Consider the following 43385-nt stretch of genomic DNA (forward strand, 5'->3'; position numbering starts at 1 on the left):
CCAGTCATCAAACTGTAGAAATCGGCAGACGAATCGTCACCTTTAGATATGCTCATTTCAAATGTAAAAACCTTGCTCTTTGCCGCCTCCCTATTTATCGCATCACTGACATCCTCAAAAGCTCTGTCTATCACCAATTGACTCAGCACAACCATGCTCCTTTATCCATTAGGTAACTTGCCCTCACTCGAAGCAAGCACATCCCCCTGCGGATGCAGGTTGAATATAATCTGGAGTGGCACACCGCCACCACCAACTTTTAGGGGCCCCTCGATGCTGGCAACCGAAGATCCTTTCGAACTCACCTCGCGGTACTAGAACCAACGAGGGCAATGGGCGGTGAGTAGGCTAGAGACGCAGACCTTCTGGCCAAACCGTCGTCAAATAGTCAATTCCGAAAGTCTTGATTTTCTTCTGCAGCCGGCAGTGGTCGACGGCCAGCACCGCAGTCATCCTGCCATCGCGATTCGAGCGGATGGCTTTCCCACCCTCACAGCTCTCCCCTTGGGCAACGGTCGAGACCTGCTGCATATCACCCCCAAAGAAATCATGATGCGACCGCCGGATGGGGATCGCCTCCATATGACGACCTTCATATGCACCTTCCATGGCTACTGCATGCGGAGGTGTGGCAGGCTGAGCAGGCAAATATGGGCTCTTTCTTCTAGACAAAAAAACCTCATCCCAAGGGCTCATCGGGAAGTCTACACATCAATACTTACCTAATGCTTACATTACACACCCGCCGATAGAAGGAGGGCCGCCGAAACCCTTAGCGGTGGATAACCCAGCGTTCACGGCACCCACAGCTTCCGCCGCCGATGAGAACTAAGCAATAAACACCCAAACACTTATTCCTACTCGACAAGAAAAACTCAAAATCTAGATTAAGTAAATATTGCCTAAAATTCAATATAAAACCGCATACCGGAAAAATCAATAAACCATTAAATAGCGGAATTTAAAAAGATTACTCACCCAACCTTGACACCGCCTCAACTATCAACTTCATTTACCGAACCCCCACATCACCCGATGGATTTCAGAATGATCTACTCCCGTGCCCTACAGATTGAATTCGAGCACGCTCAGAATGAAGACGGCGAAGGGGCGTATACAGTTTTCAATGTCATTCAGCCATTGCTCATCAACTATAAACATGCAAACGAAACCATGCTCCAAAGCTTTGCAATCCTTTGGACTGGCGCTCCGGACACACGACTGATTGCAATGGTTGAAGAAGCCCTGATCACCGGACTCCTATCGCCCGTAAAGCTGCTGCACGCATCAAAAGGGAGCCTGTGTGTCGTCTACAACAAAAGGCTTCAGGGCAAAGACTACCGTCGCTTCCAGGATGCCTGGACTGATATCGCCCTGGGGGTCTGGTATGACGAATGGACGGCAGAGTTCGTGAATGAAAATGATGTGAACTCCAGTTGGGATGGCGGAAGACTGTTCAGCGCTTTCGCGCCTGTGATTCTCGACAACCATGGTTCGGGAATAAAACCGTTCACAGGGGAGGTGTTTCTCCATCACGACGACTGGACACCAGACAAAATCACCTACTCCAACGGCAGGGACAAGTTAACGGACGAGCAACTAAAGCTACTTGACTCAGATCCGTTTGCTGGATTTGAAGATCACATCCCTCCCCCCAGATTCGCCTCTGAAAAACTGAAAGCCTGCAAACCATCACTTTCTAAATAGAGGAAAAGCGAATGCGAAATCACCATGAGCGTGTTGCTATTTGTAAGAGCATTACCAATCGCAAGGGGATCGACACCCAGGAGCGCATTGAGCTCATTCAGGGGCTCATGGGCCACAAGCCCTACTTGTCCACGCTTGACTACATCGATGTCAAGGCTGTGATGCCAGAAGCGCCCAAGCCCGTTCAACACTAACAACAGAACAGTCTATTAAATCCATTTGGAGGGAGAAATCTATGCGCGTGCCTGTCTGTGTTTCTGACCTTGAAGAAGGCCAGGGTTTCACTCGCCTCACGAACGCAATTCAGTTTGAGTGGCCCGGTACCAAGTCCATATCACTAGCCGATGCCCAGCATGCCCTGTCACGTGGTTTGGGCTATCGCGATTTCAAAGACCTTCAGCAATCGGCACAGACAGCACCTGCGTGCCAGCCCACGACAGATGAGGCCGAGGCCCGGGATGGCATTAGCACTGCCCTGTTCGTGTATTGGCAAGCGAGCAATGCCGAGGGAATGGATGAGAGCCATCTGCATCGCATGGTGATGTCCCTCCCTTTGCATGAGCTAATCGCATTCGGCGCCTCCCCGGATCCGCGTGCAAGTGAGGAGAACAATTCATCCGCGCCGGAATTCGTGAACCTTCTGCAGGATGATATTTGGAACTTGAGTCCATCAGCTGCCGAAGCATCAGTGCTTGATGAGGCAGGCTTCCGCCAAGTCTGGAACACGGTAGAGTCCGAGGGTCGCCTGCGAGATATGTGCTTGTTCACGCTGCTCATGACGGGAATGCGCGCAAACAGCATCCGGACGGTCAGATTTCGTAATATCTCAAAATGGAACTCCGGCGCATTGGTCAAACTGCCGATCGCTAAAGCGACTGATCATGAGAGCGTTACTTACCTTCCTCACCGCTTTCTGGACATGGTCACTCAGTACCAGCGGCAGGCGAACTTTTCTGAAAACGACTACTTATTCCACTCCCGCGCGGACACCAGTGTCCCCATGATATCCAGTGCGCTGAACAGGCTCGTTCTGAAGTTCCTGCATGCTGCGGTGCCCGATCCTGCTCTGCGATCGGTATACATGTTTCGTAGATCTGTGATTTTCAATCATAAAAAATCGAGCCAGCTTCCGCTCTCAGACCTTCTCAAGCAGATGGGCGGTCAATTGTATTCAGGCCTCTTGGCTCAATACAAGAAATAGAGAGTACCGCTCCAGCCATGTTCCGTAGACAACGGATCATGGCTTGACTTCCGAGTTATTTCCTCGCGGCGAGAGCTAAATTTCGAGCAATCCCACGGTTCTGACCTTGCGATTGCTAAGCGGCTCCTTGATGACTTGCACTCGATCCAGACCGCAATCCAGGCACGTCAAGCTCAATACTGGCGAGAAAATGGATATCTAACCCAGCCCAGTTAATGGGGCGGAAGAGCCCACCTTTCTCTGATGACTAGCCAGCTCAATCCACCCCGTCAAGCTCCCTACCCTTATTTTGGTCAGAGACAAAAATCACCGACTTCAACCAGCGTCCCGCTCTTATCATAGGGTCATTTGGCTTGTTGAAGCCCTGAGAGGCGTTATCCAGCCCCCTGACAACCAAATAGACGCCCGCCGTCAACACCACAAGATATAAATCTAGGTTCTGAGCGCTGAACCAGTGCTCAGTTCCAAAGGCTCGATATGAGGCAATAAATACTCCTGCACCGATTTCCGTGACGCCATAGGTAAAGCGCCAGATAACACGGATCAAGAAAAAAAACACTCCAACAACCAATGTCAAGAACCCAACTATAATTGAAGTTTTGTAGCTAGCAGCAATATTACCGGAAGCATATCCCCACAATTCCATTAACGCGCAAACCACCCCCACGATCATGCTCAAACCGAGCGTACCCGTAATAACGCTGCCTAAAGCGGCCCTCAAGCCTAGCAATAGCTTCCGGGAAAATTTTACGTTAGATCCAGAAGTCGTCGACACGAGAAAAGCCAATACTGCCAATGCGCACGCAAGATAAAACGGCAGCTTAAAGAAAGGCCATCCTTGGAGAGTCACCGCATGAATGAAGCAGCCAAAAATGCCTAGACTCAAAAGTAATCCTATGGGCCTCTCAATCTTTAGGGCCCACTCCTTTTCCCTAGAACTTTCAGGGATCCCAACTTCCTGCATCACCAACCACTCCTATCGTTCTTGCATCACATTTATACGGTATATCAGACGTAACCAACGATGCACATTTAAACACGGATTAAACGCCATGGGCTCAAACCAGTATGCAAGGTCGATTGAATTCTCTCCTGAGCACATCAGTGGATGGCTTTTTCTCAAGCTAGAGGGGTAGTTAGAAGCCAGAATCGAATTCACAGGTGCTGTTGTCACCCCGCTACCGACAGTCCTCTTCCATGGCACAGATACAGACAAGGCAATCCCTGTGAGAGCCATAGTGTTGTGAAGAAGCAGCTACGAAGCAAACGAGAGATGGCCCTCATAGTGATCGACCGCTGGCCAACTGTGGATGATTTAGCTGATCGAGGGTGCTCTGGATCGCTGAGGCGCAGCGTCTCAGACTAGGTCTGCCTTCAATATTTGCGACATCAGAGTTGGCGTGCGGCTGCCTCTACGGCGCCCCCTAACGTTGAACCGACAGCATGGAGCAGATTGCATGAGGGCGAAACCCTCAGCTCGGAGGGAGGACTGCAGCACCAACCACGGATAAGCAAAGTCCAGTAACGCGCCACAAATATGTCGTATCCTTCACGACCGCCAAGCAGGCCCACCTGGCACATATAAGACTCTTCCAAATGCCCATCAGATTCGTACTTCTTGATGCCTTCGGCACCCTGCTCCAGATTCAGAAAGGCAGGCACCCCTATCGCCAAATTCTGAAGGAAGGCATCCGTCAAGGCCGCAGACCCCAGCCGGATGACCTTCGCCAGGTTCTCACCCGCAATCTAAGCCTGATCGATGCAGCAGAACTTTTTGGAATCAAAATTCAGCCCGCACACATGGCTGATATCCAAGGTGACCTTGAGGCAGATCTGAGTGCTATCGAACCGTTCGAGGATGGCCTGCGTGCAGTGGAAAGGTTGCAGGCTGCGGGCCTCAAAATAGCGATCGCGTCGAACCTAGCTGCACCCTACGGAGCTCCGGTTCGACGTTTTTACCCAACAGTAGACGCTTATGGGTTTAGCTTTGCCGTCGGGGCCATGAAGCCCGAACCGTTCCTCTACCGAGCAACCTGTGAGCTGCTAGGGGCCGATACTATCGACTATTTCGGTGACAACAGCGTTATAATGATTGGTGATTCGCCTCGATGTGATCGTGACGGCCCCAGGGAGGTGGGCATGAGGGGGTACCTTTTGAATCGCGCGGGTGGAAAGGACTTCACCAACCTAGCGGATTTCACCGACGCAATACTGTCCCGCGATGCGCAGCGAGGGCATTTGTGGAACCCCTAATGCGGCAGTCGCTAAAGAGGCTGATGAAATCGACCAGACGAGCAACCCCGCTACTACGATTGGGTATCCCGCACTACATCGGCTGGAACTGCTGCGTTTGACGCAGCCAGCTCCCGCCGCACACTGATGTCAGGCGTGCTTCGCCTGGATCTCTTCTACCCCTCCACGAAAGGCACCAGGTAGTTGATCAGTCTGTCTGCCCGGATCGGCGAGTGCTCGATTGAAAGCTGACACTGCCCTTCAAGCTCGATATCGGTCAACTGAGACTCACATAGCTCTTTCAGCAATACCCGGGATTCAGCAACCAGTTGGTTCAACCGATCAAGCGTGAGCGCATAGCTCTCATGCGCTGACGCTGCAGCGGTTGCCTTGTTTGTGGGGTGCACTACCACACGATGACTTGAGTAGCCGGGGTAGTTTCGGACAAACCACTGTTCTGCGACCAGAAGCTGACCATGCTCCTCCTTGGTCAACGGGTTTTTGTCCTGTTTGCGACTCTTTGCTTCCATGATCAGAGCAGTCTTGTTGGGAAGCAGCCAAAGCACATCAGGCCCTTCCCCACCGACGTCATGGCGCTCTGTAGTAAGCCCTATCAAGGTACCGAGTTCTGCGAGCGCCTGCTCGAACTGATTGGCAGAGGCGCTGCCGTGCAACTTGGACACCACTTCCTCGAAGCGTTGAAGCAGGCCACGCCTGATCCGGTATCCACGTAGCTGAACGGCAATCGCCGCGCCTTGCGCGCCAGGAGACGCCAGGGGCCGGTAGGGAGGAGCAGTGCGTGGACGCAAAAGGTTGCGGTTCGCCGAAAACGCCGATCGTTGGAGCTCGTCGCTGCGCTCGGTTTGCCCCCAGTTTTCTGCGATACGGCCTGCCAATTGGTACAACCAGCCACGTGTCTGGTCATCCACCGCGCCCTGAGCACCTGCTGCCTGATCCAGGCGTTCGATCGCTTTGTCATAAAAGCCGTCGGCCCACAGGTTGAAGGCCTTGCGTTCCGTTGAGGCCGTATTGAACCGCTTCGGGTCTGCCGCCTCTGGCCCAACGTTTTCCGCAAGGGTTGCGGCATGGTACTCAATCCATCCGATATCCCGATTGATGCTGAGCGCAATTGTTTTGGTCAAATCGTTGACGTCACTGACTTCTTTGCTGACCGTCGACCCCATTTCGAGCTGTGCCCGAGTCGCGCTGGTGAGCAGCCTGAAGTTCGCGTCCTTGGCAATCCAGCCAGCTAAGTCCGAGCCAAGCAGCAGCACTACGCAATGGTCGCCAGCTCCACGCGCTCCGCGTCCGATCCCCTGCTCTATCCGCTGAGCGAGCATGCGACTGATGGTAGCTCCACCATAGAGGGTCGCAGCACGTAACAGCTCATAATCAGACGTGCCGGAGGGAAGCCCTTCCATCACCAGGACTCTGCAAGAGTCACCGGGCAGATCGATTCCATCGTAACGGTTGGCAAATACGAATGGCCCATTGGTTCTACGCGACTGCAACGCCTCGATCGCAATTTCCACCTGGTCTGAGCCTTCCGCGAACTGCGCGGTGTCAGTCCATGCCTGCGCAGCATAGTTGGCGTGAACCAAAGCCACAGCCCCAAGCTTCATCCCAGCTACTTGCTTGAGCGTTGACTTAGCGACCTGTTGCGGATCGAAATCGAACGGCATCAGGCTTGGGATCAGGATCATCCGTTCACTGATCCCTGCAAGAGACCTAGAGGTTAAAGCGCTGTTTACGAGCTGGGGATCGGCGTCGAATGTGCGGACAATTTCGCTATCGTCAGCAATGGTCGCCGACATGTAGATACGCCGGGGAGCATCAGCGAATGTGGGGAAATTGTTTACCTGCGGCAGAACACTTGTGATGGTGAAGGCTTTGCCACTGATCAGCGCATGGCACAGATGCAGATTGTCTCGCAGCAATGGCCAAGCATAAGGTACGTTCGCACCGTCGGGTCGCAACAGTCCCCTTACGGTATCCAACTGCTCGTTCCAGGCCCAATAAGGCACTTCAACTACGCCACTGTTGAGGCCTGCAACGGTATCGTCAAAGGTGCCTAGTCGATCAATGTCTCGAAAAGCATTGCGGAACAGGGTGCACAGCGCCTCGTAGGTTTCCTTGTCATCCCCAGAGGAAACCTCAAGGGTGAACGACTCGCGCACCACAGAGAATGCTACGTGGGCGTCATCGAGGATAACGGCACCCACTCTAATAGGAGCTTTCAACCCACGAACGCCAAACTTGCTATGGCCGTTGAACAGGGCGTTGTAGGAAGCGACCATGACAGCCTTGCCGTTCACAAAGTCGTCGTGCAGCGGCTGACCTCGGATGTATGGGACAGCGAGAATCCCCAGCGATTTCGCCTTTTCCAAGGTCTGTTTGACTAACTGCGTGGTCGGAGCCAGATACAGAACAGGCTCTTTGAGGTCATTCAGGGTCGACTGCGCAATCAGCAGACCAACCAGGGTCTTCCCGCCCCCGGTGTGCAGCTTGACCACCGTGTCACGCTCATCCTTTCTCTCGAACCATGCCTCCAGCACCTCGGCTTGACTGGTGTACAGATCATTGATGCCCTGAGGCTTGGGCATGCGTCTGAAGATTTCCAGGGGATCTATCGGTGCAGGTCGCTGAGACTGCGATCTGAGTTTGTTGAAGTCCACCATCCTTGTTTACCTCGCAGTCGTCGTTGAGCTTCAGTCGCTCATGATCATTGGGTTGGATCTCATCATTAACGATTACTTGTTCTGCTCTGCCATGCTGGAAACCCGCGATCCGGCCACGGGACTATTCCCAGCCTGGGTTATAAATGCGCTCGCCGCATTAGGCCATATTTGTGAGCTGTCAAATGGTGTCTGGCCTCCTAGGCCAATCCCGAGGAATCAGGGCATCCTCAGAGAGCTTGTTCCACCGCTTGCGCGTAGCCGCGACGTAACGGGGGTCATCCCCGAAGAAGGCGTGCTCAATCAGCAGTACCTGCAGACCTTCCTGGGCAGCCGTCTCTTTGAAAAGGAAGTCAATGTGTCGACGCATGGCCGATACCTCTTCGTTTTCTCCAATCGACGACTCGTCTCCCCCACGTTGCGGGTAGTAAGGTCGGCTAATCTGGTCGAACGCGAGGAAGGCTGGTACTGGAGCATTGATTTCACCCAGGTACTTCTGCAGTGCGAAGGACAGGGCAATATGGATCGCTAGGTAGTTCTCGTCCGACCCTGCATCATGCAGCCGAAGAACCGCTCCTGTGCCCTCCTCGATGATTGCCACCTCTGGGGGCTTGGAAGAAAACTCAAGGTCTGCCCCAATACATGGCGCGACCGTAGGCAACTCGGCGAACGCCTCCGACAGGTATTGCGACACCTTGCGCTCGGCGCGAGAGAGCAACACTTGCTTGGAGTTACTGTCGATCAGCGCTTCGAGTCTGTGAATCTGCTCATGCAGCACGCTGAGGTCAGAGCCTGGTTGCGGCCTGGTCGGATTCATCTCCAAAAACTGCGACACCTTACCCAGCAGGTGGGAATGGTATCGGGCCAAGCTATCCATTTGCTTGGCTTCATCACTTTGCCGAACCCAAGTCTTGATGCGCTCATCGGTTTCACGCAGCTTGATATTCAGTCGGTCGATCTCGATCTGCAACGAGTCTTCATGTTCGATCAGGCGCGGCCTGACACTCTCGACCGCCACGCTTTCCGATCGCACGATCTTGATGGATTGGTGAATCGCTTCAGAGATCGCAATGCCACGCTCCGTCGGTGTGTCGCACAACGGACAGGTGCCAGAAGCTGGCTGAAGATGCTCCGCGATCTTCAGTTTCTCGTACTGGCGTTGGACAGCGCCCTGAAAACCCACCATGTCCTGAAGCGCCGACCGGGTCGCACGGGATTGCCTGCGCGCTTTCTCGATGTCACTCAGTAGGCTGCGCCGCTTTTCGTACAGGTTACCTAGCTCGCTTTCGTTGGGGTTCGACACAGCTTTGGCATTGATCCGCTTGACCCGTTGCAGGATGGCTTCCAATTCCTGCTCGGTAGCATCGTCCGAGGGGAGGTCGCACAGGCCGCTGCGACTAGCATCGAGCAGCAAGCGCATGGCGTGTTTTTTGTACTCGCTGCCGGCTGCCTGGCGAGTTCGCTGCTGTCGCTCCTCTCGCTCAAGCTGCTTGCGAAGATCGCGCAAACGCCGCTCCTGGAGCACGGTGTCCTCGTTCACGACCCGCAAGAAATAGGGCATCGTCTCGATGATCGCTGGAGCTTCGTCAGCCTGATCCAGCCCATGAAGCAAAGCCGTTTCGTTATAGATGACATCCTTGGGAACGAACATGTAGGCCGTGGCGTGGCGCACCGTTGGGCGCCATTTACGGGCGTTCTTGTCATCGGAAACGTCAGACACACCGCCGATGCCAAATGCTCGTTCGATGAAGGCTTTACCCGCATCGACCGTCGTAGCACCTTGGAGCTGGTGAACAGTGTCGGGAATTGGCAAATTCCGCCCATTGCTGACGAACATCTTGGTGCTGGTGCCTTGGCCAACAGGCGGGACGAGGCGAGCCGTAATCATTTGCGCGCCATCCAGCACCCACTTCACACCGACCGCCACACTGTGGCGTTTCACATGAGCTGCGAGTTCGCACTTGCTGGAGCCAAGGCAGTAATCGATGGCTTTGATCAGAGTGGATTTACCGGTACCGGAGGCACCGGTAAAAATGTTCACCTCACCCAGCCGCAGATCAAGGATGCGAACCCGCCCGCCTTCGCCGATGAAAAAGATGTTTGAGATGTTCCAGCGGCTCACAATTCTAGCCCCATCATGTCGAATACAGTCCGTGTAGTGCCGGCCAGGGCAAACCAGCAGCCCAGGCGGTCAATATTCTTGAAAATGTTCCGGGTATCCTCACTCAATTGCTTGGTAAGGACTTTGCGCAACGAGGCTGCGCCCAAGACGAGTCGACCTTCGGCATTGACCATGAGCAATTGGCTGAAGCATGCAAACTGGATCGCCTCGGTGACGATATCCAGGGAGCCATTCACTCGATCTGCAAGCCGGATCTGAATGAACGGGCTGCGATGCAACCACTCCAGCAGCCCCGTCCTTCGATCGGTACCCGCAAAGGTAGACGCTAGGTCACCTGACAGCGCCAACGGCACGGCTGCGTAGCACAACGTGAGGTCTGGCGGCGCGTTGCTGCGAGAGCAGTACTCTGAAACAAAGTGGGTCAGTAACGCAGCACAATAGGCCGGGTTGGTTTCGGCATAGATGTCGTGGGCAATGGTCATACTCTAATCCTTGAGGAGGTTCAGATAGTCGACATGCCACCCAACCAACTGGTCGATTGCCAACACTTGGTAAGTGCCCCGCACGTAATAGTGCCCGCTCCAGCTGGGCGCAATCGGCTCGACATCCTTGGGGGCATGGTCATGAGCCCAGCGCAGAAGCTCCAGCCCTTTGGCCTCGACTTCGAGAGGATCTAAACCCTCACAATCTTCTGCCATTCGAGAGTGGAGATCCGACCAACGCTCGGTGAGCTTTGCGTCATAACTGACGATCTTCGACCGCATCTGAGGTTTTTCGACAATCCACTTCGCCCGTTGCTGCGTCGCCCTCCATTGCTCACGGACAGCCTTGGTGACGTCAGAGGGTCTTCCCCGAACCAAAGCGATCTGGCGATAAAGCATACCGTCAGACTTATAGTCATCGGGATGGTTGACCATGTCGAAATCAGCGATCAGCTTTTCGTCGTCCAGATGCGCGATGATGGAGGAGATGCTGTGTTCCATTTCGCTGCGCTGAATCACCCGATCGCGCTTGCCACACAGGGTGTACACCACCTGCTGATCCCACCACGCAAGCAGTCGCTCAGCCACTTGGGAACGCTGATCCTTCGGGAGCAGGTGCAGGTGTTTGGACAGCGCCTCAGGGATCTGCCCAATCGTGACAGTGCCATGCTGAATGCGGATTCGTCGTAGCAGACTCGATCGGGTTGATGGGTCAAGGTTGAGGAATGCATGACAGCCCGCAGCACGTGGTGCGTGCGGAAGTTTGTCACCTGCAGCCCTCGCAGCAGTGCGCTCATCAACGACACGGCTGGCTTCCTCCAGCATCGCATTGAGCAAGGTCTCTCGATTCGCCTGGGGGTCACACAGAGCCATCAAGGGAGAGTCGCTGGGTACGGTGCCGACTGAAACAAGGCAGAAGGTCGTATTAGCCAGTGACACGAGTGGGATGGCATCAATCCATACCTTGATGGTTTTCCACAACGCCACGCATGCCAGTGTGACGGGGGGCGGATTTTCTTGGACGGAATGCTTGAGTTGGTACAGAAGGGTCTGGCCGTTAGCCGTGAGCTCTACGTCGTCCAGCCTTTCGATTGCCACCGCAGCGTCATCATTCGTCTGCGATATCAGCGTCAGTAGAGCGAACTGGCTCTGGAAATAAAATCCCAAAGCGGCTGCGGACGCCTCATGAATCGTGTTTGATTCTGCACCTTCCATCACCCGAACAAACGCCTCCCTGGTGCAATAATGCGATCCAATTTAATCGCAAAATGATACCAGAGTGCCATTGTCAAATCACAGGCTGACACCGGCTATAGGTAAGAACGAAGGTCGACTAGGCAACCGGAGAAACTCGGCAAAACGTCTTCACCTCCACCTTCGACGCGCCGGAGTCGAGCTTTAAGCTCATTTGACGATCAGCGTCTCGACGCCCGTGACCAGATCACGAGAGGATTCGATCACACTGGGGTTGTCGTTGCCGACTTGCCTGAACAGCGCGATCACCTCATCAATGTCCATGAAGAGCAAAAACTTATCTTTCTCACGGTCTGAGGTGAAGAAAAATCCGGACAGTCCGCCCTCTTCCGAGACACAGGGTGCGAAGATGAAGCTGTGTATGACCCCGCCGCAAACGAAGGGAATACTCCGCTTCTCTTGATTACCTTTGTTGAAGTCATAGAGCTCGTCAAGCCTATGATTATTACGCCAGGTCACAGGCTTGAGGTTAGCGAATTTGCTGACCGCGAGCAGTATGGCTCGTGTCTGATCCGTCACTTTCGTGGGGGTTTCAGTCAGCCTTCTGACCGAGTAAAACCCTATGAAGATATCCCGCTCGATCTGGGCAAGCTGATCTTCCGATAGCTCTCTAGATCCCTTGAGAGCTGCGAGGCGCTTAGCCAGTTTCAGCAGAGGTAGCTTCCAGTTTTCACTTTCCCAAACCATTGAGTAAGCCCCCCAAGGATTGCGCCTGCGTCCAGCATGGCCGCCCTACAACCCGAGATCCACCGCGAATCGTGTTTCCCTCATCTCATCAGTTGCCAATTGATCGCTGACCAGACGCTGCAAGACACAATAGTAGAGATAATCGCGTTTATGCTGTCGCACCCAGAGAACGGATGCCAGCGGGTCATCATTGCCCCAGTCGTCGTATAGGCAAACCTGCAGGGCCCTGAAGGCCGCGTCGCCCACGCTTGTTCGATATAGCCGAGTCATGTCGTCATGCCCAAGCGGACGTGCATAGGTGTGAAGCACACCACGAATGACATCTTGCAAAGACTGCCCATACGATCGAGTAGCACAATGCCAGACCTCATTTTCCAGCTCAGCCCGTCCCACGGCACGCTCCCAACAAATTAGACCGGGATGCAATTTCCACGTAAATCAGCCTCTGTGCCACTGCTCATGGACGCAAGAGCGAGAGCGCTTACACCGTTTACTCAGTAACGAAGATGCCACCAGGCACGTTTTTATCAGGGCCATGCCCAGCCACCTCGTTACGCTGCAGAGCGACCTGAGCAAGGACAGTGTTGGGAATGGCTGGGCTGACCGTGGCGCAGGCGTTTCTGAAAGACAGCCTTCAGGACTGATTGGCGTAGCTGCACATCAACTGAGAGATGATGGGTTCCTGGACATACGAGACCATCGCGCTCAGCAGCACCATCCCAATCGCCGTGGATAGCCAAGCACGCGTGCGTCCGAAGTCATGAACAACGCGCTGCATTTTGATGACGCCAAGGAGGACGAACAATATGTACCCAAGCAACACTAAATAATCTGAGACCGTTGCCATCTGGCTATGACGGAATGCAGCCGTGACAGCCTGGTCATAGCTGAGCGAAGCACAACTCTGCGTCATGGCCTTCAAGCGTGCGCCTAGCGCTGGCATCTCAAACATCTTGAGTACCACCAGCCAGCCCGAGAGGTAGAAAAAGGTGTTCACGCTGGCCAACACCTCACGTCGGCTCCCCAGCAGACGGGCAGCCAATCCAAAACACACCCCATAACACGCAACGAGAAGCCAGTTTGCCAACGTCATGACACCGGCGAACTCTACAGTTGGGGTGATCCCTGCTGAACGGGAAGCCGGCAATCCCAATACACCCAACCCGATCGCAACGACGATTCCGAACAACCAAGCCCGTGAGCACATGCCCTTGCGCTCTTTCATCTCTTTAAAGAACGAATCTTTCGACTGCATGAGAGCTCGTGCATCGGTGGCGGATGCACACACGGTGGGCCACATTTTCTCCAGGAAAAATCCTGCTATTTTTTCCACATTGCTATCTCTTCATTTGGGCAACTGCACACCCGGCACACACGATTCCGTGGGCCAGTTTCACTTAGCGCAAGCTCGCCGGCGAGGCAGTACACCTCGGGTTGTACGACATTGGGAATTGAGTGAACGGAGTTATCCGTATTCAAAAATTCAGTTGACCTTAGCTTTTTTGGTTTCAAAGAAAAAGCAGTTCGGCCTGGCGGCCTTAATACCGATCTCTCTAGCCCCTGGCGGGGCAACCTCATGGTGTCCTCACCACCGTGTCTGAAATCCTAAAACGCAAACCTCAAAAACAACAGAAAACAGCAGAGCGGATCGCCGCATGCCTCGCTGAAAAAGGTGACTGATGGATCACCGCTTTTTTTATTGCTCTCAAATATAAAAACTCCGTCGTGCTTAAAGTTTTTCAAGGGGGTGGGGGCGACTTATTTAGTAAATGTGACGCGCATCACACTTCCTAACCCCTCGCCCCCCCATTGCGCCAACTCTACAGGTGCAGGTTCAGGTGGCGCCTGGTGGGACGGTTTTGAGCCACACCCTGACGATGAGAGTGCGTCAACGACCCTTCAGTTTGAGCGCATTGAGCATCTCTAGCTGCGCCACAATCTTCTCCACCAGTGCGTCATCAAAATCATCCTTATCGGCCTCTTCATGCGTGCCCTTGTTCAGGTACGTCCACACCAGCGATTGCTCAGGCTGGCCCAGGATGAAACTGAGTGTCTGAATAACGCTAGGCTTGTCGGGATGCTCGAACTCTGGAGCCTTGTTGAGTCGGGCCAGTACGGCGCTGCAGACTCCGCGTAGATTTGGCTCAGCGCCAGGGCCGGCGATTTGCAAGCTCAACATGCCAAGATCGAACTTGCCCAACCATCTCCAGAGCTTGTCCGATAGCATTTCGAGCGCCTGCCTACATTCGGCCAGAGACGTCCGCGCATCACCCTGATCAATCGCAATCTGGGCATTGAGCAGGTAGGTTAGCGGAGCGACGTTGCCGAGCACACGGGGCTGATAATTGCCGTTGTGATGCCGGAATACGTAAGACGTCCAGTTCTCTTTTGGCACTCGGTTCTGGACATCCTTCATGAACTCGTTGCTGTGGCAGGTCACAATTAACTGTGTACCCCCGAAGCGTTCACTCTCGAAGATGGTTTCTCGGATGCCCTGTCGATGCTCATGGTCGATGGCGTTGATGGCGTCATCGAACACAATTACGGGCGCACCGATCTTCAGGGCCTTAGCCAGCAAAATAGCCAGGCCCAAGCACCTCACGTGACCTTCACTCAGTATCTGCAACGCATCGACGGGTACGTCCGGTTTACCTCTAAAGCACAGCTCGATCCGCCCTTCTCCTGTCACCGGTAAGTTCAGCTCAGCCAGCTTGTCAGCATCAAAGTCGCGGACGTTGAATTCGTTGTAAAGCTCAAGGGCCAGAGAATTCAGGCCCGCCATCAAGGTGCCTGGGAGCTGGATTTTGTACCTGCGCAGCAGCGTCAGGAACTGATCGTAGGTTGTGTTGATCCGGCTATCGCGCAGGATCGCCTGGGCCTCATCGGTAGCGGCCTGGATCAGCAGGGCATTGGTTTGCTCAAATTCAGCAATACGCTTTTTTGCGTCCAACACAGCTTGACCAAGCCCCTGGCGCGTCAAGATATGCGCTCCAATATCGACCCTGGCCTGATTCAGCCGGTCTCTCTCAGTAATCAACTTGCCGCGCTCAGCATTGGCCAACGCGGACTTGATGTCCTCCTGTTCCAATACGCCCGCCCAATTGACGGCCTGTTGCGCCAAGTGTGGGCTCGTCCCATCGGACTGATACCCGTCTTTCCACCAATCGCGTTGAGCGTCAAAGCCCGGATTAGCCAGATAGCGCGGCAGTGCATCAGGGCTAGCAACAGAGGCACCGACACGCTGAGCAAACGTCGACAACATGACCCGCAACGCCTCGGACGCCGTGTTGCGCTCCCGCAGAGCGACTTGATGACGGACTTGAATTTCTTTGAGCGCTTTCAACCCGGCCAACCCCGCTACCGCTTTTTCGAACGGGTTGTTTACAACTCGATGTTCGCCTGCCAGGGGTGTATCACATGCTGGACAATGGTCGCCGGCGACGTGTTGAAGCCCCAGGACGGCGTTGTATAAATCTTGAAATGAGACATCGTGAGTTCGGGCCGCCAGCTCCGCAGCAACGGCCATCAAAGCTGTCTGAGCGGCGTCGGCTGTTTGGAATGCTTTGGTGAGCTCGGCGCTGCTGATGCCGTATATGAAGGCTGGTGGCTGGTTGAGCAGAGCATCCAGCTGCTGAAGGCGGCCCGGATTCACTTCACTTCCAATTGCGGCAAGCAGTTCAGGGTAGGTCATGCCAGGCTGAACACTCGCGGCGTACGCACTCTCAGCCTGCGCCTGATGCGCAAGAGCATCGGCCTCGTTGGCTACGGTCTGCTTGTCATTGGTCAAGGCGCCGCGCTTCGCAGTCAACTCAACTTGCTTTGAAGGTAGGAGCGTTAGCAGCCCCTCCATGGAGTCGTTGAAATGGCCTACGAATTCGTTGAACTGATCCATGCCGAACAGGGCTGCGATCAGCTCTGTTTTCTCGCCGGCAGGCTTAGCGGCAATTCGAGAGAAAGCATCGATTCTGTTTTTTTCAATGAAGCAGAACCGGTAGGCATCTGAATCTGCAGCAACAGGGATGGGCAGCCCCTGGTTGGTAACCGCACTGAGCAGCGGCGGGATGTACCGCCCCTCGTGATGGTTGGACAAATAACGAGCAGCCGCGATGCGCTTCATGCCGCCTTCATCGACAGCCCCCAGCAACGCAAATTCTACTGCTTCGCACAAGCTTGTCTTGCCGCTTCCATTCGGCCCATAGAACAGGTTGATCCGCTCGTGCAGATCGAAGGATTCCGGAAACCTAAACCCCCGGAACGGGCCCACCGTGAGCTTTGTTAACTTGCGCCATTGCCAATCACCGCCAGGCGGTAAGGGTTGGATTGCGGGCAGCGTGTGAACAGTTGTGGTGAGCGATTTACGCATCAGGTCGATTAGCAGGTTAGACCGTTGATTTCGCTGTCGGCTAGTGCCTGCCACCTCAGTAAAGCGCTCAAGGACGATATTAGCTAGCCTTCGCACATCTTCTGAGGCAGCGTTCTGAGGATGGTGAATCCAGAGTATGAACTGGTGGTAATCCTGTAATGCCGAAGTCATTCTTTCCTCCCAGTTCCGAACATATTGGCTGACGCGCGCTGCGCAGTGACCTCAGGCAAATCATCAGCCTGCTAGCGTTTTGAGGCCTGCAGCCATGAAGAGTGGAGCTAAGCTCAAGCGCTTGTAAAAGTCGATACGACCTTGGCATCAAAGTGCCTCCTCGCTGTACTGTCCAGCCCGCACGGCTTATAGTCCCGCCCTCTATGAAGAAGCCATTTACCACACTCGAAGATGTCGCCCTCGCAGCGGGTATGTCCCGCGCGCAGACCTCCCGTGCATTGCGGGGTGATCCGGGAGTTCGCGCTGGAACCCTCGATCGCATCGCCAAGATTGCGGAGCAACTCGGCCAGTCCAATACTCGCGTATCCAGGTACCAGAACGATCAGTAATGTGCCGCTGGCCATGATCGACAATGTAACGATCAGCCCTTTGCGCCGGCCCACGTCATCGATATAGGCCCCCAGAATCACAGCGCCCAGCGGTCGCATCAAGAAGCCTGCGCCGAAGACAGCAAAGGTCATCATCAGGGAGGCGAATTGTAACCGTCCGGGCATCCCACCTTTCCTGAAGCTTGAGGTGAAAGTGTCCTCAAATATGCGGACGGCGTCGCCTTTATTGGCTAGGATCGTGAGGTGTAGACGGCGGACGTGCACAGCGATTAGGCATAACGGATACGTTGCTTTGTAAGGATAAATACCCAATGAGCCAACTAACGGCGCTAATTGCTGAAGCTAGGGCAGGACTCTTAATCCAGGAAAGCATCCCACAGGCAAGGTGGGAGGCAATCGCCAAACGATGCCAGAGCGAAGAAGTTGCCGATATCAAAGGGCGAATAGAGTCGCTAAAACTAGAGTTGGAGTCAGTCGAAGAGTGGGATGGCGACACCCAAGACGAGATCAATGTAGCAATCTCTAAGTTTTCATATCTACTGAGGCTTGCCTTGGCCAATGCCTAAACAGCGTCGTTTGTTTAAAGGGGTGTCTGCCGAACAGGTTTGAGTGATCAAACAGGCACCCACCTGTGCGGCAACAGCTCGGTAATCTCACTCGCACGCTGCGTCGGCAGGCGATGGAGGACATCTTTTAAGTACGCATACGGATCATGCCCGTTGAGCCGCGCCGACTGGATCAGACTCATGATCGCCGCCGCGCGTTTGCCGCTGCGTAAAGAACCTGCAAACAGCCAGTTTGAACGCCCAAGTGCCCACGGCCGGATTTGATTTTCGCACCAGTTGTTATCGATGGGCACAGCACCATCATCGAGATAGCGCGTGAGCGCTATCCAGCGTTTGAGGCTGTAATCCAAGGCTTTGGTGATGGCCGATCCCTCCGGCACAAGCTGCCTCTGGGCGATCATCCAGGTATGAAGGGCGTCGATGATCGGCGCTGCTTTCTCTCGCCGTATTCGCTGTCGGTCGCCGGGTTCCAGTTCGCGAACCTCTCGCTCAACTTTGTACAAGGCCGCGATGTAGTGCAGTGCTTTTTCGGCGATCTGGCTATTGTTGGCCGCGTGCAAGTCGAAGAACTTGCGCCGTGCATGGGCCATGCAGCCGATCTCCGTAACGCCCAGCTCAAATCCTGCCTTGTAGCCAGCGAAGTCATCGCATACCAGCTTACCGTTCCAGTTGCCCAGGAAGTTCCGGGCATGTTCACCAGCGCGGCTCGGGCTGAAGTCGTAAACGACCGCCGCCAGATCGGAGAACTGGCTGGTGGCATAGGTCCAGACGTAAGCGCGATGGGTTTTCTTCGTGCCAGGAGTCAGCATTTGTACCGGGGTCTCGTCGGCGTGGACGACACCATGCGTCAGCACGGCTTCGCGCAGCGCGTCCACCAGCGGTTGTAATTGCACGCCGCAGTTGCCCACCCACTGCGCCAAGGTCGAGCGAGCAATAGGCAGTCCGGCGCGGCCGAAGATTTTCTCCTGCCGGTACAGCGGCAGATGGTCGGCAAACTTGGCCACCATGACGTGGGCCAGCAGGCCCGCTGTCGGTATGCCTTTGTCGATGACATGCGCCGGTACCGGCGCCTGGATCAGCGTTTCGCACTGCTCGCAGGCCCATTTCCCACGGATGTGGCGCTCGACACTGAAGACGCCCGGTGTGTAGTCGAGCTTTTCGCTGGAATCTTCACCGATACGCTTGAGGGCGCAGCCGCATTGGCAGGGGCTGTTTTCTGGTTCGTGATGGATCAGCGTGCGAGGGAACTGCGCTGGCAGCGCCGCGCGCTTGGGTTGCTGGCGTACTTTGCCGTCAACGGGTGCCGGTTGCAGTGCTTCAAGCTCAGCTTCAATAGCGGCGATATCGGTGTCGATCAAGTCGTCGAGCAAACTGGCTTGATCCGGACTTAGTTGCTCGCTGCGCTTGGCAAACTTGAAGCGTTTGAGGAGCGCAATCTCGTGGGCCAGCTTCTCGTTGACCGACTTGTGGTGATTGATTTGCTTGTCCATCATCTCGACGCGCTGGATCAACTGCGCCGCCAAGGCACGCAGCTCTTCAGGGTTTAATTGATCGAGATTCGGATGCGAAGTCATGCCGCCAATTCTGCCAGAGAGGGCTAGTGGCGGCGATAGACTGATGGGCTAATTGCGCTGACAAGCGCCCCATTGCAGACGATTTAGAGCACCGTGATGGCGCCTCCGGAACCGACGCGTCGCCAAGGTAAACCGAGCACTAAGGCTTGAAGTTGCTCTGCATCCAACTCGACTTCAGAACCGTGCCGCACGCCTGGCCAAAAGAAACGACCTTGATTCAAGCGCCGGGCAGCCAACCAAATCCCCACACCGTCATGCACCAGCACTTTCATACGATTGGCGCGGCGGTTGGCGAACAGATAAGCACAGTGCGGCTTCGCCGCACCGAACACCGCGACAACTCGCGCCAGCGCGGTTTCAGTGCCAGCGCGCATGTCCATGGGCTCGATGGCGAGCCAGATGGTGTCGATGCGGATCATCGCAGCAGGTCTCGCAGGAAAGCGGAACATGCCGCTGCATTTTCCGCCGGCCAGCTCACCACGACTGCGCCTTTTGAATGAGGCACTTCGATTCGAATCGTGGCCGGAAGAACTTGAGGGGCCGCTGTCGAAGACAATGCCTTGACGGGAATAAAGACAGTTTGCAGTGCCAGGTTTTTCTGCCCATGCACCCGAATCCATTTATGGACGAGGTTGGCATTGAGGTTGTGGGTCAAGGCAACATTGGCAATCGAGGTGTCAGCCTGCGCACACTCGGCGATGACCTGCGCCTTAAAGGACTTGGAATAGGAACGGCGTTCTTGTGGCATGGGCGTCCGCTTTAAAAGGCTAAAAATGGTGTCCACTTAAATTTAGGTGGACACCATCGCCTTAAGCGATGGCATCAGGAAGGTGTGTTGCCCGGACGGTTACGGCGAATTCACTAGAGGCGGGAAAGAAAGCTGACGCGATCTGGGTGGCGTAGAAGCCGAAGAGGAAGAAGTCGAACTGTTCCAGGAAGTTGCCCGAGGTCACTCGGAATACGGCGCCTGCCTTGATTTGGCGGACGTTGGCCGCGATTGGGATGAGCCATGCATTGTTGTTCTCCAGCGATCTTATTAGGTGCTTTGTTAGCGCTTTGATCGAGGATTCTGCGTGGTACACCTTGATACGATAAGTGTTATGTTTTCATCGATTGATGCCGATGCTCTATCAATGCTTGCTAGTGCTCCCGTCTTTTTCAGCATCCGGGCCAACCGAGCAACGCTCTACTTATGAAACTTCTCAAGATGGCTTTGGAGGCCTGTGGCCAGTTCGATGTAGGAATGCACCGAGTCTTGTGTTGGCTCTGCGCCTACCGCATGAGCGGCATCGTTCCGAAGACGTCGTAGCTCGTGGTAGAGCGTAACCTGTGTCTCGCTCAATGCCCCGACACCCGACAACTCCTGCGCCAGGCGAGCTGCGGTTATATAAGACTTGGCTGGATTTGCTGAGCTTCGAGCCAGCGCTGCACGAGCAGCTGCCTCCACACGCACCCATGATTCCTGGATGGCTGAGCGCGGATGGAGCGCTGCGAGCTGGAACAGGAATTCTTTAGAGGCGGTTACGTCTGCACTCAATGGCGGGACAGGCTGTGCAGGCTTGTCGACCATCTCTTTGAGCTTGTTCACGTCTCGTTCGAACTCAGCCTCAACAGGGCCTGCTTTGAGCTTTTTGAGGAAAGGCGCCAACGCCTTCAATTCTGGCTTAAGTAATACCAGTGCAGCCACAGCCACCGCTGGCCAAGCCAATGCCTTGATCAATTCGGAAATAAAGGTAAAAACGTCCATTGCCATCCTTGGATAAGTCCCGCACACAAAGTGAAGCCACTCAAAAAAATGGCTACCTACCCACTCCAACCTGACTTGGCACAGACCGTGCTCGTAAGGCAGCCAGCTTTTTATTCATGCCCAATACCTAATCCGTCGTCAAGACCGAAGTGTTAACCACCCCATAAAAATCCCTTACTAAACCGCTAGGGTTGTGCGATGGAGGCCTCGCACCTCTAGCTATGGAAGATGCCAGACCGGCTATTTGTAAGCGGTCAGCGAACACACCTTGATTACGCTGGTGGGCAGTTGCTCGCTTTTAGCGAGGTCTCACGAGTCTCTAGTACGAATTATTGCTTAGCCAGAATTTAGAATAATTATGAGCCACCCAAAGGCGTAGGTGTGCCCTTTCCCTCTCCACTAGAGCTCCGACTACGTCCGTCGGCGCGCTACCCATTCCAATTGACTAGCCGCCTTAGGCATTTAAATCAGTTCGTAATATCCCATTTCGCTGATTTTTATCCCTGCCCTACGGTCAGGAGTAAAGCGCTCCTTAATGATATAAAATAAGTCGTGGAAGACAGTTTTCGAGGTTGCGAAATAGCTGTGCCCCAACCCGAACATGTCCGCGCCAGCCGCTGTTACGTCGACCGTAGACAAACCGCTGATTACAATGGGTGGAGAGGCATTGCCCGCGCGATTGAGCTTATGCAATTTGGTCGACGCAAGAATAGCTCGATCGGTTCTGGAAGCATATAAAGTTACCTGTTCGTACTTTCCAAACGACCGCGAAATCTGCTTGAATCGACCCTCGTCGATATCAGGAGCAGCCAGTACTACTTGGCTGATTGGAGTTGCCCCTGGCTGGTTTTGCCAATTCTCCAGCACGGCTAAAAGCGCCCGATTGCCCATGCTATGAGCGACGATATGAAGGCGTTGCAACCCCAGCTTGGTCGTGACCTCGGTCAGAAACGTACGAAGGTGCTCTTGAGACCACTCGATCGTCGATTCATCAGCGGCATAGTTTCCTATTCCCCCACGCGATGACCAGCTGTAACACAGCTTCACTCCAATAAATTTCAGATCATGGCAGATCTGAGCCGCCCGCCAGATCGCTTCGTCGAAATTGACGTTAAAACCATGAATGAACAGCAGCCCCTCACCATCCTGGAGCCGCGTGCTTCTGCACCAATCACTGAGTTCTAAGGGTGTCAGTCTGTGTATAACGATATGCTTGCAGGGGTCTTCATCAGGCGTCGACCAAAACCTTATCCCACGACTGGGGCGCTCCAGCGCGCCTTCTTTGTGAACATGGGGAATTGAAACATTCGCAACACCATAAGTGACCTTGTCCTCTCCTCTGACATCACCAAACGTCGCGTCACCATTGTTATTGATTGTCAGCAGCCGATCGGTGCCAAAATGAAGCATATGGGTTGTGAATTGCCGATCAGCTTCGAGCGCTAGCTTGGCTGGTGACCTGCCTACCTGCAAGGTATCAGGGAGTTTAGGGATTGGTTTGCGCGCATGAATGATATTGTTCTGATCGCCACGAAGTACACGCGTGACTTTTAAAGTGGAGGTGCTAGGTTTTTCACCACCAACTCTAGGAGATACAATTCTGACGGAATGGACGACAGGATGAACCTTGCGAATGGTTGGTCGACGAGGCGATGACCTGGAAGCTTCGATATCCATCTGAGCAGGACGAATGGCAGTTGAGCGCTTCACCAAGGTGCGAAAATGAGCCTTTTTGACAAGCCCTCTTACTGCTCCATCTCTAAGAGATTGAGCGTCGAGCATTTCCCTCAAACGTTCTGACTCGTCAAGCAACTTGATCGATGTGCTACCAAGGCGAATCTCATCAAACCGTGCTTCTGCACTGGGGTTACGAATGTTCTGCCTCAGGTAATTGGCAAACTCACCGGTCGGAGATGTTTGCCAGGCGATGAAAACGTTTGTTGAGCTGACTACCCGCTGATACGGTTTGGACGTAGAAATGTTCCTCAACAGAATGGCGGCGGCCAGCTTCAGGTCTTCAGTTGTTCGCATGATCATCCTTGGAGGTCATTTCGGGCTAGGCTATTTTGAGAAATTTAGGGCACTGGGATCGCTTATCGGGAATTTAGTCGGCCCCACAATTGTGAATACGAGCTGCGTGTCGCTGATCCACAGAGCCCGTAACCCAGCATAAAGTGGTCACATCGATTTGACGGAAATGACCTCGACGAACCTGTATTTCTTGCGGGCGGCCTTGACAGCATCTTGCTCTGCCTGCAGTTTGCTGAGCGTGTCTACTTCATGAGTCAGCTCGAACGTTTTGCCTTCAAACTCATTGCCAACACGGAGAGTGACGCGGAGCCTTGGAGTGAACGCCTTCGAAAATTTTTTCTTGGCTACCGGCACCGCTGGTTTCACGAACACGACCTCGGGCACCGGTTCCGGTCTCGGGGCAGCGGCGACCTGCGGTGCAGGTACGGCGTCACCGAAGAGCGCGCGGCGCATTTCTTCTTCGCTCAAATCAGGATTCATACAGTGTCTCGGCGGGAATTATGTTTAGCTCGTCCGATTCTATCAGTATGGCCGGGGGCATCCCATCAGCGGATGGCGAGCACTGGATCGCTTAGCCGGCAATAACTGGCGCTGACCGACTCCAACACAGATACGCATATGTGCTTATGGAGATGAAGGCTTCGTGAATGGATTGAAACCTGACTACTTCAGTCCCAGTCGGTCAGCGCGAGAACAGGCTTAGCACTGACAAGCTCACCTAGTGACCACTGAGCCATCCACGCCGTAAAGAACCTTCCCATCAACCACTGATTGCCAAGCGGCTCGAACTGGGTACTCCAAGTCACGGTCAAGAAGCCTCTTTCTAGCATGAGCCTTGAACTCATCCAGAGACCAGAATGCAAGCGAGACCGCTTCTTCTGCAGGCAGGCCATAAGCCTGCCCGTTGCTTGAGTCCCAACTATTGCTTAGAAACTCAAGCGCAAAGCGATCCAGGCTTGGGTCGCTATCCTTCAAGATATGTAGGAGATTTGGGCATGCTTGAGGAGCGAGGCGCGCGAGCGTCCACAGGATGAATCCGGGGCGGTTCTGATCAAGGAGTGCTCCCCTTTTTCCCACCTCGGTGACATTGGTAGCGAAGGACGCGGCGCATGTCTTTTTTCGAGCAGCACTGAGCTTGAATATATCTGAGGATTGGTTGCGACTATCGAGATAGCTTCGTCTCAAAATCTCTGCCGCACAGGTGATTGCTTGAGGGTCACGCACGATTTTGTCAGCTATGGAATCGAAGCCTTTGGGCTGCCCTGCATTTGCCAGCTGTGAGATTTTTTGCAAAGCCAGATCTTCAGCTCCAACGCTGAAGATAACCCGCCGCGATTGAGTGCGACTTACGAACACAGGAGCATCTACAAGCCTCGCGATTGAGATGCATGTATCTACAAGGTGGTCGTTCTCCGGGCGAGGTAGCGATTCTCCAACCTCCCCAAGCATGTCTATAAACTCGTTACAGTTGTCGATGGTCAGCTGAGAAACGATGACTGCTCTTGCACTGGCATCCTGCAGGTATTGACGCGCGGATTTGATACTCACATCCCCATCAGTAAGACTTAACTGCAGAGCAATGGCCAACCGTGATGGGTGTGAAATGACGCCTTCTGCGTACGTGCCCTTCCCGAGGGATCGACTTTTCTCGGCCAACGCGACGTCAGGAAACAGGAAGTGGACGACCTTGATCAAAGCCGCCTCCGAACAGGTGTCATAGGCACGTTGACGTTCAGCTATTCCATCTTCGATCAGATTCTTTGAATCGCCCATCTCGAAGGCATCGCTCGAAAGGCGTCCGACAAACAACCGAGGCTGTCTTTTCAAAAGCTCAAAAACAGCAGGCGCTTTAACAGAAAGGGCTACCAGTCCGAGGATGTCTGCAAAAACGATCTCACCCCGAAGCAAAGGCTCCGTGAGTCGCACGGCGTTGAATACGCGAACGACGTCGCGTGGCTGGTTCAAGAGCTCACGTAACCCAGAGTGATAGATGAAACCTAACCGCTGATCTTGACCCTCAAAATTTCCACGTGATACCTCAGGTGCGAGGCTCTCCAACGCGTCGTTGAAAAGTCTGCCTCGGGCGCTGAGTGAAAGGTTCGGTAAAGGCATCCTCACCTGAACAATCTTGTCCAAGTACGAGCCTGCGTGCGGGACGTTCAAATTCTGCAGGGCCCGACTGACATAATCCGAATCCCACGCCACGACATAGCCAATTTGAGGCAGCTCACCTACCGCCTTGATGATTCGGATCATCTCGAAGATTTCGGATGGAAACAGCCGGTCGATGTCATCGATGAACACGATGACTGGCCGGTCAAACGCCCTCAACGCGGCTTCGACATTTTGCTTATAGGCTTCAACGTCGGGCGTCTTGTATTCAGAAATAGCGCTCGTTGCATCCCCTGCTGCGTCTACGACAGACTTGATCAACGACGTCCAAGGCTCTGCGCCTGGTATCAACTTGACCAGGTCAAAAACCTTTGAATAAGCCTTGAGCTCTTTGGCGACTTTCTTGCCGTCGCGGCTGCGGTCGCTGAGTTTGATGGCTTTCGCAATGCTGGAAAGAAACTGACGCAGCAGTGCGTCTTTGTCGCCGATCAACCATGGATTGAAATGAACGATCACTGGAGATGCCGCCTCGGTATCTCTCACCAAAAGCGCCTGGATCATTGCAAGCGTTGAGCTTTTTCCGCTTCCCCACGCCCCTTCAATCGAGAGAACGAATCCAGCCGAACTGGAGACTCTGCGTAGCGCGGAAGCCGCGATACTCGCAAACCCCTCTCGGGATAGCTGATCGTTGGCTAGGGCAGTATCAGGCTGAAGGGGCAGGTCGAAATCAATCTTTGCAGCGTGTACGGCAGGATTCAACGGCGCGGACTTCTTTCCCACAGACTCTCCCCACAGGACAAATCGATGTCCCCTTTGACGATGGATTACTGACGGCAGTGAACGGCAGTCGGCGTGTTGTCATCGCAACTCATTGGATAATGCCTGATATCCAGAGCTCCGTGTTGAACGCTGATTCGCTGAAGGCAGATGGTCTCGAAGAGCTAAAAATGCGTGCCGATAGAACCGTCAAGGCTTAGGCTGCAGTGAAGCGCCTTGAGGCGTTTGACAGGTCGTGCTCATATAACCGATGAGGCATCCTTTCTGCGCAGATCGCGTTTGAGCTTGAGCTGATCACGCATCCAGTCACTCGCATCATCTGATTCGCGCATCATGGTGGCAAATTTTTCAGGCGTGAGCTCCCGATTGCGTGGTTGGAAGTACTCACCATTTCCACGATCTGGAACGTTGTGAGGATGCCGGATCATTGAATTAAATCCATTCCCGTCGGAAGTCTGATGATGGACGAAAGGGTGGCACGCCTGCGCTGCCCCGGCCCGATGAGCACATACACAGAATCCTTGGTCTCAAAAAATCGGCATTCGCTGAAGGACTTCATTGGGGCAGTGCGGGCCCAGCCACCAATCGGGTACCTGCCAAGGGTGTCGTGCACCATGTCCAAGAATACGACCATCAGGGGGTACTGCCCCTTATCGGCCAGGCCGTCACGCACCTGATCGGGCACCTCCAGATCGAAGACAACCCATTCCTGAAACACACAGTACGGTTTCCCGGGAAACCTCTCGGCTAACTGTGCTGCAGCCTCCTCGGGAGAAGCATCCAGCCCTTCCATGGCCAGACCCGGGCCGCGCAGCATCTCTGCCAATATTTTCAGCTTGTCCATTTGCACCCTTAATGTTTGACCCGTCGGCTGAGATCCAGAGGTAGCTCTTCAGTGCTCTGCGGCACCAAGAAGTAGGCGCTACCAGTAGAGGTCAGTGCGACGGCGTAAGCGTCCTGATCAACGAACTCAACGATCACGGAGGTACGGATGCGCCGACCATTCTTGAAGCGGTTTTTCTGATCGAAGTAAACAATACCGGTCAGCATGAAACCCTCAACCTCAGGACAGAACAAAAACGCAGTTATCCCAATATTGAAATGCGCACGTCTGGCATCCGCGACTTGAATAGGCACCCGCCCTGCATCAGACATAGACGCTTTCGTCTTGATCCATCGAGGACACAAGGACGTAATGGTCACCTGATTATAAAAGGTAGGCACGGTTAACGGTCGTCGAGGGCGATGTCCGTGGTCACGTTGGCGTGGAAAAAACTTGCGCCGAGTCTGCCCAGCTCGGCTAGTTGACCTCCGAGCAAGCCGGCAATCCCCATCCAATTTATCGCTAAATGATGGGCTCGCTTCTGCCCATGTTATTGGGCTATATGGGACGGCGATTTACGTCGCTGCCACTCTCAGATCGGAAGCAAGTCATGGTGCACCGTGAAAATCACAGTGATCTGCCCCGGGGTTGGGGGTTGGAAAGGATTCAGGTACTACACACCTACACACTTCAGGGCGTTTTCGTCCGATAATGGTTTCGAATCCTGTCTCCCCGACGGGCGCTGTGAAAGAAGCCCGCCTTGTACGGGCTTTTTCGTGCCCGGTGTCCAGGACACAGCAGGGAAACAAAACCGAACAATCGATTCATTGACGGCTGGGAGTTGTCATTTAGCATAGCGCAACCTATAGTTTTTATAGATTAAGCCCTGATCAGGTCGCGCTTCCGAAACAGACCGCGCTCAGCTTGATTCGCCAGATCGCGGTCGTCGTGGTGACTGCGATTCAAAAGCAGAGATAAATTTATGTACCACTACGTTGAGAGCGGCTTGCCGAACGTGTGGCTGAGCAACGGCTACGTACTGAAGCAGACGTCATATGGCGAAGCCTTGGGCATTACTGATGTGCAAGGCCTGCACGACACGATAGGCAAGGCACTCGCAGAAAAACCGTCACCGCTGACAGGCGCCGAATTTCGGTTTCTGCGCAAGGAATTGGGCCTGTCCCAGGAGCGCTTGGGCGACATTGTCGGGCTCACCAGCCAAGCGGTGGCTATCTGGGAAAAAACCGGCAAAATTCCAACCGTGAGTGATCGCTATTTGCGAGGTTTGTATTTGGAGGCGAAGACAGGGGAAGCCGACCTCATGACCGCTATCAACAAGATCAACGACCTTGACCACCACCTTTATGAATTGAAGCTGGCGTATGAGGGCCGATGGCACAGCGAGGAACAACAATGCGCCTGAGGGCGCGCCTTCATTCGACGTAGCAGCTGCCGCAGGCTGCGTCAAAAGCCCCCGCCGCCGCCTCGAACCACCCACGCAAAGGACCCTGCCCATGCCCCACCTCCTCACCCTCTGCGGCAGCCTGCGCCAAGGTTCATCCAACCGCGCGCTGCTGCACGCCGCCGCGCAACTGGCACCCCCGGGCCTGCAACTCAAGCACTACGACGGCATCGGCAACTTGCCGTTGTTCAACCCCGACCTCAGCGACACGCCACCGCCTGCGGTGCAGGCCCTGCACGCAGCGGTGGACGCCGCCGACGGCCTGCTGATCGCCTGCCCCGAATACGCCCGCAGTATTCCTGGTGCCTTCAAGAACGCCCTGGACTGGCTGGTGGCCAGCCAGCAATGCCAATGCGCAAGTGGCTGAGGTGGTGGGGGCCGCGTTGCGGGCGTTCGAATTGGAGATTCTAAGAGGGCGAAATCGCGAGAACATTCCTGAACCCCTGTAGGAAACATCTCCTTCTTTGAAATCAGGCAGTCAGGCAGTTGTACGCATGGGATACGGCCCCTATCCTCCCCCGGTCCCGACTGATGCGGGATGAGGTTTGACGGCCTCCGAGAGCTATCAATTCAATACCATCACCGGTGCAGGCATACTATTGCCTGCCGCAAGCGTCATGGCAGCTGTGCGCGGGGCACTTTTAGTGCGCCGGAATTGATAGCTCCATCCGGTCCGTCAACCTGCGTTCAGTTGCCACCCATCGTTTGACGGCGATCGGTGGCGATCTCAATTATTTGGAGCGCCATATGAATCAAATCCCAACCTCGGTCGAAAGTTGTCCAGCCACCTTCGGGCGGAACCTGTCTGGGTCCGAGCTTTTCGTCGTACGTCCAGATATCGGAATAACAGACGCCCTCGAGCAGGTCGCCATTAACCTCGCCAATGCCTCTATCCTCTACGGCGAAACGCTGGATGCTGACCTGCCCACTTGCCGGGCGATGAATCAGGTCATCGCGCAATTGGTCGAGGCCAGCGGCGCCCTGGTGGATGCCTCGCTGGCCGGACTGAACGCCAGCTGACCCAACGCAATCCTGTAGCAGCGGCCGAAGGCCGCGTCATGCCCAACGCGGTGATCCGGGAATAGCGCGGCGCCTGTGACGCGGCCTCGTGGCCGCTGCTACGGGGAGATGGCGCGAACCTAGATGAACATTCACATCTGCTCACAAACCGTCACATAACTGCAATATTTCCTCCGCATGATCGCGCCATCAGCCCTTGCGCCGCGAGCCGACATGAATTCGAGCATCATCAAGAGCCACCAGGACTCGGACCTCTTCGGATTATTGTACGGCTACCGCTTCCGGCCTGGCGGCCCGGTGTGCGAGCTGGATTCGGCCGCCGTGTTGCAAACCCTGGGCGATGCCGAGCACAACGACGAATTCGTGTGGCTGCACCTGAACCTGGCCCACGCCGGCTGCGAACGCTGGATGCGCGCGCACCTGCAATTGCCCGATGATTTCTACGAATCGCTGCACGAGGGCTCGCGCTCCACGCGCATCGAGCACGTGGACGACACCCTGCTGGCGGTGGTCAACGACGTGGTGTTCAACTTCGGCATGGTCTCGTCCGACATCTCCACCCTGTGGCTGTGCGCCAACGACCGGGTGCTGGTCAGCGCGCGCCTGCAGCCGCTGCACTCGGTGGACAAGCTGCGTTCGTCGGTGAAGCGCGGCGAGCGTTTCCGCTCGCCCATGGAGCTGCTGGTGCACCTGTTCCGCGACCAGGCCGAGGTGCTGACGCAAATTGTGCGCAAGACCAGCATGAGCGTCGACAACATCGAAGACCAACTGCTGTCCCTGCGCCTGAGCAACAACCGCGCCGAACTGGGCAGCATGCGCCGGGTGCTGGTGCGCCTGCAACGCCTGCTGGCCCTGGAGCCCGGCTCGCTGCTGCGCCTGTTGAACCGCCCGCCCGCCTGGTTGCAGGAAGACGACGTGCAGGAGCTGCGCCAGGCCACCGAGGAGTTCGCCCTGGTGCTCAGCGACCTCACGGCCCTGGGCGAGCGCATCAAGCTGCTGCAGGAAGAAATCGCCGCCAACCTCAACGAACAAAGCAACCGCACGCTGTTCACCCTGACGGTGGTGACGGTGCTGGCCCTGCCCATCAATATCATCGCCGGCTTCTTCGGCATGAACGTGGGCGGCATCCCGCTGGCCAGCGACCCGGAAGGTTTCTGGATCCTGGTGGCGCTGGTGGCCACCTTCACCCTGCTGGCCGGGCGCTGGGCGTTCCGCAAGCGTACCGACTACTGACCCATACCTGACGCCAGCCTGTCACATTTTGCAACGATTATAGGAATTCCCTTCCTCAATCGAGTTGCCTGACATGGCTACGCCAACCCTGGCTTCTTCATCCCCCAGCAGTACCCAAGCGCGCCCGCAGTTTGACCGCAAGCCAGGGCGCGCCACCCTTATCGGCTTCTTCATCGTGCTGGCCGTCGGGCTGATCTACAGCACCTGGAGCCTGGTGAGCGACGTGGACGAGATGGGCACCATCGTCACCACCTGGACGCCGTTCATCCTGCTGGGCGTGGCCCTGCTGATCGCCCTTGGCTTCGAGTTCGTCAACGGTTTCCATGACACCGCCAACGCAGTGGCCACGGTGATCTACACCCATTCGCTGCCGCCGCAGTTCGCGGTGGTGTGGTCGGGCATGTTCAACTTCCTCGGCGTGCTGACCTCCAGCGGCGCCGTGGCGTTCGGCATCATCGCCCTGCTGCCGGTGGAGCTGATTCTGCAGGTGGGCTCGTCCGCCGGTTTCTCGATGATCTTCGCGCTGCTGCTGGCGGCCATCATCTGGAACCTGGGCACCTGGTGGCTGGGCCTGCCGGCCTCCTCGTCGCACACCCTGATTGGCTCGATCATCGGCGTGGGCGTGGCCAACGCACTGATGCACGGCCGCGACGGCACCAGCGGCGTGGACTGGAGCCAGGCGCTGAAAATCGGCTATTCGCTGCTGTTGTCGCCGCTGCTGGGCTTCGCCTTCGCCGCGCTGCTGTTGATGGCCCTGCGCCTGTTCGTGAAAAACCGCGCCCTGTACAAGGCGCCGGTCAGCGATGCGCCACCGCCATGGTGGATTCGCGGCCTGCTGATTCTGACCTGCACCGGCGTGTCCTTCGCCCACGGCTCCAACGACGGCCAGAAAGGCATGGGCTTGATCATGCTGATCCTGGTGGGCACCCTGCCCATGGCCTACGCGCTGAACCGCGCCATGCCGGCCGACCAGTCGGTGCAGTTCGCCGCCGTGGCCCAGGTCACCCAGCAAGCACTGGTGAAGGCTGCGCCGACGCCCGTCACCGGTGACCCACGGGCGATCCTCACCGACTACATTCGCAACAAGCAACCCACTCCCGAGCTGGTACCGGCCCTGGCCGCCATCGCCGGGCTGATCGGCAACGAGGTCAACGCCTATGGCAGCCTGACCGCCATCCCCGCCGCCGCGGTGGGCAACGTGCGTAACGACATGTACCTGACCTCCGAAGCCATTCGCCTGATGGACAAGGACAAGGTCGGCCAGTTCGACGCCGACACCCAGGCCAAGGTCTCGCAATTCAAGCAGCAGATCGACAGTTCCACCCGCTTCATTCCGCTGTGGGTGAAAGTGGCCGTGGCCATCGCCTTGGGGTTGGGCACCATGGTGGGCTGGAAGCGCATCGTGGTGACCGTCGGTGAGAAGATCGGCAAGAACCACCTGACCTACGCCCAGGGCGCCAGCGCTGAAGTGGTGGCCATGCTGACCATCGGCGCGGCGGACATGTACGGGCTGCCGGTGTCCACCACCCACGTGCTGTCATCGGGCGTGGCCGGGGCCATGGTGGCCAACGGTTCAGGGCTGCAGATGCGCACCATCCGCAACCTGGTGATGGCCTGGGTGCTGACGCTGCCGGCGGCCATCCTGCTGTCGGGGGCGTTGTACTGGGTGTTCAATTCGGTGTTCTGACCAACGCGCCCGTAGCAGCGGCCAAAGGCCGCGTCCCAGGCACCGCGATCCGCCAGGGACGCAGCCTTCGGCAGCTGCTACGGGAAGTCCAGCGTCAAACGGCTCTCGAAGCTGCGTTCCTCACCCGTCAACGGGTCCTTGAAGCGCAGGCTCTGCGCCAGCAGCTTCAACGGTTTCGCGTAATCATCCGGCTCGCCCTGCCCGCACACCTGCGGGTAGAACGGGTCGTTGCACAGGCTGGCGCCCAGCGCCGTCATGTGCACCCGCAACTGGTGGGTCTTGCCGGTGATGGGGTACAGGATGTAGCGCCACAAGTCCCCCTGCTTTTCCCCCACTTCCACCAGCGTCTCGCTGTTGGGCACGCCGTCCACTTCCTGCATGCGGAAGAACGGTTCGCCATGCACCATGCGGCTCTTGTGCACCCGCGGAAAGCTCAGGTGCGGCAACGCCGGCGCGATGGCCTGGTAGCGCTTGTCGATCTGCCGGTTGGGGAACAGCGACTGGTACGCCGAGCGGCTCTCGGGGTTGGCGGAGAACAGCACCAGGCCAGCGGTGTGGCGGTCGATTCGGTGCAGCGGCACCAGGTGCGGGTTATCCAGGCGGCGGATCAGCCGGCGCAGCAACGTGTGCTCCACGTATTCACCCGTGGGCGTCACCGGCAGGAAATGCGGTTTGTCGGCCACCACCAGATGTTCGTCCATGTGCAGGATGTGTTCCTGGGCGGCGATGGGTTTCTCGTTCGGCACTTCACGGAAGTAGTGAATGCGCAGGCCCTGCTTGTAGGGCAGGTCGACGGCTATAGGCTGCCCGTTGGCATCCAGTACCTTGCCCCGGGCAATGCGGTCCAGCCACTGGCCACGGTCAATGGCCTTGAAATGGTCGCACAGGCAGTCCAGCACGGTGGTCCACGGGCCAGGCGGCAGGCTGAGCGTGCTGGCCTGGTGGTGGGCAGCGTTGAAGGCAGGTTCGGACATTGGCAGGGCTCTGGGTTATTGCAGCCCGGTATTATCCCCCAGCGCCGCGCCCGCTGTCATTGCGCGTGCGCCTGGCGCGCCGCGTCGGTGAATTCCTTGAGCCAGCGCAGCACCTGCACCGGTTCCCAGCGCGTGGGGTCGTACAGGGCGTATAACAGACCTTCGTAGCCCACTACATCCAGCGGGCGATGATAGCCGGCACGCTGGAACAGCGCTTCAATCTCGGCGAAGCAGGTGTTGAAGTGCAATTTGTTGAAGGGCGTCTTGCCTTCGGTCATCAGGCCATCGAGGCGCAGTTCCAGCACCGCCTCCTGAACCACTTCAGGGCTCATGCGGTTGACGCTGTATTTCAGTTGTTCGACATTGACCACGCAGGCAATCCTCTGACTTCGTTGCTCAGGGCGCCCGGGGGCACCCTGTTGTGTGCACTTCCATGAACACTGTATTTATATACAGCATAAGGACCGCTGCCCTCTGCGTCAATGCGCAGATGATCGGTGGCGCCTCAGACAATCCCCGGCAGGTAGCCGGTGCCCTTGCGGATAGTCAGCACTTCGCGGCGCGGCGGTTTTTCGCTGACAGCCAGGTGCACCCAACGGTCGAACTCCAGTATCAGCTGGTCGAACACCAGGCCACTGTCGGCAATCAGCTCCACCGTCTGCCGGGGCGCCAGGCCCACCACCGTGAAGTCCGCGGCCAGGCCGCGCAGGTGCGCACTGGTGGGCGAACCGCCGATCAGGGCGTTCAAGGCCGGGCCACGGTAGCCACTACTGATCAGCAGCGGCGCATCCACCAGCGCGCGAATGGCTTCGAGCAGCTGGCACAGGCGGCGCAGGTTGGCGATGACGGCCGCGTCGGGGGTATTGTCGATGCCGGCCTTGGCGGCCGAGGGGGAGGCAATCAGTTCTGCCAGGGTAAAGTTGTCGCTCAGGTTCATGCTGTCGCTCCTTGACGTGCAGGCGGGTACGCCGGCCATTGTCCGGGGCCGGCGCGGGTCCGTGCATTTATCTATTTAGGCAAGGCGGCGGGGCAGCGGGAAAACGTGCGCACGCTCAGCGAACGAAGGCGACGACCTGATCGATATTGAACGGCCAGCGCAGCTCGGCGCCGGTGTCGGTGCGCCGTAACACAGGGATGTACAGCGAATAGCTGTCGAACAGCGAGGGGTGTTCGGCGATATCGATCAATTCCACCTGCAACCCATGCTCTACCAGCGGCATGAGCTCGGCCTCGGCCAACTCGCACAGATGACAGGCCGCAGTTCCAAGCAGTTGGCATTCAGCAGGCATGGCACTTACCGGGCAATAGGGGGGGGGTTGGCCCTATTCTAGAACCTACAGAATAAACCGCCAACGCCGGCTGGCGGCCACCACCAGTGGTGCCGCGGCCAGGGTCAGCAGTGCCACCACCAGCGCCATGAGGCTGCCGTACACCAGCCCCAGCGCCATCGCCGCGAACATGAACAGCGGGTGGGTGAAATACACCGCGGCCGACAACCGCCCTACCCGGTCACCCTGGCCGGCACGTGGGTAGCGCAAAGGCAACAGCATCAAGGCCGGGGCCACCAGCGGCAGCGTGAACATGAAATCGAAATTGATGACCCGGTCCGGCGCGTGGCTGAAGTTGAACCACGACTCGGCCAGCATCAACACCACCGCCACCGCCAGCCACGCCCACAAAAGCCCCGGGGCAAGCCGCGTCGGCACCTGGTGGCGGGCCAGCAGGAAGCCCGCCGCCACGAACGGAAAGCCCATGAACAGGAAGTTGCGCGCTGCGTAGTCGTTCTGGTTGAAATGCTGCAGGAACGCTTCGGGTATCTGCACGTAGGCCCGCGCGTATTGCAGCGCCAGGCCGGTGGCAAAGGCAACAAGCGCCAGTGCGGCGACCTGCCAGGTGCGGCGCCCACGCACGGCGTACAGCAACAGGCCGCCACCGATCATGCCCAGCAGGTACCACAGGTGGAAGAAGCCGATCAGCCATTGCTTGACCGCCAGCAGCACCGCGCCCAGGCCTGAGCCCACAAGGTAGAACGGGCTGTAGACCAGCATCCAGAACACATACAGCAGGACAATCCGCCCCAGCCACCGGCGCATGCCGGCGGCGCTTTGCAGGGCTTGCCCAAGAAAATAGCCGTTGATCAGGAAGAACACCGGCACGGCTATGCGCAACAAGCCGTTGCACAACAGGTAGCCTGCGAAGCTGTCGTTGCCGCCCAGCACCTTGCAGTGCATGGCCACCACCATCAGTGCCAGCAGCAGCTTGAGCCTGTCCAGGTTTGCGTTGACGATCTTGCTCATCCCTAAGCGCTCTGCGTGGCGGAATCGGAACAACCCGAACGTCTCCTGCCAACGCGGCGCGACCGGGCAGCGGAAACAGCCACCATCTTAGCGGTGGTGGCTATTTGCCGTCGAGGCTAGAGAATGAAACGCCAGCGCTGGTTCATGGCAATCAGCAGCGGTGCCGCCGCCACAGCCGCAAGCGTCACCAGCAACACCATCAGGTTGCCGTACACCACCCCTGCCCCCAGTGCCGCCCACAGTATCAGCGGGTGGACGAAATACACCGCCGAGGACATCTGCCCCACATAGGCACTCTGGGTTGGCCGGTCATACACCAGCACCAGCATGAACAGCGCCGGCGCCACCAGCGGCATGGAGGCCAGCAGGTCGAAGTTGAACACGTGCACCGGGTCGTTGCGGTAGTTGAGCTCGGACTCAACCAGCATCAGCAGCATGGCCGCCAGTAACCAGCCCCACACCACCGCGCGCTTGAGGTGCAGGTGCAGCGGGTGGCGCGCCAGCAGGTAACCCATGGCCATGAACGGGAACGCCATGAACAGGAAATTGCGCGCGGTGTAGTCGTTCTGGTTGAAGTGCTGCAGGAACTCGTTGGGGATATGCACATACACCCGGGTGTACTGCAGCGCCACGCCGATGCCGAAGGTGACCAGCGCAGCGGTCGCCAGGGTGGCGGTGGAGCGCGCGTGCAGCACGAAGAGGATGGCCCCGGCGCCGATCATCCCCACCAGGTACCACAGGTGGAAGAAGCCGATGACCCACTGCTTGATGGCCGCCAGCATGTCGGCGAAACCCAGCCCCGTGAGGTACAGCGGGCTGTAGATGACCATCCAGAAGATGTACAGCAGGGTCACGCGCCACAGCCATTGGCGCATCACGCTCCAGGTCATGGGCGCCTGGCCCAGGAAGTAGCCGTTGATGATGAAGAATACCGGCACTACTACCCGAAACACCCCGTTGCACAACAGGTACCCGGCCATGGTTTCATTGCCGCCGAGTATCTTGCAGTGCACCGCGACCACGATGATCGCCAGTGTGAATTTGAGCCAGTTGAGGTTTGCATTGACTGTTTTTGTTGTTGTTTTGCCCATGTGATTCCACCTGACCAGAAAGCCAAGCCCCGTGACGACCAAGCGTCACACCGTGTCGTACTCCCTGCGTGCCGGTGCCTTGCGAAAACGCTGGTTGCACCACGCCGTGGCGCGGTCCAGCAGCGGTTTCTCGAACACGCGGTACGCCACCGCCCCATAGCACAACGTGGCTGCCAACATCAGCAGCACAAACGCCAGGTTGTCCCACAGACTGTCCGGGGTCGCGCCCACCAGGCGCCACACCTGCCCCATCACGCCCAGCACCAGCAGGTGCGAGAGGTAGACGGTGTAGGAGATGTCACCTATATGCGTGAGCCAATGCGGCACCGAAATCAATTTTCGCCGTTCCAGCAACACCAACGACAAGGTCAGCGCGCTGAACACCAGGGCCACCACCAGCATGCGTGGCAGGCCCACCGTCTTGTACAGGCCCAGGCTGGCGACCAGCGGCAGGCCCAGCAGCACCGCGGCCAACAACATCAGCCACACCGCCCCGGTGGACAGCGCAGCGCTGCGCGGGGAGTAGAAGTAGCGGGCGATGGCGCAGCCGGCGATGAATTCCAGCGCGTAGGGGTGCAGCATGATCCGCAGCGCCGGGGAATAATCCTGCCAGTCCTGCAGCAGGTTGAAGGTCACCAGCACCAGCGCCCAGGCCGCCAGCAGCCAGGGTAGCCACTGTTCGCGCAGGAACAGCAGCACGGCGAATACCATGTAGAACCACAGCTCGAACACCAGCGACCAGGCCACCATCACCAGCAGCACTTTGTCGCTGGGCAGCAGCAGGAAGGACATCCCCAGGTTGGAGTCGCCATGGCTGGAGTTGACCATCGCCGGGGCCACCAGGTAGATGCCCAGGGTAATGAGGTAGTAGAACCAGTAATTGGGGTAGATGCGCGAAAGGCGGTTGAAGACGAAACGCTGGCCCTGCACCCAGTCCTGGTGGCGGCCGCGGGTGACGATGACCATCACGAAACCGCTGATGACGAAGAACAGGTCGACGCCCAGCTGGAAGAAATCCACCATGGCGGGCAGCAACAGGTCGCCACCACTGTATTTGGCCTCGACCGCAGCCATGTGGAACAGCACCACGCCGACGACGGCAACGCCCCTCATACCCTGCAACGAAAACAGGCGCTCCATACTCCTTGCCCCCCGTGCTCACCCCATGGCCTGCGTATGGCCCGGCGTAGACGCCACCGGGCAATTGCATCCTATGCTGAACATCGTCGCAAGAAAACCATTGGTTTATGGCGTCAAACTGCCATCACCAAAGCCCACACCCCCGTAGCAGCGGCCACAGGCCGCGTCCGAAAACGCCGCATCAATCATGGTTCACCGCGCCGATCTTGTGCAGCGACAGGTCGGCACCGTAATACTCCTGCTCCTGGCTCAGGCGAATGCCCACCACCGCCTTGAGCAGGCCATACACCGCAAAGCCCCCCACCAGCGCCACCACCACCCCGGCCAGGCTGCCCAGCACCTGCACGGCCAGGCTCACACCGCCCATGCCACCCAACGCCTGCTGGCCGAAGATGCCGCAAGCCACGCCGCCCCACACGCCACAGATGCCGTGCAGCGGCCATACGCCCAGCACGTCATCGATCTTCCATTTGCCCTGGGCGGCAATGAAGCAACCCACGAACAGCGCGCCGGCGATGGCACCGGTGGCCAAGGCCCCGATGGGGTGCATCAGGTCGGAGCCGGCGCACACCGCCACCAGCCCGGCCAGCGGGCCGTTGTGCAGGAAGCCGGGGTCGTTGCGGCCGACGATGAGCGCGGCGATGGTGCCGCCGACCATGGCCATCAGCGAGTTGATGGCCACCAGGCCACTCATGCCCGCCACGCTCTGGGCGCTCATGACGTTGAAGCCGAACCAGCCGACAATCAGAATCCACGAGCCCAGCGCCAGGAACGGAATGTTCGACGGTGCAAAGGCCACTACGCGGCCATCGCGGTAACGCCCCTGCCGCGGCCCCAGCAACAGCACCGCCGCCAGCGCCAGCCAGCCGCCCATGGCATGCACCACCACCGAACCTGCGAAGTCATGGAAGGTCGCGCCAAAATGCGCCAGCAGCCAAGGCTGCACACCGAAGTTGCCGTTCCAGGCAATGCCTTCGAAGAACGGGTACACAAAGGCCACGATCAGCGTGGTGGCGCACAACTGCGGCACGAACCGCGCGCGCTCGGCAATGCCGCCGGAGATGATCGCTGGAATGGCTGCGGCGAAGGTCAGCAGGAAGAAGAATTTCACCAGGGCATAGCCGTGGTCGGCGCTCAACTCGCTGGCAGGCGCTATGAAGGTGACGCCATAGGCGATCCAGTAGCCTATAAAGAAGTAGGCCAGGGTGGACACGGCAAAGTCGCTGAGAATTTTCGACAGCGCGTTCACCTGGTTCTTCTGGCGTACCGTGCCGACTTCCAGGAACGCGAAGCCGGCATGCATGGCCAGGACCATGACAGCGCCCATCAGCAGGAACAGGGTATTGGAGCCGTGAATCAGTGTTTGCACGGCGCTTTGCAGATTATCCATCGAGAGGGCAGACCTGAAGACAGGAAAAACAGCACCAAAGCAGGTCGACCGACGAGTCATTGCACCAATATGGGACAGGCAATGCGCTCTTTATTCGACTGCGTGGTAATTTTTCCTCGGGTTTATTTCGTTTGGGTTAAGGTTTATTTCCACCGCAGGCTCTGGCGCGCCGATCTGGCGCACGGGCCTGCTGTTATGCACCAACGAAAAGCAAAAGCTGTACCAGGCAAACGTGAAGGAACCTTCAGAAAGCCCGGGCACTCGAAACACCAGACGCCAACTAATGGAGAGCACCATGGCCCGCACCACGGCAAAGACTGCACAAGACGTACTGATGGCTGATTTTCAGACGTTGGTGCGCGACACCGAGAAGCTGCTGGACCACACCAAGACCCTGGCCGGCGACCAGGCTGATGAGCTGCGCGAGCAGATCCACGACAGCCTGCTGCGCGCCCGGGAAACCTTGAAGGCCACCGAGCAGACCCTGCGCCTGAAAGGCGAACTGGCCGTGGCCAAGACCGAGGCCTACGTGCAGGAAAACCCCTGGCAGTCCATCGGCATCGCCGCCGGCGTGGGCTTCCTGGTCGGCCTGCTGGCCACAAGGCGCTAACCCATGGCTTTGGACATGGACTCGAAATCGACAGCCGCCGGGCCGTCGTCGCGGCGCCTGGGCGCGGCCCTGCTGGGCCTGTTGCACAGCCATGTGGAACTGTTCGGCATCGAATTGCAGGAGCAGAAATCGCGCACCGTGAGCCTACTGCTGTTCGCCGGGTTGGCGCTGGTGTTCGCCCTGCTGGCACTAGTGGCGCTGTCCGGTTTGATCCTGATTCTGCTGTGGGACAACTACCGCATGCAGGGCATGATCGGGCTGGCGGTGTTCTACCTGCTGGCAGGGCTGTTCTGCGCCATGAAGTTGAAGGCGGCGATCTTCGATGAATCCTCGCCGTTCAGTGGCACCCTCGAAGAGCTGGCCAACGACCGGGAGCGCCTGTTGCCATGAGTGCACCGAACCTGCCGCAAAACCAGTCGCGTCGCGAAATGCGCAAGGCCTTGATCCGCTTGCGCATGGAAATGCACCGCCAGGAAATTCGTCACGAATCCGGCCAGTTGATCAACCCCTTGAACCGCCTGCGCGGTATGGGCCAGTCGGTCCAGGACGGGCTGGGCATCAAGCACGCCCCGTTATGGGGCCTGGCCGGGGTGGTGCTGTTGGGCTTCCTTACCGGCAAGGGCGCCAAGAGCGGCGGCACTGGCGGCCTGCCCCGCCTGGTGAAGCTGGGCACCAGCCTGCTGCCCCTGATCAAGCTGGCCCTGCAGCGCAAGGATTGAATTGCCATCATTTGGCTACATTCTTGCAAAGGCGCTAAGCCTTGCCCCGGTTTCGGCCGGGGCGCACAAGCAGCCATCTGAGGAGCCGCCGTGTTTGACGGGCAACCGCTCGCCTGGTTTCAACCTTTTATCGACACCGCCACCGGCCGCATCGCCGGCGTAGAGGCCTTGGGCCGCCTGCGCCAGGCCGACGGCCAAGTGCAATCGGTGGGGCCGCTGTTCGCTGACCCGCGCACGCTGCCCGCTGCCTTGCGCCGCCTGGATCGGCAGATCCGCGGCGACGCCTTGGGCCGCCTGCACGAAGCGCCGGACGACTGGTTCCTGAGCCTGAATATCTCGCCACGCTGGATCAGCCGCCTGCGCGACGACCAGCCCCTGCCCAGCCTGTTGCAATTGCAGCGGCATGGCGTGCCCCCCGAGCGCGTGGTGTTCGAGATCACTGAATTGGGCGGCGACAGCCGCCGCCTCAGCCAGGTAGTGCAGCGCTACCGCGAGGCGGGCGCGCGCATTGCCATCGACGACTTCGGCGCCGGCTACTCGCAGCTGGACCGGGTGCTGGCCCTGCAGCCGGACATCCTCAAGCTCGACATGCGCCTGTTCCAGGCTGCGGCCCGCGGCGGGCCCAGCAGCGAGGTGGTCAAGGCCCTGGCGCAGATGGCGGAAAAGACCGGCTGCTGGATCATCGCCGAAGGCGTGGAAACCGAAGCCGAGCTCAATTTCGCCCTGGAGTGCGGCTCGCGCTATGTGCAGGGCTACCTGTTCGCCCGCGCCGAAGCGGACTTTTTCCCCGCCGATGCCTTCGTCGCGCGTTTCGCCGCCCTGCGCGAACGTTATGTGCAGCAAAAGCTGGCAGAGCGCGCGCGGCTGATGAGCCTGCGCCTGCAACTGGGCGAACTGATGGCCATCCTCCACCCCTGGGCACAGGCCGGCGCCCCTGCCAGCGACCTGCCCCGCCTGGATGCCTACCCCTGGCTGCTGCGTTTTTACCAGTGTGACCGCCACGGCACCCAGCTCACCCCCAACATGGAATGGCGCCAGCACGGCTGGCACGCCGACCCCAGCTACCTGGGCCACAACTGGTCGTGGCGCCCCTACTTCTACCACTTGCTGGCAGAGGGCTGGGACGAGCGCCGGCTGATCCTGTCCAACACCTACCGCGACGCCACCAGCAACCAGTACTGCCTCACGGCGGGGCAGTTCTTTGACAACGGCCAGCGCTTGCTGCTGATTGATGTGGATGCGGCGTTCCTGGCTTGAGGCATCTGATGCCGTGACACCATAAAAACTTGCATCAACCCCGCCAAACACCGAAGCTCACCTAACCCGCTTTCAGGAGAAACAGCCTTGGATTGGCCCACCCTGCTCAACCGCGAACGCCTCGGCAAAATCCTCCACAGCCCTGAAGAACTGGGCCGCAGCCCGTTCCACAAGGACCACGACCGGGTCATCTTCTCCGGCGCCTTCCGCCGCCTGGGGCGCAAGACCCAGGTGCACCCGGTCACCAGCAACGACCACATCCACACCCGCCTCACCCATTCGCTGGAGGTCAGCTGCGTGGGCCGCTCGCTGGGCATGCGCGTCGGCGAGACCCTGCGCGAGCGCCTGCCCGCCTGGTGCGAGCCCAGCGACCTGGGCATGGTGGTGCAGTCGGCCTGCCTGGCCCATGACATCGGCAACCCGCCGTTCGGCCACTCCGGCGAGGACGCCATCCGCCACTGGTTCCAGCAGGCGGCCGGGCGCGGCTGGCTGGACGGCATGACCCCGGCGCAGCAGCAGGATTTCCTTAATTTCGAAGGCAACGCCCAGGGTTTCCGCGTGCTCACGCAACTGGAGTACCACCAGTTCGACGGTGGCATGCGCCTGACCTACGCCACCCTGGGCACCTACCTCAAATACCCCTGGACCGCGCGGCACGCCGACTCCCTGGGCTACAAGAAGCACAAGTTCGGCTGCTACCAGAGCGAGCTGCCGCTGCTGGAGCAGATCGCCCACAAACTGGGCCTGCCGCAGCTGGAAGAGCAACGTTGGGCGCGCCACCCGCTGGTGTACCTGATGGAGGCCGCCGATGACATCTGCTACGCGCTGATCGACCTGGAAGACGGCCTGGAGATGGAGCTGCTGGACTACGCCGAAGTGGAATCACTGCTGCTGGGCCTGGTGGGCGACGACCTGCCGGAAACCTACCGCCAGCTGGGCCGCGAGGACTCGCGTCGGCGCAAGCTGGCCATCCTGCGCGGCAAGGCCATCGAGCACCTGACCAACGCCGCCGCACGCGCCTTCGTCGAACAGCAGGACGCGCTGCTGGCCGGTACCCTTCCCGGTGACCTGGTGGAACACATGCACGGCCCGGCCAAACGCTGTGTGCTCAGCGCCAAGGACATGGCCCGCAAGAAGATCTTCCAGGACAAGCGCAAGACCCTGCAGGAAATCGGCGCCTACACCACTCTGGAAATTCTGCTCAATGCCCTGTGTGGCGCCGCACTTGAGCAGCATGGCGGCAAGACCCCATCGTTCAAGAACCGGCGCATCCTCGACCTGCTGGGTAACAGCGCGCCGGACCCGAGCGGCTCGCTGCACGGTTCGTTCATGCGCATGATCGACTTCATCGCGGGCATGACCGACAGCTATGCCAGCGAGATGGCGCGGGAGATGACCGGGCGCTCGGCGCCGCTTTAAGGGCGCGCTCGGCAGCTGCTACAGCGTTGCGCGGCCAAGGCCGGCTCCTACCACGCACGGCGCAGGTGGTTTCGTAGCAGCAACTGTCTTGTGGGAGCTGGCTTGCCAGCGAGCTTTTATGGCCCCAACAGCTCGCTGGAACCCCAGCTCCCACAAGATGTAGCAGCCAAGGC

43 protein-coding genes and 2 pseudogenes (1 of these 45 only partly in view) are annotated in these 43385 nt (G+C 57.6%); 15 read left to right on the forward strand and 30 right to left on the reverse strand.

Going from position 1 to position 43385, the window contains the following annotated elements; genetic code table 11:
* Positions 1–149 carry the 5' portion of a hypothetical protein gene (locus AC0SZ7_RS20015; protein WP_475506014.1) on the reverse strand. Its footprint begins 103 nt before the window's first position, so the window shows 149 of its 252 coding nt (coding positions 1–149); its start codon is at positions 147–149; its stop codon lies beyond the left edge, outside the window.
* A gap of 199 nt (positions 150–348) precedes the next feature.
* Positions 349–609, reverse strand: coding sequence for a hypothetical protein (locus AC0SZ7_RS20020; RefSeq protein ID WP_475506015.1), 261 nt, complete (start codon positions 607–609; stop codon positions 349–351).
* A gap of 438 nt (positions 610–1047) precedes the next feature.
* On the opposite strand from AC0SZ7_RS20020, the gene AC0SZ7_RS20025 reads away from it, so the two are divergent.
* Genes AC0SZ7_RS20025 through AC0SZ7_RS20035 form a run of 3 tightly spaced genes read left to right on the forward strand, consistent with a single transcriptional unit; the run spans position 1048 to position 2908 of the window.
* The gene (locus AC0SZ7_RS20025; RefSeq protein ID WP_475506016.1) at positions 1048–1707 is read left to right on the forward strand and encodes a hypothetical protein; all 660 of its coding nucleotides are present in this window, start codon (positions 1048–1050) and stop codon (positions 1705–1707) included.
* Positions 1708–1718: 11 nt separating this feature from the next.
* The gene (locus AC0SZ7_RS20030) at positions 1719–1901 is read left to right on the forward strand and encodes a hypothetical protein (RefSeq protein ID WP_475506017.1); all 183 of its coding nucleotides are present in this window, start codon (positions 1719–1721) and stop codon (positions 1899–1901) included.
* 41 nt (positions 1902–1942) lie between these two features.
* On the forward strand, positions 1943–2908 hold the full coding sequence (locus tag AC0SZ7_RS20035; RefSeq protein ID WP_475506018.1) for a hypothetical protein: 966 nt from the start codon (positions 1943–1945) through the stop codon (positions 2906–2908).
* 256 nt (positions 2909–3164) lie between these two features.
* On the opposite strand, the gene AC0SZ7_RS20040 is transcribed toward AC0SZ7_RS20035, so the two are convergent.
* Positions 3165–3875 carry a hypothetical protein gene (locus AC0SZ7_RS20040; RefSeq protein WP_475506019.1) on the reverse strand — a complete coding sequence of 237 codons (711 nt, stop codon included), beginning with the start codon at positions 3873–3875 and terminating at the stop codon, positions 3165–3167.
* Between the two features lie 629 nt (positions 3876–4504).
* Here AC0SZ7_RS20040 and AC0SZ7_RS20045 point away from each other — a divergent pair.
* On the forward strand, positions 4505–5161 hold the full coding sequence (locus AC0SZ7_RS20045; protein WP_475506020.1) for an HAD family hydrolase: 657 nt from the start codon (positions 4505–4507) through the stop codon (positions 5159–5161).
* Positions 5162–5316: 155 nt separating this feature from the next.
* On the opposite strand, the gene AC0SZ7_RS20050 is transcribed toward AC0SZ7_RS20045, so the two are convergent.
* The 8 genes and pseudogenes from AC0SZ7_RS20050 to AC0SZ7_RS20085 all read right to left on the reverse strand — a co-directional run.
* A complete protein-coding gene (locus AC0SZ7_RS20050; RefSeq protein WP_475506021.1) occupies positions 5317–7743 on the reverse strand; it encodes a DEAD/DEAH box helicase in 2427 nt (808 codons plus the stop codon).
* Between the two features lie 253 nt (positions 7744–7996).
* The gene (locus AC0SZ7_RS20055; protein WP_475506022.1) at positions 7997–9937 is read right to left on the reverse strand and encodes a DUF3732 domain-containing protein; all 1941 of its coding nucleotides are present in this window, start codon (positions 9935–9937) and stop codon (positions 7997–7999) included.
* The gene (locus tag AC0SZ7_RS20060) at positions 9934–10419 is read right to left on the reverse strand and encodes a three component ABC system middle component (protein ID WP_475506023.1); all 486 of its coding nucleotides are present in this window, start codon (positions 10417–10419) and stop codon (positions 9934–9936) included. The genes AC0SZ7_RS20055 and AC0SZ7_RS20060 overlap by 4 nt, the downstream gene beginning before the upstream one ends.
* Positions 10420–10422: 3 nt before the next feature.
* The gene (locus tag AC0SZ7_RS20065; protein ID WP_475506024.1) at positions 10423–11634 is read right to left on the reverse strand and encodes an ABC-three component system protein; all 1212 of its coding nucleotides are present in this window, start codon (positions 11632–11634) and stop codon (positions 10423–10425) included.
* A gap of 189 nt (positions 11635–11823) precedes the next feature.
* Positions 11824–12360 carry a hypothetical protein gene (locus AC0SZ7_RS20070; RefSeq protein ID WP_475506025.1) on the reverse strand — a complete coding sequence of 179 codons (537 nt, stop codon included), beginning with the start codon at positions 12358–12360 and terminating at the stop codon, positions 11824–11826.
* Positions 12361–12994: 634 nt separating this feature from the next.
* Positions 12995–13615: a hypothetical protein gene (locus tag AC0SZ7_RS20075; RefSeq protein WP_475506026.1), complete on the reverse strand. Its 621-nt coding sequence runs from the start codon at positions 13613–13615 to the stop codon at positions 12995–12997.
* Between the two features lie 633 nt (positions 13616–14248).
* Positions 14249–16894, reverse strand: coding sequence for an AAA family ATPase (locus AC0SZ7_RS20080; RefSeq protein WP_475506027.1), 2646 nt, complete (start codon positions 16892–16894; stop codon positions 14249–14251).
* A gap of 287 nt (positions 16895–17181) precedes the next feature.
* Positions 17182–17445, reverse strand: a pseudogene (locus AC0SZ7_RS20085) (citrate-proton symporter); the annotation flags it as partial.
* A gap of 149 nt (positions 17446–17594) precedes the next feature.
* Here AC0SZ7_RS20085 and AC0SZ7_RS20090 point away from each other — a divergent pair.
* On the forward strand, positions 17595–17849 hold the full coding sequence (locus tag AC0SZ7_RS20090; RefSeq protein ID WP_475506028.1) for a hypothetical protein: 255 nt from the start codon (positions 17595–17597) through the stop codon (positions 17847–17849).
* Between the two features lie 47 nt (positions 17850–17896).
* On the opposite strand, the gene tnpC is transcribed toward AC0SZ7_RS20090, so the two are convergent.
* The 11 genes and pseudogenes from tnpC to AC0SZ7_RS20145 form a co-directional block, all read right to left on the reverse strand.
* Positions 17897–19423: an IS66 family transposase gene (gene tnpC / locus AC0SZ7_RS20095; protein ID WP_475506029.1), complete on the reverse strand. Its 1527-nt coding sequence runs from the start codon at positions 19421–19423 to the stop codon at positions 17897–17899.
* A gap of 83 nt (positions 19424–19506) precedes the next feature.
* Positions 19507–19842: an IS66 family insertion sequence element accessory protein TnpB gene (tnpB, locus tag AC0SZ7_RS20100; protein WP_475506030.1), complete on the reverse strand. Its 336-nt coding sequence runs from the start codon at positions 19840–19842 to the stop codon at positions 19507–19509.
* A complete protein-coding gene (gene tnpA / locus AC0SZ7_RS20105) occupies positions 19839–20171 on the reverse strand; it encodes an IS66-like element accessory protein TnpA (RefSeq protein ID WP_475506031.1) in 333 nt (110 codons plus the stop codon). Before tnpA ends, tnpB begins: the two co-directional genes overlap by 4 nt.
* Before the next feature lie 103 nt (positions 20172–20274).
* A pseudogene (locus tag AC0SZ7_RS20110) lies at positions 20275–20438 on the reverse strand (citrate-proton symporter); the annotation flags it as partial.
* Positions 20439–20609: 171 nt separating this feature from the next.
* Positions 20610–21170: a hypothetical protein gene (locus AC0SZ7_RS20115; protein ID WP_475506032.1), complete on the reverse strand. Its 561-nt coding sequence runs from the start codon at positions 21168–21170 to the stop codon at positions 20610–20612.
* A 462-nt stretch (positions 21171–21632) separates the two neighbouring features.
* Positions 21633–23201, reverse strand: coding sequence for an alpha/beta hydrolase (locus AC0SZ7_RS20120; protein ID WP_475506033.1), 1569 nt, complete (start codon positions 23199–23201; stop codon positions 21633–21635).
* 147 nt (positions 23202–23348) lie between these two features.
* Positions 23349–23681 carry a hypothetical protein gene (locus AC0SZ7_RS20125; protein WP_475506034.1) on the reverse strand — a complete coding sequence of 111 codons (333 nt, stop codon included), beginning with the start codon at positions 23679–23681 and terminating at the stop codon, positions 23349–23351.
* A 234-nt stretch (positions 23682–23915) separates the two neighbouring features.
* On the reverse strand, positions 23916–26093 hold the full coding sequence (locus AC0SZ7_RS20130; RefSeq protein ID WP_475506035.1) for a KAP family P-loop NTPase fold protein: 2178 nt from the start codon (positions 26091–26093) through the stop codon (positions 23916–23918).
* A 236-nt stretch (positions 26094–26329) separates the two neighbouring features.
* The gene (locus AC0SZ7_RS20135; protein WP_475506036.1) at positions 26330–26518 is read right to left on the reverse strand and encodes a hypothetical protein; all 189 of its coding nucleotides are present in this window, start codon (positions 26516–26518) and stop codon (positions 26330–26332) included.
* A complete protein-coding gene (locus tag AC0SZ7_RS20140) occupies positions 26515–26934 on the reverse strand; it encodes a DUF6957 family protein (RefSeq protein WP_475506037.1) in 420 nt (139 codons plus the stop codon). Before AC0SZ7_RS20140 ends, AC0SZ7_RS20135 begins: the two co-directional genes overlap by 4 nt.
* An 8-nt stretch (positions 26935–26942) precedes the next feature.
* Positions 26943–27245, reverse strand: coding sequence for a hypothetical protein (locus tag AC0SZ7_RS20145; RefSeq protein ID WP_475506038.1), 303 nt, complete (start codon positions 27243–27245; stop codon positions 26943–26945).
* 650 nt (positions 27246–27895) lie between these two features.
* On the opposite strand from AC0SZ7_RS20145, the gene AC0SZ7_RS20150 reads away from it, so the two are divergent.
* The 5 genes from AC0SZ7_RS20150 (at position 27896) to AC0SZ7_RS20170 (ending at position 32315) form a co-directional block, all read left to right on the forward strand.
* A complete protein-coding gene (locus tag AC0SZ7_RS20150) occupies positions 27896–28336 on the forward strand; it encodes a helix-turn-helix domain-containing protein (protein WP_475506039.1) in 441 nt (146 codons plus the stop codon).
* A 91-nt stretch (positions 28337–28427) separates the two neighbouring features.
* Positions 28428–28742: an NADPH-dependent FMN reductase gene (locus AC0SZ7_RS20155; protein ID WP_475506040.1), complete on the forward strand. Its 315-nt coding sequence runs from the start codon at positions 28428–28430 to the stop codon at positions 28740–28742.
* Positions 28743–29122: 380 nt separating this feature from the next.
* Complete coding sequence (locus tag AC0SZ7_RS20160; protein ID WP_475506041.1) at positions 29123–29395, forward strand: hypothetical protein; 273 nt, start codon at positions 29123–29125, stop codon at positions 29393–29395.
* Between the two features lie 213 nt (positions 29396–29608).
* The gene (locus AC0SZ7_RS20165) at positions 29609–30628 is read left to right on the forward strand and encodes a transporter (protein ID WP_475506042.1); all 1020 of its coding nucleotides are present in this window, start codon (positions 29609–29611) and stop codon (positions 30626–30628) included.
* Between the two features lie 73 nt (positions 30629–30701).
* Positions 30702–32315: an inorganic phosphate transporter gene (locus tag AC0SZ7_RS20170; protein WP_475506043.1), complete on the forward strand. Its 1614-nt coding sequence runs from the start codon at positions 30702–30704 to the stop codon at positions 32313–32315.
* Between the two features lie 77 nt (positions 32316–32392).
* Here the strand turns inward: AC0SZ7_RS20170 and AC0SZ7_RS20175 are convergent, their stop codons facing one another.
* The 8 genes from AC0SZ7_RS20175 to AC0SZ7_RS20210 all read right to left on the reverse strand — a co-directional run bounded on the left by AC0SZ7_RS20175 (position 32393) and on the right by AC0SZ7_RS20210 (position 39207).
* On the reverse strand, positions 32393–33289 hold the full coding sequence (locus AC0SZ7_RS20175; protein WP_475506044.1) for a pseudouridine synthase: 897 nt from the start codon (positions 33287–33289) through the stop codon (positions 32393–32395).
* A gap of 56 nt (positions 33290–33345) precedes the next feature.
* Complete coding sequence (locus tag AC0SZ7_RS20180) at positions 33346–33660, reverse strand: transcriptional regulator (protein ID WP_475506045.1); 315 nt, start codon at positions 33658–33660, stop codon at positions 33346–33348.
* A gap of 134 nt (positions 33661–33794) precedes the next feature.
* Positions 33795–34226 carry a D-Ala-D-Ala carboxypeptidase family metallohydrolase gene (locus AC0SZ7_RS20185; protein ID WP_475506046.1) on the reverse strand — a complete coding sequence of 144 codons (432 nt, stop codon included), beginning with the start codon at positions 34224–34226 and terminating at the stop codon, positions 33795–33797.
* 115 nt (positions 34227–34341) lie between these two features.
* A complete protein-coding gene (locus AC0SZ7_RS20190) occupies positions 34342–34578 on the reverse strand; it encodes a glutaredoxin family protein (RefSeq protein ID WP_475506047.1) in 237 nt (78 codons plus the stop codon).
* A 45-nt stretch (positions 34579–34623) separates the two neighbouring features.
* Positions 34624–35586, reverse strand: a complete 963-nt coding sequence (locus tag AC0SZ7_RS20195; protein ID WP_475506048.1) for an acyltransferase family protein — start codon at positions 35584–35586, stop codon at positions 34624–34626.
* Positions 35587–35702: 116 nt separating this feature from the next.
* Positions 35703–36677 (reverse strand): acyltransferase family protein, encoded by a 975-nt coding sequence (locus AC0SZ7_RS20200; protein WP_475506049.1) that lies wholly within the window; start codon positions 36675–36677, stop codon positions 35703–35705.
* Positions 36678–36722: 45 nt separating this feature from the next.
* Positions 36723–37817: an acyltransferase family protein gene (locus AC0SZ7_RS20205; protein ID WP_475506050.1), complete on the reverse strand. Its 1095-nt coding sequence runs from the start codon at positions 37815–37817 to the stop codon at positions 36723–36725.
* A gap of 181 nt (positions 37818–37998) precedes the next feature.
* Positions 37999–39207 carry an ammonium transporter gene (locus AC0SZ7_RS20210; protein ID WP_473006008.1) on the reverse strand — a complete coding sequence of 403 codons (1209 nt, stop codon included), beginning with the start codon at positions 39205–39207 and terminating at the stop codon, positions 37999–38001.
* A gap of 295 nt (positions 39208–39502) precedes the next feature.
* Between AC0SZ7_RS20210 and AC0SZ7_RS20215 the strand changes: the two genes are divergently transcribed.
* The 5 genes from AC0SZ7_RS20215 to AC0SZ7_RS20235 all read left to right on the forward strand — a co-directional run bounded on the left by AC0SZ7_RS20215 (position 39503) and on the right by AC0SZ7_RS20235 (position 43212).
* Positions 39503–39817 (forward strand): ElaB/YgaM/YqjD family protein, encoded by a 315-nt coding sequence (locus AC0SZ7_RS20215; RefSeq protein WP_416423385.1) that lies wholly within the window; start codon positions 39503–39505, stop codon positions 39815–39817.
* Positions 39818–39820: 3 nt separating this feature from the next.
* A complete protein-coding gene (locus AC0SZ7_RS20220) occupies positions 39821–40207 on the forward strand; it encodes a phage holin family protein (protein ID WP_475506051.1) in 387 nt (128 codons plus the stop codon).
* Positions 40204–40536, forward strand: a complete 333-nt coding sequence (locus tag AC0SZ7_RS20225) for a hypothetical protein (RefSeq protein WP_475506052.1) — start codon at positions 40204–40206, stop codon at positions 40534–40536. Before AC0SZ7_RS20220 ends, AC0SZ7_RS20225 begins: the two co-directional genes overlap by 4 nt.
* 90 nt (positions 40537–40626) lie before the next feature.
* A complete protein-coding gene (locus tag AC0SZ7_RS20230; protein WP_475506053.1) occupies positions 40627–41793 on the forward strand; it encodes an EAL domain-containing protein in 1167 nt (388 codons plus the stop codon).
* A gap of 87 nt (positions 41794–41880) precedes the next feature.
* Positions 41881–43212 (forward strand): deoxyguanosinetriphosphate triphosphohydrolase, encoded by a 1332-nt coding sequence (locus tag AC0SZ7_RS20235; RefSeq protein WP_475506054.1) that lies wholly within the window; start codon positions 41881–41883, stop codon positions 43210–43212.
* Positions 43213–43385: the final 173 nt, after the last annotated feature.

The sequence above is a fragment of the Pseudomonas sp. JC1203 genome, assembly GCF_056175065.1.

Excerpts from the sequence above, each read along its gene's own strand:
- AC0SZ7_RS20140 (WP_475506037.1), bottom strand. The coding sequence starts at position 26,934 with ATGGACAAGCTGAAAATATTGGCAGAGATGCTGCGCGGCCCGGGTCTG.
- AC0SZ7_RS20120 (WP_475506033.1), bottom strand. The coding sequence starts at position 23,201 with ATGCGAACAACTGAAGACCTGAAGCTGGCCGCCGCCATTCTGTTGAGG.
- AC0SZ7_RS20195 (WP_475506048.1), bottom strand. The coding sequence starts at position 35,586 with ATGAGCAAGATCGTCAACGCAAACCTGGACAGGCTCAAGCTGCTGCTG.
- AC0SZ7_RS20170 (WP_475506043.1), top strand. The coding sequence starts at position 30,702 with ATGGCTACGCCAACCCTGGCTTCTTCATCCCCCAGCAGTACCCAAGCG.
- AC0SZ7_RS20075 (WP_475506026.1), bottom strand. The coding sequence starts at position 13,615 with ATGCAGTCGAAAGATTCGTTCTTTAAAGAGATGAAAGAGCGCAAGGGC.
- AC0SZ7_RS20205 (WP_475506050.1), bottom strand. The coding sequence starts at position 37,817 with ATGGAGCGCCTGTTTTCGTTGCAGGGTATGAGGGGCGTTGCCGTCGTC.
- AC0SZ7_RS20220 (WP_475506051.1), top strand. The coding sequence starts at position 39,821 with ATGGCTTTGGACATGGACTCGAAATCGACAGCCGCCGGGCCGTCGTCG.
- AC0SZ7_RS20060 (WP_475506023.1), bottom strand. The coding sequence starts at position 10,419 with ATGACCATTGCCCACGACATCTATGCCGAAACCAACCCGGCCTATTGT.
- AC0SZ7_RS20225 (WP_475506052.1), top strand. The coding sequence starts at position 40,204 with ATGAGTGCACCGAACCTGCCGCAAAACCAGTCGCGTCGCGAAATGCGC.
- AC0SZ7_RS20125 (WP_475506034.1), bottom strand. The coding sequence starts at position 23,681 with ATGAATCCTGATTTGAGCGAAGAAGAAATGCGCCGCGCGCTCTTCGGT.
- AC0SZ7_RS20165 (WP_475506042.1), top strand. The coding sequence starts at position 29,609 with ATGAATTCGAGCATCATCAAGAGCCACCAGGACTCGGACCTCTTCGGA.
- AC0SZ7_RS20200 (WP_475506049.1), bottom strand. The coding sequence starts at position 36,677 with ATGGGCAAAACAACAACAAAAACAGTCAATGCAAACCTCAACTGGCTC.
- AC0SZ7_RS20050 (WP_475506021.1), bottom strand. The coding sequence starts at position 7,743 with ATGCCCAAGCCTCAGGGCATCAATGATCTGTACACCAGTCAAGCCGAG.
- AC0SZ7_RS20145 (WP_475506038.1), bottom strand. The coding sequence starts at position 27,245 with ATGTCTGATGCAGGGCGGGTGCCTATTCAAGTCGCGGATGCCAGACGT.
- AC0SZ7_RS20185 (WP_475506046.1), bottom strand. The coding sequence starts at position 34,226 with ATGAACCTGAGCGACAACTTTACCCTGGCAGAACTGATTGCCTCCCCC.
- AC0SZ7_RS20070 (WP_475506025.1), bottom strand. The coding sequence starts at position 12,360 with ATGGTTTGGGAAAGTGAAAACTGGAAGCTACCTCTGCTGAAACTGGCT.
- AC0SZ7_RS20210 (WP_473006008.1), bottom strand. The coding sequence starts at position 39,207 with ATGGATAATCTGCAAAGCGCCGTGCAAACACTGATTCACGGCTCCAAT.
- AC0SZ7_RS20020 (WP_475506015.1), bottom strand. The coding sequence starts at position 609 with ATGGAAGGTGCATATGAAGGTCGTCATATGGAGGCGATCCCCATCCGG.
- tnpA (WP_475506031.1), bottom strand. The coding sequence starts at position 20,171 with ATGCCACAAGAACGCCGTTCCTATTCCAAGTCCTTTAAGGCGCAGGTC.
- AC0SZ7_RS20025 (WP_475506016.1), top strand. The coding sequence starts at position 1,048 with ATGATCTACTCCCGTGCCCTACAGATTGAATTCGAGCACGCTCAGAAT.
- tnpB (WP_475506030.1), bottom strand. The coding sequence starts at position 19,842 with ATGATCCGCATCGACACCATCTGGCTCGCCATCGAGCCCATGGACATG.
- AC0SZ7_RS20065 (WP_475506024.1), bottom strand. The coding sequence starts at position 11,634 with ATGGAAGGTGCAGAATCAAACACGATTCATGAGGCGTCCGCAGCCGCT.
- AC0SZ7_RS20150 (WP_475506039.1), top strand. The coding sequence starts at position 27,896 with ATGTACCACTACGTTGAGAGCGGCTTGCCGAACGTGTGGCTGAGCAAC.
- AC0SZ7_RS20045 (WP_475506020.1), top strand. The coding sequence starts at position 4,505 with ATGCCCATCAGATTCGTACTTCTTGATGCCTTCGGCACCCTGCTCCAG.
- AC0SZ7_RS20215 (WP_416423385.1), top strand. The coding sequence starts at position 39,503 with ATGGCCCGCACCACGGCAAAGACTGCACAAGACGTACTGATGGCTGAT.
- AC0SZ7_RS20030 (WP_475506017.1), top strand. The coding sequence starts at position 1,719 with ATGCGAAATCACCATGAGCGTGTTGCTATTTGTAAGAGCATTACCAAT.
- AC0SZ7_RS20190 (WP_475506047.1), bottom strand. The coding sequence starts at position 34,578 with ATGCCTGCTGAATGCCAACTGCTTGGAACTGCGGCCTGTCATCTGTGC.
- AC0SZ7_RS20115 (WP_475506032.1), bottom strand. The coding sequence starts at position 21,170 with ATGGACGTTTTTACCTTTATTTCCGAATTGATCAAGGCATTGGCTTGG.
- AC0SZ7_RS20090 (WP_475506028.1), top strand. The coding sequence starts at position 17,595 with ATGAGCCAACTAACGGCGCTAATTGCTGAAGCTAGGGCAGGACTCTTA.
- AC0SZ7_RS20035 (WP_475506018.1), top strand. The coding sequence starts at position 1,943 with ATGCGCGTGCCTGTCTGTGTTTCTGACCTTGAAGAAGGCCAGGGTTTC.
- tnpC (WP_475506029.1), bottom strand. The coding sequence starts at position 19,423 with ATGACTTCGCATCCGAATCTCGATCAATTAAACCCTGAAGAGCTGCGT.
- AC0SZ7_RS20080 (WP_475506027.1), bottom strand. The coding sequence starts at position 16,894 with ATGACTTCGGCATTACAGGATTACCACCAGTTCATACTCTGGATTCAC.
- AC0SZ7_RS20155 (WP_475506040.1), top strand. The coding sequence starts at position 28,428 with ATGCCCCACCTCCTCACCCTCTGCGGCAGCCTGCGCCAAGGTTCATCC.
- AC0SZ7_RS20175 (WP_475506044.1), bottom strand. The coding sequence starts at position 33,289 with ATGTCCGAACCTGCCTTCAACGCTGCCCACCACCAGGCCAGCACGCTC.
- AC0SZ7_RS20160 (WP_475506041.1), top strand. The coding sequence starts at position 29,123 with ATGAATCAAATCCCAACCTCGGTCGAAAGTTGTCCAGCCACCTTCGGG.
- AC0SZ7_RS20135 (WP_475506036.1), bottom strand. The coding sequence starts at position 26,518 with ATGATCCGGCATCCTCACAACGTTCCAGATCGTGGAAATGGTGAGTAC.